At 39.2% G+C, this 57,092-nt stretch carries 66 protein-coding genes and 3 pseudogenes (2 of these 69 cut by a window edge); 7 read left to right on the top strand and 62 right to left on the bottom strand.

From position 1 onward, the window contains the following. Positions 1–634, top strand: the end of a protein-coding gene (locus NSQ64_RS09955) for a DNA ligase D (RefSeq protein WP_341016271.1). The gene continues 1,232 nt to the left of window position 1, outside the view; 634 of the gene's 1,866 nt are visible here — the last part of the coding sequence; the start codon falls outside the window, past its left edge; it ends in the stop codon at positions 632–634. 34 nt (positions 635–668) lie between these two features. Continuing rightward, positions 669–1,364: a YoaK family protein gene (locus NSQ64_RS09950; protein ID WP_008343947.1), complete on the top strand. Its 696-nt coding sequence runs from the start codon at positions 669–671 to the stop codon at positions 1,362–1,364. A 39-nt stretch (positions 1,365–1,403) separates the two neighbouring features. Here NSQ64_RS09950 and NSQ64_RS09945 read toward each other — a convergent pair whose 3' ends face one another. The 5 genes from NSQ64_RS09945 to NSQ64_RS09925 form a co-directional block, all read right to left on the bottom strand. Beyond that, positions 1,404–1,625 (bottom strand): hypothetical protein, encoded by a 222-nt coding sequence (locus NSQ64_RS09945; RefSeq protein WP_024719106.1) that lies wholly within the window; start codon positions 1,623–1,625, stop codon positions 1,404–1,406. A gap of 462 nt (positions 1,626–2,087) precedes the next feature. Then, positions 2,088–3,200, bottom strand: a complete 1,113-nt coding sequence (locus tag NSQ64_RS09940) for a response regulator aspartate phosphatase (RefSeq protein ID WP_341016269.1) — start codon at positions 3,198–3,200, stop codon at positions 2,088–2,090. Positions 3,201–3,444: 244 nt separating this feature from the next. After that, positions 3,445–4,320 carry a BclA C-terminal domain-containing protein gene (locus NSQ64_RS09935; protein WP_341016267.1) on the bottom strand — a complete coding sequence of 292 codons (876 nt, stop codon included), beginning with the start codon at positions 4,318–4,320 and terminating at the stop codon, positions 3,445–3,447. Between the two features lie 44 nt (positions 4,321–4,364). Beyond that, complete coding sequence (locus NSQ64_RS09930) at positions 4,365–4,709, bottom strand: DUF3992 domain-containing protein (RefSeq protein ID WP_008343952.1); 345 nt, start codon at positions 4,707–4,709, stop codon at positions 4,365–4,367. 74 nt (positions 4,710–4,783) lie between these two features. Continuing rightward, the gene (locus NSQ64_RS09925) at positions 4,784–5,437 is read right to left on the bottom strand and encodes a CotZ-related putative spore coat protein (RefSeq protein WP_024720419.1); all 654 of its coding nucleotides are present in this window, start codon (positions 5,435–5,437) and stop codon (positions 4,784–4,786) included. Between the two features lie 385 nt (positions 5,438–5,822). Here NSQ64_RS09925 and NSQ64_RS09920 point away from each other — a divergent pair, with 385 nt between their 5' ends. Next, the gene (locus NSQ64_RS09920) at positions 5,823–6,194 is read left to right on the top strand and encodes an iron chaperone (RefSeq protein ID WP_024720418.1); all 372 of its coding nucleotides are present in this window, start codon (positions 5,823–5,825) and stop codon (positions 6,192–6,194) included. Positions 6,195–6,251: 57 nt separating this feature from the next. On the opposite strand, the gene NSQ64_RS09915 is transcribed toward NSQ64_RS09920, so the two are convergent. Beyond that, entirely contained in the window at positions 6,252–6,833 is a 582-nt protein-coding gene (locus NSQ64_RS09915) for an undecaprenyl-diphosphatase (protein WP_341016264.1), read from the bottom strand. Between the two features lie 140 nt (positions 6,834–6,973). Then, the gene (locus NSQ64_RS09910) at positions 6,974–7,516 is read right to left on the bottom strand and encodes a GNAT family N-acetyltransferase (protein ID WP_024720416.1); all 543 of its coding nucleotides are present in this window, start codon (positions 7,514–7,516) and stop codon (positions 6,974–6,976) included. Positions 7,517–7,702: 186 nt separating this feature from the next. Between NSQ64_RS09910 and NSQ64_RS09905 the strand changes: the two genes are divergently transcribed. Continuing rightward, positions 7,703–8,164, top strand: a complete 462-nt coding sequence (locus NSQ64_RS09905) for a macro domain-containing protein (protein ID WP_072367228.1) — start codon at positions 7,703–7,705, stop codon at positions 8,162–8,164. Between the two features lie 55 nt (positions 8,165–8,219). Here NSQ64_RS09905 and NSQ64_RS09900 read toward each other — a convergent pair whose 3' ends face one another. From NSQ64_RS09900 to NSQ64_RS09870, 7 genes and pseudogenes are all read right to left on the bottom strand, one after another. Then, positions 8,220–8,708: an immunity protein YezG family protein gene (locus NSQ64_RS09900; protein ID WP_268382046.1), complete on the bottom strand. Its 489-nt coding sequence runs from the start codon at positions 8,706–8,708 to the stop codon at positions 8,220–8,222. A gap of 24 nt (positions 8,709–8,732) precedes the next feature. Beyond that, a complete protein-coding gene (locus NSQ64_RS09895) occupies positions 8,733–9,206 on the bottom strand; it encodes a DNA/RNA non-specific endonuclease (protein WP_341018283.1) in 474 nt (157 codons plus the stop codon). A gap of 60 nt (positions 9,207–9,266) precedes the next feature. Next, positions 9,267–9,808 (bottom strand): annotated as a pseudogene (locus NSQ64_RS09890) (T7SS effector LXG polymorphic toxin); the annotation flags it as partial. Positions 9,809–9,991: 183 nt separating this feature from the next. Then, positions 9,992–10,870, bottom strand: coding sequence for a hypothetical protein (locus tag NSQ64_RS09885; protein ID WP_341016257.1), 879 nt, complete (start codon positions 10,868–10,870; stop codon positions 9,992–9,994). A gap of 575 nt (positions 10,871–11,445) precedes the next feature. Then, a complete protein-coding gene (locus NSQ64_RS09880; RefSeq protein WP_041507239.1) occupies positions 11,446–11,781 on the bottom strand; it encodes a hypothetical protein in 336 nt (111 codons plus the stop codon). Positions 11,782–12,628: 847 nt separating this feature from the next. After that, a complete protein-coding gene (locus NSQ64_RS09875) occupies positions 12,629–12,763 on the bottom strand; it encodes a hypothetical protein (RefSeq protein WP_255817035.1) in 135 nt (44 codons plus the stop codon). A 2-nt stretch (positions 12,764–12,765) separates the two neighbouring features. After that, on the bottom strand, positions 12,766–13,857 hold the full coding sequence (locus NSQ64_RS09870) for a Rap family tetratricopeptide repeat protein (protein WP_041507240.1): 1,092 nt from the start codon (positions 13,855–13,857) through the stop codon (positions 12,766–12,768). A gap of 469 nt (positions 13,858–14,326) precedes the next feature. Between NSQ64_RS09870 and NSQ64_RS09865 the strand changes: the two genes are divergently transcribed. Then, positions 14,327–15,477 (top strand): IS3 family transposase gene (locus tag NSQ64_RS09865; protein WP_341016253.1). Its coding sequence is split into 2 segments (ribosomal slippage): positions 14,327–14,600 and positions 14,600–15,477, totalling 1,152 coding nucleotides; the frame shifts between segments, so codons are not numbered across the junction. 19 nt (positions 15,478–15,496) lie between these two features. On the opposite strand, the gene NSQ64_RS09860 is transcribed toward NSQ64_RS09865, so the two are convergent. The 9 genes from NSQ64_RS09860 to NSQ64_RS09820 form a co-directional block, all read right to left on the bottom strand. Beyond that, on the bottom strand, positions 15,497–15,820 hold the full coding sequence (locus NSQ64_RS09860; RefSeq protein WP_341016251.1) for a hypothetical protein: 324 nt from the start codon (positions 15,818–15,820) through the stop codon (positions 15,497–15,499). A gap of 272 nt (positions 15,821–16,092) precedes the next feature. Further along, a complete protein-coding gene (locus NSQ64_RS09855; protein ID WP_160282801.1) occupies positions 16,093–16,233 on the bottom strand; it encodes a hypothetical protein in 141 nt (46 codons plus the stop codon). 476 nt (positions 16,234–16,709) lie between these two features. After that, positions 16,710–17,129, bottom strand: coding sequence for a hypothetical protein (locus NSQ64_RS09850; RefSeq protein WP_268383516.1), 420 nt, complete (start codon positions 17,127–17,129; stop codon positions 16,710–16,712). A gap of 157 nt (positions 17,130–17,286) precedes the next feature. Further along, a complete protein-coding gene (locus NSQ64_RS09845) occupies positions 17,287–17,649 on the bottom strand; it encodes a hypothetical protein (protein ID WP_171465003.1) in 363 nt (120 codons plus the stop codon). A gap of 30 nt (positions 17,650–17,679) precedes the next feature. Further along, a complete protein-coding gene (locus NSQ64_RS09840) occupies positions 17,680–19,299 on the bottom strand; it encodes a ribonuclease YeeF family protein (RefSeq protein ID WP_445684643.1) in 1,620 nt (539 codons plus the stop codon). A 129-nt stretch (positions 19,300–19,428) separates the two neighbouring features. Next, the gene (locus NSQ64_RS09835) at positions 19,429–19,563 is read right to left on the bottom strand and encodes a hypothetical protein (RefSeq protein ID WP_255817034.1); all 135 of its coding nucleotides are present in this window, start codon (positions 19,561–19,563) and stop codon (positions 19,429–19,431) included. 1,182 nt (positions 19,564–20,745) lie between these two features. Further along, on the bottom strand, positions 20,746–22,353 hold the full coding sequence (locus tag NSQ64_RS09830) for an SIR2 family protein (RefSeq protein ID WP_341016243.1): 1,608 nt from the start codon (positions 22,351–22,353) through the stop codon (positions 20,746–20,748). 370 nt (positions 22,354–22,723) lie between these two features. Beyond that, positions 22,724–23,830: a Rap family tetratricopeptide repeat protein gene (locus NSQ64_RS09825; RefSeq protein WP_341016241.1), complete on the bottom strand. Its 1,107-nt coding sequence runs from the start codon at positions 23,828–23,830 to the stop codon at positions 22,724–22,726. A 200-nt stretch (positions 23,831–24,030) separates the two neighbouring features. Beyond that, positions 24,031–24,870: an SMI1/KNR4 family protein gene (locus NSQ64_RS09820; protein ID WP_341016239.1), complete on the bottom strand. Its 840-nt coding sequence runs from the start codon at positions 24,868–24,870 to the stop codon at positions 24,031–24,033. 80 nt (positions 24,871–24,950) lie between these two features. Here NSQ64_RS09820 and NSQ64_RS09815 point away from each other — a divergent pair. Next, a pseudogene (locus tag NSQ64_RS09815) lies at positions 24,951–25,139 on the top strand (BlaI/MecI/CopY family transcriptional regulator). Positions 25,140–25,205: 66 nt separating this feature from the next. On the opposite strand, the gene NSQ64_RS09810 reads toward NSQ64_RS09815, so the two are convergent. The 18 genes from NSQ64_RS09810 to NSQ64_RS09725 form a co-directional block, all read right to left on the bottom strand. After that, entirely contained in the window at positions 25,206–25,832 is a 627-nt protein-coding gene (locus NSQ64_RS09810) for a hypothetical protein (protein ID WP_341016236.1), read from the bottom strand. A 20-nt stretch (positions 25,833–25,852) separates the two neighbouring features. Then, positions 25,853–26,596, bottom strand: a complete 744-nt coding sequence (locus NSQ64_RS09805) for a hypothetical protein (RefSeq protein ID WP_341016233.1) — start codon at positions 26,594–26,596, stop codon at positions 25,853–25,855. A 946-nt stretch (positions 26,597–27,542) separates the two neighbouring features. Further along, a complete protein-coding gene (locus NSQ64_RS09800; protein WP_341016230.1) occupies positions 27,543–28,325 on the bottom strand; it encodes a peptidoglycan recognition protein family protein in 783 nt (260 codons plus the stop codon). A gap of 56 nt (positions 28,326–28,381) precedes the next feature. After that, positions 28,382–28,645, bottom strand: coding sequence for a phage holin (locus NSQ64_RS09795; protein ID WP_341016228.1), 264 nt, complete (start codon positions 28,643–28,645; stop codon positions 28,382–28,384). Positions 28,646–28,660: 15 nt separating this feature from the next. Continuing rightward, positions 28,661–28,873, bottom strand: coding sequence for a BhlA/UviB family holin-like peptide (locus tag NSQ64_RS09790; RefSeq protein WP_034620157.1), 213 nt, complete (start codon positions 28,871–28,873; stop codon positions 28,661–28,663). 60 nt (positions 28,874–28,933) lie between these two features. Further along, on the bottom strand, positions 28,934–29,080 hold the full coding sequence (locus NSQ64_RS09785) for an XkdX family protein (RefSeq protein WP_341016224.1): 147 nt from the start codon (positions 29,078–29,080) through the stop codon (positions 28,934–28,936). After that, the gene (locus NSQ64_RS09780) at positions 29,081–29,419 is read right to left on the bottom strand and encodes a hypothetical protein (RefSeq protein WP_341016222.1); all 339 of its coding nucleotides are present in this window, start codon (positions 29,417–29,419) and stop codon (positions 29,081–29,083) included. Between the two features lie 18 nt (positions 29,420–29,437). Continuing rightward, entirely contained in the window at positions 29,438–30,529 is a 1,092-nt protein-coding gene (locus NSQ64_RS09775) for a hypothetical protein (RefSeq protein WP_341016221.1), read from the bottom strand. A gap of 17 nt (positions 30,530–30,546) precedes the next feature. Further along, on the bottom strand, positions 30,547–30,930 hold the full coding sequence (locus NSQ64_RS09770; protein WP_341016219.1) for a phage tail-collar fiber domain-containing protein: 384 nt from the start codon (positions 30,928–30,930) through the stop codon (positions 30,547–30,549). 12 nt (positions 30,931–30,942) lie between these two features. Beyond that, the gene (locus NSQ64_RS20970) at positions 30,943–31,866 is read right to left on the bottom strand and encodes a YmfQ family protein (RefSeq protein ID WP_434082977.1); all 924 of its coding nucleotides are present in this window, start codon (positions 31,864–31,866) and stop codon (positions 30,943–30,945) included. Further along, complete coding sequence (locus tag NSQ64_RS09760) at positions 31,853–32,899, bottom strand: baseplate J/gp47 family protein (protein ID WP_341016216.1); 1,047 nt, start codon at positions 32,897–32,899, stop codon at positions 31,853–31,855. Before NSQ64_RS09760 ends, NSQ64_RS20970 begins: the two co-directional genes overlap by 14 nt. Beyond that, a complete protein-coding gene (locus NSQ64_RS09755; RefSeq protein ID WP_041506904.1) occupies positions 32,892–33,320 on the bottom strand; it encodes a DUF2634 domain-containing protein in 429 nt (142 codons plus the stop codon). The genes NSQ64_RS09760 and NSQ64_RS09755 overlap by 8 nt, the downstream gene beginning before the upstream one ends. Continuing rightward, positions 33,320–33,601, bottom strand: a complete 282-nt coding sequence (locus NSQ64_RS09750; RefSeq protein ID WP_101677310.1) for a DUF2577 family protein — start codon at positions 33,599–33,601, stop codon at positions 33,320–33,322. Before NSQ64_RS09750 ends, NSQ64_RS09755 begins: the two co-directional genes overlap by 1 nt. Further along, positions 33,598–34,689: an XkdQ/YqbQ family protein gene (locus tag NSQ64_RS09745; protein ID WP_341016213.1), complete on the bottom strand. Its 1,092-nt coding sequence runs from the start codon at positions 34,687–34,689 to the stop codon at positions 33,598–33,600. Before NSQ64_RS09745 ends, NSQ64_RS09750 begins: the two co-directional genes overlap by 4 nt. Before the next feature lie 11 nt (positions 34,690–34,700). Next, entirely contained in the window at positions 34,701–35,363 is a 663-nt protein-coding gene (locus tag NSQ64_RS09740; RefSeq protein WP_073979144.1) for a LysM peptidoglycan-binding domain-containing protein, read from the bottom strand. Then, positions 35,356–40,317, bottom strand: coding sequence for a transglycosylase SLT domain-containing protein (locus NSQ64_RS09735; protein ID WP_341016209.1), 4,962 nt, complete (start codon positions 40,315–40,317; stop codon positions 35,356–35,358). The genes NSQ64_RS09740 and NSQ64_RS09735 overlap by 8 nt, the downstream gene beginning before the upstream one ends. Positions 40,318–40,320: 3 nt before the next feature. Continuing rightward, positions 40,321–40,467, bottom strand: coding sequence for a hypothetical protein (locus NSQ64_RS09730; protein WP_341018277.1), 147 nt, complete (start codon positions 40,465–40,467; stop codon positions 40,321–40,323). 29 nt (positions 40,468–40,496) lie between these two features. Next, the gene (locus NSQ64_RS09725; RefSeq protein WP_047946069.1) at positions 40,497–40,946 is read right to left on the bottom strand and encodes a phage tail assembly chaperone; all 450 of its coding nucleotides are present in this window, start codon (positions 40,944–40,946) and stop codon (positions 40,497–40,499) included. A gap of 152 nt (positions 40,947–41,098) precedes the next feature. Between NSQ64_RS09725 and NSQ64_RS09720 the strand changes: the two genes are divergently transcribed. Then, on the top strand, positions 41,099–41,188 hold the full coding sequence (locus NSQ64_RS09720; RefSeq protein WP_074041930.1) for a putative holin-like toxin: 90 nt from the start codon (positions 41,099–41,101) through the stop codon (positions 41,186–41,188). A 253-nt stretch (positions 41,189–41,441) separates the two neighbouring features. On the opposite strand, the gene NSQ64_RS09715 is transcribed toward NSQ64_RS09720, so the two are convergent. The 21 genes and pseudogenes from NSQ64_RS09715 to NSQ64_RS09615 all read right to left on the bottom strand — a co-directional run. Beyond that, positions 41,442–41,885 carry a phage tail tube protein gene (locus tag NSQ64_RS09715; protein WP_034282378.1) on the bottom strand — a complete coding sequence of 148 codons (444 nt, stop codon included), beginning with the start codon at positions 41,883–41,885 and terminating at the stop codon, positions 41,442–41,444. Between the two features lies 1 nt (position 41,886). Then, positions 41,887–43,233 carry a phage tail sheath family protein gene (locus NSQ64_RS09710; protein ID WP_341016204.1) on the bottom strand — a complete coding sequence of 449 codons (1,347 nt, stop codon included), beginning with the start codon at positions 43,231–43,233 and terminating at the stop codon, positions 41,887–41,889. 2 nt (positions 43,234–43,235) lie between these two features. After that, positions 43,236–43,406, bottom strand: coding sequence for a hypothetical protein (locus NSQ64_RS09705; RefSeq protein ID WP_260980780.1), 171 nt, complete (start codon positions 43,404–43,406; stop codon positions 43,236–43,238). Positions 43,407–43,446: 40 nt separating this feature from the next. Then, the gene (locus tag NSQ64_RS09700; RefSeq protein ID WP_341016203.1) at positions 43,447–43,902 is read right to left on the bottom strand and encodes a phage portal protein; all 456 of its coding nucleotides are present in this window, start codon (positions 43,900–43,902) and stop codon (positions 43,447–43,449) included. A gap of 4 nt (positions 43,903–43,906) precedes the next feature. Continuing rightward, positions 43,907–44,413 carry an HK97 gp10 family phage protein gene (locus NSQ64_RS09695; protein ID WP_341016201.1) on the bottom strand — a complete coding sequence of 169 codons (507 nt, stop codon included), beginning with the start codon at positions 44,411–44,413 and terminating at the stop codon, positions 43,907–43,909. Next, a complete protein-coding gene (locus NSQ64_RS09690) occupies positions 44,410–44,766 on the bottom strand; it encodes a DUF3599 family protein (protein ID WP_341016198.1) in 357 nt (118 codons plus the stop codon). The genes NSQ64_RS09695 and NSQ64_RS09690 overlap by 4 nt, the downstream gene beginning before the upstream one ends. Then, positions 44,763–45,155: a protein YqbG gene (yqbG, locus tag NSQ64_RS09685; protein ID WP_341016197.1), complete on the bottom strand. Its 393-nt coding sequence runs from the start codon at positions 45,153–45,155 to the stop codon at positions 44,763–44,765. Before yqbG ends, NSQ64_RS09690 begins: the two co-directional genes overlap by 4 nt. 5 nt (positions 45,156–45,160) lie before the next feature. After that, on the bottom strand, positions 45,161–45,559 hold the full coding sequence (locus NSQ64_RS09680; RefSeq protein ID WP_341016194.1) for a YqbF domain-containing protein: 399 nt from the start codon (positions 45,557–45,559) through the stop codon (positions 45,161–45,163). Between the two features lie 5 nt (positions 45,560–45,564). Then, positions 45,565–46,488 (bottom strand): phage major capsid protein, encoded by a 924-nt coding sequence (locus tag NSQ64_RS09675; protein WP_341016192.1) that lies wholly within the window; start codon positions 46,486–46,488, stop codon positions 45,565–45,567. 21 nt (positions 46,489–46,509) lie between these two features. Next, positions 46,510–47,676: an XkdF-like putative serine protease domain-containing protein gene (locus tag NSQ64_RS09670; RefSeq protein WP_341016190.1), complete on the bottom strand. Its 1,167-nt coding sequence runs from the start codon at positions 47,674–47,676 to the stop codon at positions 46,510–46,512. Between the two features lies 1 nt (position 47,677). Next, complete coding sequence (locus NSQ64_RS09665; protein WP_341016188.1) at positions 47,678–48,553, bottom strand: hypothetical protein; 876 nt, start codon at positions 48,551–48,553, stop codon at positions 47,678–47,680. Positions 48,554–48,573: 20 nt separating this feature from the next. Further along, positions 48,574–49,506, bottom strand: coding sequence for a phage minor head protein (locus tag NSQ64_RS09660; RefSeq protein ID WP_341016185.1), 933 nt, complete (start codon positions 49,504–49,506; stop codon positions 48,574–48,576). After that, the gene (locus NSQ64_RS09655) at positions 49,503–51,023 is read right to left on the bottom strand and encodes a phage portal protein (protein WP_341016181.1); all 1,521 of its coding nucleotides are present in this window, start codon (positions 51,021–51,023) and stop codon (positions 49,503–49,505) included. The genes NSQ64_RS09660 and NSQ64_RS09655 overlap by 4 nt, the downstream gene beginning before the upstream one ends. After that, positions 51,023–52,322 (bottom strand): annotated as a pseudogene (locus NSQ64_RS09650) (PBSX family phage terminase large subunit). Before NSQ64_RS09650 ends, NSQ64_RS09655 begins: the two are co-directional and overlap by 1 nt. 11 nt (positions 52,323–52,333) lie before the next feature. Further along, the gene (gene terS / locus NSQ64_RS09645) at positions 52,334–53,218 is read right to left on the bottom strand and encodes a phage terminase small subunit (protein WP_341016178.1); all 885 of its coding nucleotides are present in this window, start codon (positions 53,216–53,218) and stop codon (positions 52,334–52,336) included. 47 nt (positions 53,219–53,265) lie between these two features. Further along, positions 53,266–53,514 (bottom strand): hypothetical protein, encoded by a 249-nt coding sequence (locus NSQ64_RS09640; protein ID WP_341016175.1) that lies wholly within the window; start codon positions 53,512–53,514, stop codon positions 53,266–53,268. A gap of 140 nt (positions 53,515–53,654) precedes the next feature. After that, positions 53,655–54,932: a site-specific DNA-methyltransferase gene (locus NSQ64_RS09635; RefSeq protein WP_341016173.1), complete on the bottom strand. Its 1,278-nt coding sequence runs from the start codon at positions 54,930–54,932 to the stop codon at positions 53,655–53,657. 54 nt (positions 54,933–54,986) lie between these two features. After that, positions 54,987–55,331, bottom strand: a complete 345-nt coding sequence (locus NSQ64_RS09630; RefSeq protein ID WP_341016171.1) for a structural protein — start codon at positions 55,329–55,331, stop codon at positions 54,987–54,989. A gap of 126 nt (positions 55,332–55,457) precedes the next feature. Beyond that, on the bottom strand, positions 55,458–55,604 hold the full coding sequence (locus NSQ64_RS09625; RefSeq protein ID WP_341016168.1) for a hypothetical protein: 147 nt from the start codon (positions 55,602–55,604) through the stop codon (positions 55,458–55,460). A gap of 527 nt (positions 55,605–56,131) precedes the next feature. Continuing rightward, positions 56,132–56,572 (bottom strand): rhs-associated protein, encoded by a 441-nt coding sequence (locus NSQ64_RS09620; protein ID WP_341016167.1) that lies wholly within the window; start codon positions 56,570–56,572, stop codon positions 56,132–56,134. A 14-nt stretch (positions 56,573–56,586) separates the two neighbouring features. Next, positions 56,587–57,092, bottom strand: partial view of a T7SS effector LXG polymorphic toxin gene (locus NSQ64_RS09615; protein WP_341018272.1) — the 3' portion only. The gene runs 1,015 nt beyond the window's last position; only the last 506 of its 1,521 coding nucleotides appear in the window; its start codon lies off the right edge, out of view; it ends in the stop codon at positions 56,587–56,589.

The following is a 57,092-nucleotide window of genomic DNA, read 5'->3' as shown; positions in this document are numbered from 1 at the left end:
GCTTGGTAACCAGCTGGCGATGGAATTTCATATTCCTTTTGAAACAAGAGATACAGATCGGCCTGTAGAAATTGTATTTGATTTAGATCCGCCTTCTGTTAAAGAGTTTCACCTAGCAATAGAAGCAGCCAAACGAATCAAGGTCATTTTAGATGGACTCTTTCTCACTGCATTTATTAAAACAAGTGGTGGGAAAGGGCTACAAGTTTATATCCCATTGAAGAAAAATGCCTTCACATATGAACAAACTAGACAATTCACTGCGTTCATCTGCCAATTTTTATGTGAACAAGCACCCGAGTTGTTTACGCTAGAGCGTCTAAAGAAAAACCGCGGCAACCGTTTATATTTAGACTACCTTCAACATGATGCTGGAAAAACAATCATCGCCCCGTATTCCCCGAGAGGAAACGAGCTCGGACTTGTTGCAACACCGATTGAATGGGAAGAATTAAATAGTGAAGAATGTCACCCTTCTTTATTTACGATGCCGGCTGTTATGAAACGTCTAAAGGAAAAAGGCGACCCATTCCGGCAAATGAGGCACCATGTGAATGATGATTCTTTTCGACAAGTTTTATATCAGCTGCAGGACATGTTACCAGCTCATAAAATGGACATACGCGGTCATTAAGCGTTACACTTATTCATTAGAGAGAAAGAAAGGGATGACCATTTTGACCGCACACTCAATACGAAACATTGCCCTGATGTTCTTATGTCTTACCGCAGGAATAGTGGATGTTATTGGCTATTTAAGCCTAGGGCACGTGTTTACAGCAAATATGACGGGAAATATAGTACTGCTTGGCATTGCAGCAGGCAGTTCATTGCAGTTAACCGCTCTTCATTCCATCACGGCACTTAGCGGATTTGTTCTAGGTGTTTTACTAGCTGTTGTCATAGGTGGAAAACAAGAAAAAACATTTTGGCCAAAAGCCGTTACACGCATCTTTATCATAGAAGTCATCATCTTGCTTCTATTTGCTCTTATGACCATTTTTCCTTATACGCAAGGTGCTTATTTTATGCTGATTATCCTTTTAAGTATGGCGATGGGCATGCAAACGGCGGCCGCACGCAAATTAAATGTCGCTGGCATTTCTACAACAGTTTTAACGAGTACACTTGCTAACTTATTTGAAGATTTGGCGCAACGCTTATCAAATCGGGAAAAAAGAAAAGCCCCTATTCAACATGTGAGCTTGCTGCGAATCGGTTCTATTGTCTTTTACTGCCTAGGAGCTGCTTTAGCTGCGTATACAGATGCTTACGATCCGTTTATCATCATTTGGCTGCCTATTTGCATCCTAGGGGTTATTGTGATCACAGCTACATTTAAGCACTTTCACCAATTGAAATAGCCAATCTTAGATGGCTATTTCAATCACTGTGATGAAACATTAATAACTTCTTACATAAAAACCAGGAGGACGCCCCATAATGAATGTGGAGCCATATGGAGAATATCCAGAAAACGTCCCGAACCCCCCATATCCAGGGTAACCTCCTAAGCCCGAAAACACGCCAGGGCTCACATAATACCCGCCAAAGCCAATATGAGGTCCCACTGCTCCGCCGCTAAAACCGCCGCCATGAAAGCCTCCATACACCCGTGAATCCATACAATCACCTGCCTTCAACTTACACCTCATCTCATCATATGCGTGACAAATGGAGCGGTGTTCCTTCTTTTGTAACAATTTCTATGTACAATAGACCAATTTGATGAAATTTGAATGAAAAGTCCTGCAAAAAATTAAATTAAGCAAAGAAAGGTGACCTTTTTAACTTGTTGCTCTGCCCAATGTTTATTTAGAATAATGGAGCAGGTAACAAATTTGCACACCCCCTTTGTTGCGAATTCTTCTTATTAAACGTTCTTGCAGCGTTTAATAAGAAGAGCCTATTTTCACCCATATAAAAAACCCTTGCTGATCATCATCAACAAGGGCGAGATATGATTGGGTGATTAACCACCAATGATTTTTTCTGCTACTTCGAAAGAACCCGCTACATTTTCAGTTAAAACAGCCGCAGCGACCGCTAACCCTACAACGAATAATACTTTTAATCCTGTTTTCATCTTATATCAACCCCATTCTTTTCATATGTAAATCCGCTTCTAAACTTTTATTCAAGTAAAAAACAGACTGCTCATAAAGTGCTTGCTTTTCACAATACTTTGCAGCAAAGTGAGAAAGCTCTTTCACTTCATGATATTCATTCTTTTCTTCTAACTTTCTTAATTTCTCATTAATTTGCTGAAATCTTTGTGGTACATTCGTTAAGTAAAGATCATGTACGATGCCTATTTTGAGCTGAAACACTTCATGAGAAGCTTCTTTCATTCGGGCATATGCAGCCTCTATATACTGGCTTGCACGCTGCTTTTCACCAATCACACAGAGTTCCCGGCTGATCAGATACGTAGAATGGAAAAAGAAATCTGAATCATAATACTCTTGATGAGACAATGCTTTTTCAAGATGTCGTATAGATTCTTTCGGTTTATCCCAAAATGAATATAAAATGGCCACATTATGGTGGTGCTGAGCCAGCATAAAATCATCCTGTTCGCTAGTCAACACCTCTTCCGCTAAACGATAATTCTCAAGCGCTTCTTCGTACCTGCCAATCTCTGTAAGGTTGGCTGCAATAAGAGAATATGAAAGTGCAGTTCTTCTTTCATAGTGCTTGTGACGCTTATAGACGTGTAGAGCCCTACGAATATAACTTAATGAAAGCATAATATGACTCAGGCGATAGTAAAGCCACGCGACCTTAAAATCGAAATCAGCGCGTTCGATTTCACTTGGAATTTTATCTAAGAGCTTTTCCGCACTTTGATACATCTGTAATGCAACCTCATAATTCCCCTGATGCTGTTCATACACACCCTCATAAAAATCAAAATAATAAGCAAGGCGATTAGACAAATCATCATCTTTTTTCCCATAATGGCCTTCTATACTTTTCGTTGAAACATTGCCTTTTTGCCCTCTTAAATTGTACATCAGAATATGATGCCTTTTCTCTAGAAGAGAATAATACATGAGGATGTCAGCATCATCAATTTCCTCTACTGCCTGTTTCGCTTTAGCAAATAGCCGTTCTGCCTCATCTGCATGATCTTTTTTGATTTCCATGTTCCAGTCATTTAATAGTGATGCCAATTCCGCCACAGGAACTTTGCTCATTCTACACCCCCAATCACCTTCAGCTACACCACATGATTTCACTAAATATGGAACTTCTATTAGCAATTGCTAATTCGTCCATTTGACATCATTTTAATATGAATCACTTGAATCTTCAATAACTGATTCCTTTGTTATTGCGTTTCTTTCTCCTAGTCAATGATGTATACACTAAAAATCCCGTCTTTTTTCTATTAAAGGACACGGTTGAATTGAAAAAAAGCCCTTATTGGGCTTTTTGGATTTATTCCAATCTGATAATGGTTAATGCCGCTCCAACAGATCCCCCGCCAAGTAATACTACGGTTGCGACTAAACCGAATATTTGAAGAGAAATTTGATTCCCTGCTGCAAGTGTTGTAATGAGAGATACATTGTAGGTAGATGTAGATAAAGCAGGTGTTAAAATAGACCCTGCTATGGGTGTTCCGTTGTTAATCACCCTTGTTCCTGCCAGAAGTGCAGCGCTTGTATTTACTTGATACGTGATAAAATACCGCCCTGAAACAGGTACAGTAAACACCGTATTACCACCACTTACGGTAAATCCATCTAAACTTTGGTTATTAGGCAGCGTCACTGCCGTTCCGCCTAAAACAACCAGCATCGTACTTCCCGACGTATTGGATGCGTACATCGAGTTAGTTGTTAAACTAGTACCGGTTGGACCTGTGTCACCTGTTGTGCCCGTTGCACCGGTTGGACCTGTGGCTCCCGTTGGGCCAGTTACTCCTGTTGAACCTGTGGCTCCCGTTGGACCCGTCGAGCCGGTTGCGCCGGTTACTCCTGTTGAACCCGTGGCTCCAGTTGCACCGGTTACTCCTGTTGAACCTGTGGCTCCCGTTGCACCGGTTGGACCTGTGACTCCAGTTGTGCCCGTTGCACCGGTTGGACCTGTGGCTCCCGTTGGGCCAGTTACTCCTGTTGAACCCGTGGCTCCCGTTGGACCAGTTACTCCTGTTGAGCCGGTTGGACCGGTTACTCCCGTTGAACCCGTGGCTCCAGTTGCACCGGTTACTCCTGTTGAACCCGTGGCTCCAGTTGCACCGGTTACTCCTGTTGAACCCGTGGCTCCAGTCGGGCCGGTTATTCCTCCACACATATTAAGTTGGGCGCACATGTCTCTCACTACTTTCAAACTGTGGAATCTTCAAGACATACACACTAATACTGATAATTGAGAGAAAACGAAACGACAATACTTCCAGTCGAGGTTCCACCAGTAGCTAAAATCCCAATCGAGTTCAGATCACTGAGCGTAATGGATCGACTCTCTCCTGGCGGTACCGTGAAATCAGGAACAGCTGTACCGTTTACCTCTAAAGCCACAGTAGGTGCTACAGCCACAATCCCATTGTTTTCCACCATGATGGTTCCGTTTATGACATAAGGTGTTCCATCTGTCCAGACGACAACTGCATCAGCTGCTGCTGCTAAATCAAGTGTGAAGCATACTGCATCATTTACAAAGCCCGCTTGTTCATTACTACATCCGCCTAAAATAGCCATTTTAACCCTCCTTCAACCTAGTCTTGATAGACTATGATCCATTGATATTGGATGATTGTGCGATTATCACAGCTTCAAAGCTTTATTTTTCTTCTTTGCACCATGTTGATTTGCATGTCTAATCGTGCTTGCACATTTTCAGTTGATGGAGATTTCAAGATAAATTTCACATCTTTCACAGTAATCGCACGACTTTCTCCTTTTTGGACAAGAAGATCATAACAAAATGTACCAGTGTGAATCCTAATTGCGACTGGTACATCCTGATGATCTTGATGATGCAACACAACAGTTGCCGTATTGAGAAATTTTGTTCCATTCCGCCATACTTCCACCGAACTGGGCGTTGTGGAAAAACAAAGAAAGATGTGGTGAGATTCTATGTTTTTTAAAATAAGCGCATCATATACAGGAAGCTCTACTTCAATGATTCCACATAAAAAAGAAAGATCTACAAGAATTTTCGAACTGGATCGATACAAAACTTTTTGACAGCATGTTGATCTATTGCAGCACGGTACAAGAAGTTCCAACACCACACAATTCTGCTTTTCATTGATAGAGCTCAAAGAAAAATAGCAAGTCTTAAACACACTTCTTTCAAAAAACACCCATGAGTAAAAAGGTTCCCCATCTTCCATGGTGAGCAAAAAGGGAGAACTCATCGAACGTTTGTGAGTAAAGCCTTCTAATTTTGTTTGATTGTTTATCTCTTTTAGTTTACTCATCAACAGGTTTGTCACTTACAATCAGCCCAATTCCATGCTGTATACATAACTATATGGTCTTTTATCATATGTGCCTTTGACTATTTTGTGCGATTGGATTAGATGATGAGCATAGCTTTTCATTTTTCAAGTTTCTCTATATAATATGAACAAGAACTTTCCGTGCCTCAGTAGCTCTAGAAGGGAAGAGCGCCGTAAAACAATTGTAGCTGGCGGGTCGCAAGGCAAGGGTTTCAGAAGCACCGAAAAGCAAATGAGCTGAGACAGGTGAAACTCCTGTCGGTGAAATTCCGTAGGGAAGCGTGTTGCCCCCTAGCCTATGCTTACGAAAGGAGTGCGGGTTCGAATCCCGTCTGAGGCTTGATGAATATGGAGGATGAAAACAATGCAGGTTTTTAAAGAATATGTAAGTAACATCAGTCATCCAGAGCTGAAACAGCGCATGCAAGACATCTTACAATGGATATCAGACACATTCCCTCAATTAGAGCCAAGAATTGCTTGGAATCAGCCCATGTTCACAGATCATGGCACATTTATTATTGGATTTAGCGTCGCAAAACACCACATTTCTGTCGCACCAGAAGGAAAAGGGATTGATCACTTTTCAGCAGATATTGTACAAGCTGGTTATGACCATGGAAAAAAGATGTTTCGGATGAAGGAAAGCTTACCGATTGACTATCCTCTGTTAAAAAAAATCATCGAATTTAACATTGAAGACAAAGCAGATTGTTCCACATTTTGGCGAAAATAATAAACACCCCGATCTGATGTCATAACAGATTGGGGTGTTTTTTCGTGGACTTACATATTATTTGATTCTCTCTCCTGTCCATTTCTGCTCCACCCATTCATAGCACGACAGAAGCAGGCTAACGCCCTTTTGGAATAGCGGCAAATAAACAACCGTTACTGCCGTTAAACAGGCGATCATAGCACCAGCCAACACATCAAATGGATAATGAACACCTACCCAAATCCTTGAAAAGCCTACAGCGCAGGCAATGAAAAGCCAATAAATACGACGCTTGTGGAAAAGCCAAAAGACTATACAAATGGAAAAAATAAAAATGGTGTGATCACTCGGAAAAGAGTTGTTCACTTCCTTTTCGATTAAAAGATTGACTTGATTCAATTCTGCAAAGGGCTGTTGATTGGAATAAAAGAGCCCAGCGACTTTCCCTAACATCTCTGCCAAGATAAAGGTCAACCCAGCAGATATCATCATCCATCTGTTTCTTCTGCTCCGATTTTGAAACCACATGATCAAAAACATGATCGCAATGAACATCACTGAATATTCAGCCAATCCAATAAGAACTGGATTTAAGACATCGTGATTCATACTAAGTTGATTAATCGACCGAAATACCCGTTCATTAAACTCCTGCATCTCATTTCATTCCTTTTGCTTCGTTTAGGAAAAGGATAAATGAAAAAAGAAGCCCGTGACATCGATCGAGCGAACAAAATAAAGGGATCATCTCACATTTTTGTCACTTCGTTGTCATCCGGATACAAAGAAACAAAGCACTATTTAGAATGAAACTGCTCCCATTCTTTTTTCAGCAAAGCATATTGATAGGTGTTGTCATATTTAGGTGTGCCATCCTCATTTGTAGTAAATGAAACAAACTCAAGAAAGAGGCCTTCTTTCCTCATGCCTAAACGCTCACATAATGTTTGAGATCGATCATTGTCATCTTCTACATATGCATATAAGCGCCTTGCTCCTTGATTGACAAATAGATATGACAAGAGAGCTTCTGCACTTTCACGGGCATATCCCTTCCCTTCATATAACGCATGAAAATTCCAGCCAATTGAATACGTGTCAGGCTCATCTTTTAAATGAAACAGTTCACCGATAATCAACTGACTTTCTTTTAAACAAATCGCCATATAAGAGTGATCTGCTTTTCTTTTTTGCACCTTAGCGACCGCTTCTTCTAATGTAGAGATTTGATCATCCAGAAAACAATTTACTCTTGGATGAGATAAGTATGCAAGCATTCCAGGTGCATCTTCATCGCGAAATGGTCTAAGAATTAACCGTTTTGTTTCTATTTTATCCATAAGGGTCTCCTTACTATTTCTTCTTTATCTTTCACTATTTTAGATGTCATGGACTGTTTTTGATCATTTGATCGCATGGACGTATCCATTTTTTAAACTCCAAGCGCTTTTTGTAATGAAATAATGTCATCAAAACTGATATAATAGAACATAAGTTTGCATTTTATTGAAAAGGGATGACTTGAAATGATCAAAACGGTAGAAGGCAATATCTTAGACGCAGAAGAAGATATCATCTGTCACCAAGTGAACTGTAAGGGTGTCATGGGAGCAGGATTAGCAAAGCAAATCAAAAGCAAATACCCAAATGTGTATAAAGACTATAAACGTTTATGTGCAGAACAAGGAGATGATTTATTAAGCTCCGTCCAGTTCATCACAACGAGCGACGGAAAAACCATTGCCAACTTATTCGCCCAAGTTGGATACGGAAGAAAAACAAAACAAACAGATGACGACGCATTACGCAGCTGCTTTGAACATCTAAAACAGACAGTGACAAATCTAAATGAAGAGAATCCCCTTCATTCTATCGCCATTCCTTATGGGATCGGCTGCGGCTTGGCAGGTGGCGATTGGACGGTTGTTCGAGAGATGATAGAAGAGGTCCTTGGTGAGTGTGAAGTGACGGTTTATCGGTTTAAATAGGTAAAATGAGAAATTCTTATGAATTACAAAAACCCTCCTTCATTTATTTGGAGGGTCATTTGCTATTTTCTTCTTTATTTTTCAAATAATCTAGCACAGCTTCTTTATCTTCCTCATCTTCAGGTAGAAATCCGAACGTTTCGTATTCCCAAACGGCTATTCTTTGATCACCATCAATACCTAATGAGAAAATATCTTCATACCCATATTCAATCGAGAATTTACCTGAATGCTCCATCTCAAGCGTGAGATTAGTCCATGAACCATAATTATTTTTTTCATAAAATGTTTTTAACTGTCTAAATAATCGTGTTAATTCAACTAAAAAATCCATATATATTGATCTACTGATATTAAATAATTTAGGTATATTGTGCCCGTAAATAAACTCCTTATCCCCCTTTTTTCTAAAGTAAAAAGTTATTTCTGCTTCGTGTTTGACCACTTCCGTATACATTCGTATTTTTTCCCATTCAACTGGAATGTTATCATGAATAAGTTCAGCTATTTTTTGATAGATAGAATCTATTGTTATGTTTTCCATATTATTCACCCTCCGATTTTATTTTCAATAATTTAGATACTTTTCTTTTCCTTCTATGCTATAAAACACACCAAACTCAGAGGGTCTAATTGAATCGTTTAAATATTTCGGCTCAATTATAACTTCTACACGCTTTGGGGGATCAGATGCTAATGCTTTTCTCCATTTCTGTTCCATTTCATACCATTTCCCGCCACTACGATTAATCTGCGAATTCATCGGCACCAGATTACCAATATCACCAGAACCTTGGAGAAGCTGGCTGTAATACATTTTTTGATCATATGTGAGATTCTCATAACCGATCTCATCTACAATCTCAAAGTACTTCGCTTCTGATAGACACGAAGGATCATTGAGCTTTTCTTTCAATTCTTTAATTCTTCGTTTTTCTTTTTCTTCTTTTTTCACCTTTAAATAGGCTTTCACTTGAGCATCAATCTGATCATGGTCCTTGTACACGTCTGTCTCATGAAATGCTTTTACATCATAATACATTGGCTGCGCATTCTTTCCTTTTCCAGTAGCAGCCATCATCTTTGCATAAAAAGTGTTGAGGTGGTTCTCAACCGCTTCTGACTTTGCGTATTCCGTTTTTAAATCATTGTCTATTTGATGTAAAACTTCAATGGTCTCTTTTCTTTTTTGTTCGCATCATCTAAATGTTCATTGACCTCTTTACTTGAAAAAGTATGTAATTCAATTAAATCACTAATATCATTAAAAATAGTGGAAAGTGCCTCTTTTTGTTCTTTGACCATATCTTTATTGTTCTGAATCCCTTGTTTCAATTGAGTGTCTAAAAAGTGCTCATCAATAAAAGTACTCCCGCCTAATGATTCATCATCAAGCTTTCCTTTGACTCCATCTAAAAAAGCCTTTTGCATATCGATAAAATCAAGATAAGCGTCTGTGTACAGCGCAAGATCCTCATAAAAAGATTTGATATTGTCTGCACCTTTTCCAGTAAATTCATCACCTAACCCCGACACACTTTTTAATGCTTTTTTCACAAGTTTCATTTCTTCTTGAAGCTCATGATAGGCCTTTGATCTCTGTTCTACAGCTGATAGTAAAGATGGAGCATCTAATATTTTCATATAAAAAAGACTCCTTTTATGGCATATTCTTTTACTAGAATACCATAAGGAGTCTGACACTTTAATCCACTTTATCGTTTTTTAGCCAATTTTGAAGGGTTTGAACATACTCATTGAATGAGATGCTGTTATCAATAGGAATTAATAAGGAATCCTACTAAAGAGAAGGGCTTCACTCTTCTCTTATCTATCTCCATATACAAAACTGTATTCTGTAACTAAATCATCTCCCCAACTATCGCTAAAACTTATTGAAGCTGGGCCAACACTAATGGAAATACCATTTATTGTTGCATAAGTGTGATGATATTTTGTGATAATATTTGCAGGATCTCCTTTTTTAGACTTTGGAATGAGTACATCTCTATCCATCGTTATAAATTGAGTATCTCCATAGCCAGGTGAAAGAATAACTCCATGACCATAATTTTTGTATGAGTCTGTATCAGCTGATAGTTGTTTATCTTCTGTTACATGTGTGAGACCACCTTTACCGTCAGCAACGGCCTTTTGTTGCTGCCAATACCCCTCAAAAGTACCTGATAATGGGACTGCAGATGTATCCCAAGCTACTGCAAAAACATCTTTCTTATGGTTAACAGGCTTTTTAAACCATTCGGCATAAGAATGATATTGATATTTATAATTAGTTCCAGATGTACCTTTATAAAAAACTTGTTGAGAAATAAGCAGTTTGCTATTTGTTGCCGGATCGGTTGGGGGTAAAGATGATAAGGTATGTATTTTATCAGATTCTCCTAAATCACCATTATCTTTCAATCCTACATCATCGTATGAAATACTTTTTCCTGTGAGCTTTTTATACTTCTTTATGTCCTCTAATTTTGTTTTTGCAATCCGCTTTTCATTCTCAGAATTATATTCAATTCGTTCTCCATCTAGTGAATTATAATATGTAGTAGACTTGACAACTTCAAGTTTGACTGAATGTTCTTGGCTTGTATTATCTTTAGTTTCCTTACTTTTTGCACTTGAAATACCCCCAAACATTGTCAATGAGAATACGAAAGCTAGTAAAATGAGTATGAACCTGTTTTTCATCCCAAACACCTCCGCCCACACATTACCATATAAAGAAAAACCTGTAAATATCTCAAGTATGGTTTTTATTATTATAAGAAAATACAAAAATTAGAATGAACCAAAAAGACAATACTTCAAACAGTCCACTGTTGTATATTTTTGAAAAAGGTAAAATCAAAGTAAAATATGTTAAAATGATGGCTCCTAACAACATGTATAATGTACTTTTCATATACATCCCCCCAACAATTTTTTCTCAACGATATCATATTTTTTAAGACCTTTCAAAAATGATTTAGCAAAGTTGCTCTTATAGTCTACACTTCGGTAGACAGTACTCAAATAGATTACTTTCACGTTCAAACTCCATCACAACTTCATCAAATTATGATAGCAATCATTAAGACACTTATTAATATTTTGCATCTCAAATCACTTGGGCTTGTAATGCCACCCTGTAATATTCTGTTTACCATTCATTTATTTTCACACCTACATGTGAAGAAAGAACTTTCTCCACCCCTTACTCCAAGTAGACACAAAGCTAAGAAAGGTGAAACTATACTCCACTAAATAATAAAAGAAAAACCCTATTATAAGGGTTTTTCTTTTTTAGAATCGTACTCTTTAATAATATCAATTGGATCAATCGCATCATCATCTTGTGTATATTCCTCTACATAAGGAGTAATTAATTTCTCAAACTGCTTTTCATCATCCACTAGAGCAATACAAGTTTCATACCCTTCAAAATCAGATGGGTATAAATTTGCAACAGCACTGCCGTTTTTCAAAGCCTGATCTATCGCATTTTTTAATTCCAATAGACCCTTCCTGTTTCCTAAAATCAATGCTTCTCTGTGATGAGTTTCTTGAGCATATATATTACACATCTCTAAAACATCATCATCATCCACTTGAATAGACATATAAAAGCACCTCCGAAGTTAAATTTAGTTCATTATATAATTCTTAATGTCAACATGCCAAAGAGCCATGACCTCAAACGTCTGATCCCAATAGTGATTGCGGACACCGCAAACAAAAATAGCTCAAACTACTTAACTGTACTTTGCTCCTTTTTATATTTCATTACTTTTATAATTCTATAAACTATTACAGCAACATAGCACACAACTAAGGTAATCAGATATTCAAAAGGAAAATCTCTTTGTACACCTTGATAAAGAAAAATAGACAAAAGGACTGTAAACAAAACTATTTGAAAAACTTCTTTTTTTATCATCCAAATCCCCCGACTTTCACTTACGTTTTATACTTTTAATTACAATCCAGAGAAAGTTATGTTACCGTGAAATTATAAAACAATCAGTCTTAACATTCTACAGTCAGTGCCATATTTAGGATTTAAGTAACAAAATTGAAAGTATGTACTATATTTGTTTTTACCTCAAATTGTTTTCTTCTCTTTCTTCATAAAAACATCCTGAAATTCTTCATAAATTTTTTTCGTTTTTTCAGAATCCCATGCTTTATACAGCTCTCGCATAAATATATACAGTGAAATTGGGTAATACCCAGAGTTCCTCTAACAGACACTGAAAGTTTCCTCTTCAAAAAGCTTAATTAATTCATTTGTTTTTTTAGTATCTCTATACGCTGCCATCAAAGCAAATGGAGCACCTAATATTTTCATATAAAAAAGACTCCTTTATGGTATATTCTTTTATACCATAAGGAGCCTGACACTTTAATCCATTTTATCGTTTTTTAACCAATTATACTTCGCAGTGATGAATTAAAGCCCTATCCCTTTTATGATCCTGCACCTCTTGAGGAAAGTAACACTATCTCATTTTTAGCATCTGCCTGAGTTTGTTGTACAACAGGCATTCCAAGAATTGTACCTAATAGCAAAGCAGTAGTAATCATCATCATTATTTTTTTCATGATCATATGACCTCCTTTCCTATAAGCGTACAAGATTTTAAAGCCAATTCCAAGAAATAGTTACTTTCTTCATAAAGATTTAACTTCTTATAAATGGAGGCAACATCAGGAGCTAAAGACTCTATATCAACATATGCTTTTCTTCCTTCCAAAAGACCTAGTTCTTTCTTAATGTCCTCATAGCTTTCCTGTGGTGTTGTATAACATTTCTCAAGGATATTGAATTTTAAAATAAAGTTTGTGTTCTGCTGTTCTTTAGAAAAGGTTTTCCCCTCAGCAACCCAACTTATTGCCTGATCCAACTGATTTGATTTATAGCTTGATCTTGCAAATTCATACGCACATTGTAAGTATGAAACGGGAGCTGACTGTTTTAGATCATCTGCGGAAATTGCTTTGTTGAAATATTCAATTGCTTCTATATGGTGGTCATCCTGAATTTTTAGAAATCCTAGATCATAATAAGCTAACGCTAACAATCTCTTATCGTTCTTTTCAATCAGTCTCTCAACACAATCCAAAAGCATTTTTTCAGCTTTGTCTAGTCTACCATCATCAATCAAATTCAGTGCCAACAACATATTACAGTTTATGGTCTGTATGCTGTAGCCTTCATGACCCTTGTAGATGTCCTTTGCTGTTTGTAGATGATGGTGAGAAAGGAGCGTGACCTTATTGAAATAGTAGAGTGTACCAATTTTATAATGGAACTCAGCCTTTTCAATTTCATCATGTACCTTGTCCAGTTGTCTCTCAGCTACTCTGAATAGGACTAGAGCTTCTGAATAGTTATTCTTTGCACTCTCATACATACCTTTAAAAAGATAAAAGTAAAACCTTAGCATGTCATCTGTTTTGACTCTTTCACTTTCTGTTATGGTTGGTTGCCCAACTAAATCTTCCATAAGCACCTTAAACCTGTAATCAAGAATATTGAAATAGAGTAAAACATCTTGATTTTCTTCCATTTCGCCTAACATATCTTGAATCTCATCCCTCAACTCTACTGCTTGTGAAACTTCCCTCTTTTTAATATGTAAATACCATTTGTTGAGAGTGTTTGCTACATCGACAGAAGAAATCAAATTCGACATTCCATTACCCCCTTGCTATCATTTCCTTTGTATAATTTTAACATGATATTTACAACATATGTAAAGACAAGGTGTTTATTTTAAAAGTTTTCAGTATCCCGCAAAATACAATAATGTGTATTTATAAAAGGTATGTTTTGTGTAGAACGCATTAAAATAGGAGTGACATGGCAGTAAATAGTTAAACATAGGTATACTGTAACACAAGAAGTAACAAGTGTTTTCTATGGTAGATTTATTACATAGAAGAAGCGTTTCCTCTACAAAACATGATTGCTTAGAAGTGATATTGAATTTAGTGGTGTAGAAACAACTATAAAACATTTTCTATAGGAACACTTATTCTCTTTTTTAAAACACTGAAGCTAATGGCTGGGACTGACCCCAAAAGATGAGACAAATAAAAAACACCTTTAAGTTTGAAAACGGATCGTTGTGATCCGAAATAAAACATGGAGGTGTTTTTTCTATGGGGACAAGAGTGAGTTATCCGGCTGAAGTCAAACAGAAGGCTGTAGAAATGAGATTGGCAGGTGTACCTATGAAAGAGATCATGCAGAAATTGAATATCAAGAATAAGACGCAGGTTCAGACATGGGTGAGGTGGCATAAGGCTGGGGATACACACCGATTCGAACAGCCTGTTGGAAAACAATATTCCTATGGAATGGGTCCAGAGTATTCTTCCGAATTAGAGAGACTGCAGGCAGAAAATCGCTATTTGAGTCAACAGAATGAAGTTTTAAAAAAGTACAACGAATTGGAAAGGAAGTTGATAAGGAAACGTCAATCAAACTGGTAGGAGAATTTTGCAAAACGATGACGGTACAGGACATCTGTGTCCATTTAGGCATCTTACGCACTTCGTATTATAGATGGAAAAAGGATTTGACTCAGAATCATTCTAAACGACAACTAGAGAAACAGGTCGGCACGTTGTGCCGAAAACACAAGTATCGATATGGTTATCGGAAAATCACAGCCATACTAAAAATGGGAATGCGTATTAACCATAAAACTGTTCAACGTATCATGCAGAAAAACCAGTGGCAATGCCGGGTTAAAATGAAAAAGCGTAAGAAGAATGGGCAGCCCTATGCCGTGGCTGGTAATATACTGGATCGGAATTTTCAGTCTGATCGCCCTCTTGAAAAACTAGTCACGGACATCACGTATTTGCCTTATGGACAGAAACAATTGTACCTTTCCAGTATATTGGATTTATATAATGGAGAAGTGATTGCTTTTACAATTGGTGATAAGCAGGACACAGACTTTATCTTAAACACACTTAATCAGCTCCCAGCACTTCCTGAGAATTGCGTGTTACATAGCGATCAAGGTTCTGTGTATACATCTTACGAGTATCAGAAAGCTGTTCATATAAAAGGCATTACCATGAGCATGTCCCGTAAAGGGACGCCCGCTGATAATGCCTCCATCGAATCGTTTCATTCCTCACTAAAGTCTGAAACGTTCTATCTTAACAGGATTGATCGCACTACGACCACCATCGTAGAACGCACTGTCAAAGAATACATTTATTATGATAACAACATTCGTATTCAAACGAAACTAAACAACCAATCACCGATAAACTATCGGCAATTGGCTGTATAAAGGTGTTTTGATTCCTGTCTCAAAAACGGGGGTCAGTCCCCCCGGCTTCATGTATTTCTTTTATTGGATTAATACTATAATTCATTAAACTTGCAAATCCAAAAGACACGATTCCAAAAAAGGCTGTAGTTAAGTGATTAGAAGATTTCTGATTATCTAACATATCTTCAATCCTACCCAAAAGCATTTTTATTTTTTTACTATCATGATTCTCTTTAATTCTCTTTTTGAATGCTGTTTGTTGATTAATATCTGCTTTATGCATATCCTTCCCAAATTGTTTCAAATATCTTGGTATGTATTTACTCTGTCCGAATGTTGTTGATTCGTTAATTTCATTCATAAGAATCACCTCCTAAACTTATATCGGAGCTGATTTGGAAATTTTAAGATATTCAGTGCATTGGTTTTATTTAACGTGAAATTCGTTTGTGTAGAATGTACCAACAGTTTCAACATGATTACTATTCTTGTCGTAGCACTCTACATCAACCTTGAATCGATACGTACCTTTTTTGTTACCCAGTGATTCCTTGATATCGAATTCATCATACTTTTTCTCTGCTGGGTTAAACAGGTTAGGTGAATTCGTCTTGATTGTGACCCATTTCCCTTCTACTTTTCGTTGAGGAATAAGGTTTGGCCCACAAATGTAATCATTGTGATTCTGAATCGCAACAACCACTTATTAGAACCAAGAGCAATGCGCTTTAATTGCTTCGTTGTGTCTACAGATAAAGAATCTCTGATCTTCATGTTCATACTCTCCTTGCCGAATAAGCACCACCTTACGCTATTCGCTTAAATAGATTTTGAAATGATGACTACACTCCGAGATGATGCCACGTACAGTTCATCATCATAAAATGAATAATTGTCCTCGATACGGCCGCCGCAGACCAACTGCTATCCAGGCTCAGAATGTCCCTCTCGTATGGCCACATTCCTCAACAGTCCAGATACGCCATTGATAAGGGAAAGACGCGTCTCTCAATAAAAAAAGCGGACACCAATCAAGGCACTTATAGTGCTCAATGATCAGCGTCCGCAGGTTCTTCCTTCTGGACAAAATATTCACGTTCGTTTTGCTTGTCTCTATTATACGATGATCCACTTAGGAAAAAAGGTCCCTTTTTATCCCCCTTTTTCTCGGCTTGAAGTCCAATAACACCAAAACCTTGAAAAGTATTAAGCCATTCAAGGTCTTTTTGCATAATCTCATTAAAAACGAACTAATTTGAATTTATTTTTGAAAGAAAATCTTGAAGAACTAATTTTGCTGGTGTATTCGCAGTAGTAGCCAACAAATGATTTACACGTTCTAAAATTTGAGGATGCTCCAATATCAATTTTTTGCCTTGCTCAATTGGAAAACTTCTCAATGTATCAATACAGATCTCAAATAGTTCTTTATCATTAGTATTCAACAAATCCATTAAAATTTTCAACTCATATTCATTGCACTCATTATCCAGACAATACGCAATTTTCCGCTGCCACTCTATTGGCTTATTGCGCACCTGATTTGATAATTCTTCCCAATCGTTCAGGCTAAAATCCGAGAGAATCTCACTAGCAATCAAACACCCGTCGTCATACCACGAATCTACCGTTGTATCAGCAGATAAAAGTTTATCCAGTTCTATATACATTTTTAATGCTCCAATTATGGTTCCACATATTTTTCTTTTTAAGCATTGTTTGGTTTTTATTCATTATCAGACCACCACCATCAAGCATGTACTGCTCTTAGAAACGGCAAAACAGAGGAGTACTAGCTTTATTAACCTCGTAGAAATACATACAGTTTTATTTCCACCAGTTAGATGTAATTTCTTTTAAATGAAATTCTATAAAATCTATCACTTTGCTATAGTCATCAGAGCTAAACTCCTGAATAGGATTGTCCCAATCTGTATTTTTAACTATTAGAACAAGATAGTTGCCATCTGAAGATAAATCGGGATACCAACCTAAGTCCAATGTTATTGATGATTTCTCATGATAAAGCTGTAACAAACTTTCAGTGAACATAAACCATCTTTCATCTTCTGTGTCTAACTTTCTAGGGTCAATTTCCCAAAAATGATTATAACGGACATTCCAACCTTCAGTTATCCTCAAGGGATGGATGTTTACTTCCGGAATATTAAGTTTCACATGCTTTCTCATCTTTATCCGACCTCTTTGTTAATTTTATAGTTATTTTATTCCTAATTTGTTTAAATACTTATTTAATCTATCACCAGCTATTGGATGACCGTGATACACATTACCACTCGTTAGTTCTCCTCTAATCCAACTAGTAGATTTTCCATTATCATAACCAACAACTTTACCAGTATCATAAATGAAGTAAAAATTATTATTGCCATTATCAATGATATGCCCTCTTTGAAGAGCTTCTTTTTCTATCACTTTATTATTTATTTCAGGTAGGTATTGAGCATTTCGTCTTCCGGTTTCACTAAAACGCTTCGCTTCTTCAGCAGTTCTAGCCTTTAAATGCTTATTATCATGATGAGAGTATACTGCACTATTTATCTTTATTCTAAAATCTTTTCTACCATAATAACTTTTATGAGCAATTTCATCATGCCTTTTTGAAATATTAGGTATACCTGAACTCTTTACACCCATCTTCCCATGAAATCCTTTCGCCCCAAATGGCAAAAGCATCCCCAGCGCCGCATTCATACTCGCTTCCTGCTGTTCTTTCGAGACTTTATTTCCAAACATATCTCGACCCGTAATCGCTTCGCTGAAGCCGTTGGTCGCAGTAAGACCGTATAAGCCTTTTTGTGATGTTTTTAAGGCATCGAAAGATTTCTGTGATGTCTTGTAAATGTCGACTGCTCTGACTGCGGCGGACGTGGCTTGAGTCGTTTTATAGACGGCTTTTCCGCCTTTGAAAATACGTCCTGCCCAGCCGACAATCGGGATGTATCCTGCTGCTGCCATGCCGCCTGCGGCGACTCGCTGTCCTGCGGTGAGTTCTTCACCTGTGATCGGATCGACACCTGTTGCGGCACGTTTTGCATCGTTCACTCCGGTCAACTCATTTACAATGTTCCCCCCATAATCAAGGGCTTTTTCATACCAAGGACGGTTGGCAAGCGCTTCTTGTTCCTTTGCAATCTCGCGGGCTTCTTCTTGTTCTTTTTTGATTTTGAGATATTCAGCAGTTTGCTTCTCAATATCGCTTTTTGCCTTATAGATTTCACTATCTTGAAATGCTTTTTTGTCAAAATTCATAGGTGAAATGGATTTTCCGTCATTTGTCGCATTCATCATTTCTGAGTACAAAGCCATTGTAGCTTGTTGCTCCGTCTCTGACAAAGCATATTCATCTTTTAGATTTTGATCAAGCTCTATTAAATCTTTAACCGTCTTTTTTCGTTCGTCTTCCGCATCTGCAATCTTTTCATCAAAGGTTTTACTATCAAATACCTCTAGAGATATGAGGTCATCAATATCTTCGAAAATCGTTTTGAGTGCCTTTTTTTGATCCTTCACAATGCTTTTGGCATTCTTGATTCCCATATGTAAAGCGTTGTCTAAAAAGTGTTCTTCTACAAAGGTGTCGCCGCCAAAGTTTGTATCATCAAGTGTCCCAGAAACACCTTCATGAAAGGCTTTCTGCTTATCGATGAAGCTGATAAACATGTCTACATTTCCGGCGAGCTCTTTGTAGAAACTTTTTATGTTATCCGCACCTTTCCCAGTGAAATCATCACCCAGGTTTGCCACGCCTTGAAGTGCCTTTTTTAAATCAACCATTTGTTCGCGGAGTTCCTGATAATGTTTCGCCCTTGCGTCCATGGCACTGGTTAGTGCTTTAGCATCAAGTATCTTCCCCAGCAGAGTTCACTCCTTCCTATTCATTGACAAGGTCAATTTTACCAACACAAAACTTGTCATTAAATAGGAATAAAGATACAAAAACAGCACTCAGATGATTCCAAGTGCTGTCGAAAGTTTAAACGTTGCTTGCTTTTTCAATTTGTAATATCGATCTTTCTTTAATCCTAGCTTTTCGCATACCTCAAGAAGCAGGAACAATCGTCTTGATCGTTTGCGTGCCACCTTATGTAGCCCCGTCCCCGTCTTCCTCATCTTTTTGATCATTCCCGTCAGAATCGTCTTGCACACTTTGAGGGCAATCTAATCATTAGCAGCTGCTTCTCATCTTTCTGCATCGGTACAGCTTCGTTGGCTTGGACATCATACTAGAAAAAATAGACACAGATTCAATGAATAATTATGAAGAGTATATCTCCAAGATAATGGAGTGATTTTTTTATCATTTTTTTGTGGGTGAATTGTGGTTGCAGCTTCTTCATTTTGAAATATTAGAAACACCCACAAAAATAAAAACCCCCTGAAGCCAATGGCTCCAAGGGGTTTTCTTTATTAATACTGAGACATATACTGATCGCGTTCCCATGGGTGAACTTGGGTGCGGATTATAACCTATACTGTCTTTACATGTCTTAGTGAATCATCAACGTTGATTTATAGAGATTTTCATCCTAAAAAAATAATACAAAATCATAAAATATTTTTAAATTGTGGGTGATTCGTGGGCGTTTTGTGGGTGTTTCCTAAAAGAATGAGAATTCATTATAAACCTAGTTTGATAAAAAATAACAAATCCTTTCTATAAAACAGACCATTTAGGTCTGTTTTAATTTTATTCCGAAGTCTAATTAGAAAAACCTGATAAACCTTCATCTTTAATGGAATTACCGTACCTAATTTCTTCATATATGCTTCAATCAAGCTCCCCGTCCCTTACCCTTTTATTGCTTACACTTTGACAGACAATATTCTTCTGTAAATTACTATCCCAATTTAACTCTTTCCTCCACCACTTAATTAAATAGTGATAGCAATCATTAAGACGCTCGTCAACTTTCGGCCCTTCAATGATTTTGACTTTCAACTCATATCACCTCCTACAAGAAAAACAAGTTTACCAGTAAATATAAAAAAGACCTGACTGAGTGTCAGCCAGGTTCATGAACAATCTGATTATAATAATGAAATAACAAATCAAAACTTAAGTTCTTATTAAATATCTCTGTTTAAATTTCCTTGGTTTCAAATATTTCTGGAGTCTGTAGAATAAGTTGAATGCCTGCCCCTAAATAAAGACTTTGTTTCTAGAAAAGTTTTTGTGATTAACTTGACTATTTAAAACATAATATTTATAATTAGCTGTATATTAATTTAGTGCAGGGGAACAATGGCAATCACTCTTTGTGGTTAGGCGTTGTTCCCTTTGTTTTTTATAATATCATACAGTAATAAAAGACGTCTAAGTTGAGTAGTAAGCTTGATTTCACCTTTTTGTTTCAGATCAGTCAGAACTCTAATTAAATAAGTTTTCAACTCTTCTAATTTTAGTTCTTTAATATTAAAAGACAATGTCTCGTAAATATTATCATCTTTGGTCTTTAATTTAATAATCTTATTTAAATCATTGCAATTTCTTAGCATGACTGAACTGGGAACGATTTTACAATAATGCAATTCGAAATTAGTAAAATACTCTATCTTCTGTATCAACCTTTCTTTTTCTGTTTTATGAAGCCCAGTTGAGTTTATAAGATCTTCATTTAATAACTTAACTATAGGAAACCTTGCTCTATATGCCTGATTAACTGCAAATCTCATTCGTATTTCATTTCCTATTTCATCTTTATCAGAGATATAATCTAAAGAATACGTAATGATATCAGGTATTTGAAAAATATACGTAGAATCACCTAATGCAACTGTTATATTTTTATTTTGAAGAGTCTCCTTAATATTATCAATTTCAATAGGAGATATTAACACAGAATTTAATGTGCCTTTTTTTCCGCGATCGATTATAAGTTCTTTTATTACATGATGATATTTTCTAACCTCTGTTGGAGCAACACCTTGATTAATTGTGCTTAACTTTTCAAAAATAAGCTTAAAATTATCCGTTTTAATAACTTTTAATTTACAACCTAAATCTCTATCATTCTCGACTTCTTGTACTAATTCTTCACACCCCTCTTTCCATTGTATAAGTACAAGCCTATCTTCTAGTATCTCAATCTCCTTATCATTTAATGATTTGGTGAACTCTCGTATTATCTTCCTAATATTAATGTCAGTTAAAGAGTAACCCATAAAAATTATTGGCGAATGCATCATGGTTGAGATTATTTTAGCGCTTATCAACACAGAATTCTCTTCAAAATTATTATAATCATTTTCGGTTATTATTATGTCTTGAGGACTTTCCGCACACCCGTGTAATTTATAAAGTTCCGCATATCCATAATTAGTAGAAAAAAAGCCTTTTTGTCCAATGAACTTTGTTAAACTATAATTACTATATTCATTATAAGAATTCTCAATAAAGTAATCATAATTTGTGGTTAATACTATCTGTGTTTTTGATAGCATCTTTTTAAAAATTTCAAATTCCTCTTTCATTTCATCAATCAATTTATAACTGTTAAATCTATTCGCGATTGCCTTTTTAAATGGGGAAACTTTTGTATCAAAAGCATCTTTAGTACCGAAATTTTCTATACTCACTCTTCCTTCATTAAATGCTTGGTTGTATTTACTTTCCAATCGAGTACCCATCTCAATATTTGAGTAATGATCTAGCTCTTTGTTAGTATACTTTGGAGATTTATTTTTTATTTCATCTCTTATAATATTAAATTCACCAAAAAAATCTTGAGGCTCATCTAATTTCTCCCAAAATTCATTTAACAATGAAGACCAATCTGGAAAATCCACGAGAAAACGCTTTGAAATTCCCGACCCAATAAATACAGTCGGAAATTCATTTTCTTTTATAAACTTATCTAATATTGTCGTCATTCTGGCCCCTCTTTAATGATTTTAATTAAATAATATCACAAATCTTGTTAAATATTGATTTTTTTGTTGCCGAACTTAAAGAAATCATTAATCTTATTCGTTTGCATTTAATTTATGATTCAATTGTAGACTCCTTAAAGTAAAATGTTGGAAGAGTTGATATAGGATTAAGAGAAAAAAGAATGGCGGTTCAAATAAAAAAGAAGCCCCGAAAAGGGCTTTTTCTTTTATTAATGGAGTCTACTTTCTCCTAATGCTTAACCAAAGTAGCCGTTTTCTGCGGTTTGAAAATCATTTGAGGAATTTATATGTACAGTGGTTGTGATCCCCATTAATAAGGTAAGGCTTAATATCATAACTTTCAGGTGCTTCATTCAGCTTCCTCCTCCATCCATGTCAATTTTTTGGCCTGTGATTCCAAACCTTCATCAAAGTATTTTGATGCCAGTTTGTAATTATCCTGCTTTTTATAAAATCTTGCTGCCATAATTGACAATTCTGCGGCATCTGTCCAAAGTTTTTGATTTTTCAGTACATCAAGAGCTGCGTCGAGCTGAATTTCATCATCTGTTACATATATTGAATGTATGATATTTAACTTAGCAATATACGCATTGTCAGCTAATTCATTCGCTAACATGAGTGACTCGTTGTGTGCATCCAGCCCTTCAGCTTTTTTATCTAACTGGAAGAGTACACGCGCTAACATGTAATTTGTTCTCATATACAGTGGTTTGTGTGGCTTTTTTAATTCAACCGAAAAGACATTTTGTAAACATTCTAAAGCTTGCTGAAGCTTTCCTTGACGCTCATAACATATCCCAAGATTGAAATACCCTAGCGCTTGTGGAAAATCAATTTTAGATTCTGCTGCTAAATTGATAGCATCCTTATAGGTGGATTCAGCTTGTACAAATTGGTTTAAATCCATCTTATTTGATGCGATTACCATTAGAGTAGTAGCAATCCGACTCTCTTGTAAATCTGCTGATTTAAAGCTTTCTAAAGCTTTTTTGGCGTGGTTAATGGAGAAATGATTTTGTGCGATTTCGTAGTATGCAATCGAAAGCTGATAATTAAATTCAGCACGTTCTAAATCGTCAGGAACGTTCCGAAGTCGGGTCTCTGCAATATGATAATAGTTGATAGCGTCTGAAAAGCGCTTTTTATAAAACTCATACATGCCATTGAAGAAGAAATAATAATACTGAATCATGTCATCCGTTTTCTGCTTCTCTTCAATGTCTATTTGCTTCAATATATCTTTTGATCCCTCAAACTCCTGCGCCAACATTTTGTATCTGGAATCAATCAAGTTAAAGTATAATAAGACATTTTGATCTTCTTCCATATTTTCAAAGGCTATTACGATCTCTTTTCTCTTATTTTCAGCCTTTAGAATGTCCTGTTTCTTGATATATCCGTACCAATCACCGATCATTTTAGCAACAAATGGGCTTGCTACTTTTTCTCCCAAACAAACCTCCCCCTATCCATTCCTTTATTTTCCCTATAATTACATATATTATCATCCGTTTGAATATTCCACACCGAAAAGAAACCGCAAAAAAGAACAAAAAAAGAGAGACGAATTCGCCTCTCTGGTATGCCTTTTATTATTTGATGATACTCCAAATAAATCTTCCACTAGTATGGACTGTTTTTTGTGCCCAAAGCTTACCAAAGGAAACTTGTTTTCATAGCAATATGTTCTCCGAGATTTACTATAAGTGGATCTTTATTTTTTTCTAAAAATTTAGCAATTTGATTTAGATTTCCATTAATTTTATCATTGATTGGCATATTGGGATTCAATAAGAGAACGTTGTTAATCGTAGAAGCTACTTCATAAAGATCATCTTCATCTTTTGTTTTTTCAATGTGATATTGCATATTTTTAAAAAACCATTCAATTTCGTTCAAATCAACCATCGGGTAATATTGAATTTTATAAAGATTCTCTTCATCAAGGACGTCTAATTCAAATATGGCTTCAAGTTCTTTTTTACTTAAATGAACTTCAGAAAGTTCATATTCACCATCTGCTGCTTCTTCATCAACAGTGTACTCAGCTGTATAAAGCACCTGAATGAATTCATCAAAGGAATCTGCTAACTTAAAGTCTTCTTCCATCTCAACATCAAAATAATGAATTGCAGGATTCTCTTTCGTTTTTCGATAATCCATCGCTACCCAAGTATGGCCATCCCCGTTAATCAAAACAAGCCCTTCTGGCAGCTCCCACTCTTTAATTAAGTAGGCACTATCCATAATCCCTTCATCTTCAGCAATTCCCAGCAGGTGATTAAATTGAATGTGATCCTCAGCCCATGAATTAGAATGAGTGGTTGGAAAAGCATTATGAATGGTATAACCACCATTCTGTTCTAATATGAGCTTTTTATATGTACCTGGCAAAGTGACCCCAAGTTTCTTTTCAGCCTTAGATATTTCTGCTTCGTTGATCTTTTTTAACGTATAGTAACCTTCATCGTCTATTTCCCAAAAAGATTTCAAAGTTTATTTCCTCCTAATGTCATTAAACAAAATTCCCTTACGAACATATATTCTGTTAAACTATTTTTGGTGGTGATTGTATGTCAGATCTCGAGAGAAAGATTTATCGAATTATTTATAATATGAGCCGCTTCCGTAAGAATCCAACAATTGACGATCTGAAATGAAAGACCGGTAAAAATGAGACGACTGTTAGGCAAGCAGTCCAAAACCTTCTGGAAAAAGAAGAATTGAAATGGGATAAAGAGAAAAGAGAATGGCGGTTTTAATATCTGCTAACTAATGTATGCTACACTAAAAAGAGCAACTTCCAAGTGAGAAGTTGCCCCTTTATTCTAATCTTCAGGATCATCAAAGATGCCCAGTATATCTTTTTCATCCATTAAAAAAGTATCATACAGTGACATTTCTGTAGCTTCTTTATCTTTTATTCTATGCGCTAAAATTCTCATTAGGCTTCTCGGATTTCTTTCATATGGAAATTCTGTCTCTTCATACGAAAGGATAGGTTCGTTTAAATAAACATATGACTTCGGTTTTGTGAAGTAAGTCCATTTAACTTGTGGGTAATTCTTTATAATTGTTTCGCCATAGTATATGGCTATATCCATTGCAACCGCGTAATCAATTTGTTCAAGGTCAACTGGATTAGCTAGTAAAGTTTTCTTTTCATCTTGGTACACATGATCAGGATATTGGCGAAACTCCTCCAACAAACTTCCAATCTCTTCTTCTGTTAATTCACGTATTGTAACAAAATCTAAAAACCAGGAAAAAAGATCAATTAAAGATTCTTTTGTAAAATCAAGAGTCACATACCCTTCGGTTACTTCCTCTAGCACTTTGATTCTCTCTGGAATTTGTGAAACATACCAATCAAAGAATTGTTTTGCTTCCTTTTTTGACATATCGTCAAAAGCTTTCATTTCAAAAGGTGGGGCTTCCCAAGGATATTCTTCCATTATTACTCTCCCTAAAATAATTATTTTTCATGAATTTGATATGGAATTTTTTTGTCTTTAAGATACTTCAATAGTGGTTTGCTTGCTCCAATTCTACCAGTTGATTCACTCTTAAAAAAGTGCCATTTGAGGTTTTTTACTCTATTTGTCTTTCTTAATTGTACATCCTTATCAATCTGTTTCCTAATAAAATTTGATAAATTAGCATAACCAACTTTTGATTCGTGTGCCGTATCCGTTTTAGGGTTATATGCATCTACGATTCTTCTCTCTTGCACCCATTTTTTCTTTTTATGATCATAGACACGCACCTTGTCGAATGTTTTATGGCCAATACCGTTAACAATTTTGTTAAGATACTTTTCACCATCTCGACCTGATTTGAACCCTTTTGCTGGAAGAGAAGGTTTTGATGTAGATTTTGGTTTTGGTTTTGGCTTTGGTACAATGGAACCACCTCCACCACCGCCTCCAATACGGCCTCCACCAGTTCCGCCGTAAGGATCCCAAGATGCTATTTTAATTTTTTTTAGTTCTTCTTCACTCCGAGCACCTTTATCTGAATTTACTTCGACTCCTTGAATTTCTTCAAGTTCTTCTTCGGCATCAGCATCATTATCTTCTTCAATAATCACACTACTATCTTCTAAATAAGCCTCATTTTCGTCTTGACTGACAGCTTTCACTTGTGGAATAAAACCTGTAACACCTACAAACAATGAAAATATTAATAGTAAACTTAAAACCTTGTTAGTGATTTTCACCTAATAATCCTCCTATTTATGTAATTTAAAGCTCCTTTAGTATAGTTTTGCTTTAAATTTAAATAAAGACTTTATAGGATATTTAAGGTAAATTTAAGATTTTATAGTAATGTTATAAAATTATTTGGATTTAGAACTTTTTAATAGCAGTATTTAATTCATTGAGGAGACATCATGAAGTAACAACTGAGGGGATACTAATACTAAACGTAAAAAACGCCCCATCCGGCTAGGGACGGGGCTTTTCGCTTAAAAATTTATCGTTCTATTAAAATGGACTAAGGATTCAGTAGCAGTGTTAGTCCTTTTACTTAGGATTACTTGTAATTCGATATCTTTTATCTTATCGTAATCAATGTCACCCAAAGACCAATATGAAACGGATTTAAAAGTATCGTCCTTAGCATCCATAATTATATCTTCGGAATTATAATCAACAAAAACCAATTCGGATGACCCGAGAGTTTTCGCTGAGTTAACACGTAATATGAACGTGGCAGGAGATACTAAGTATGTTTTATCTTCCGAGGTGTTTTTAAAAGATATACTTAACCCAACCTCGCCGTCTGAGAAATGTAGTTTTTCTACATTCACACTCACGTCTTCTGCATTACTTTTATAGTCGACATCTACAGTTTTCAAGTCTTTCGGTTTGTCCGAACTTAGATTCGGATCCGGACTATCCTCATAATTGTATTCAATCTCGTCCTTAGATTCACTAACTTTTACACCACCACATCCCACTAGCAGTAGTAGAAAACTAGCGCAAACCAAAAAACATACGGAAATCTTCTTTATCTTTATATCTTCCGCCTCCCCTCCGCTTTATTATACGTAATTATTATGTAAGACGGCTACCCACATTTTATCGTAAGCAACCGCAAAAAATTCCGCTTATTTCTTTCCGACTTCATAATGCTTTTCTTTCAATGATCATGTAACAGTACTATTTCAATGCTTTTTGAAGAGCTGCTTTAGTCTTAGGCCCGTAAATTCCATCAGCAACCAGCCCGTGCATGAGCTGGAATCGCTTGACCGCATTCGCAGTTTTCGGACCATAGTAGCCATCAATCCCGTTGTTTTTAGCTCCCTTTTCAGGATAGAAATAAACAGTAGCCAGAGCTTCCTGCAATGCTTTTACTCCCGCACCCTTTGTCAAAGGTTTGGTCACTTTAAGGATGCCAGATGGCAAGTTAACTGATTTTTTAGGTTTACTCGCTTTTGGCTTGGATGGTGTATTTTTTACAGGTGTCGCCGGCTTCGCGGTTGCAATACCCGCTTTGAATGAATCCCAACGATTCAACAACTTGCGAGGACAGTTCTTGCCGCTCCATCTCTTATGTGGCACAACATTTGCCAATGGAATGCCTTGCTCTGTCATGAGCTGACGAATGAGCCATTGAGCATTTTCAACCGCTTTTTCAAAATTGCCGTCTGCATTTTCACAAATTTCAATGCCTATCGACTTCATATTTCCGGTTCCTCTGCCGTCTCCCGCATGCCATCCGTTTTCATTCAACGGCAGATGTTGATAAATGACTTTATCATCCACTGTAAAGTGCCAGCTTGTAGCTGTATTAGGTTTTTTCACATAATTGACATGACGCAAAGCGTTTGCTCCTTTGTCAGTGTTGGCTGTATTGTGGACCGTAATATATAGAGGTTTCATTTTGTTTCCTGGGCGGTTCTTGTTGCTTTTCGGAATATAATCTTTAATGATTTTTACCACTTTCATCGTCTCCTTTGATCAATTTAATATAAAAAGAGCCGCCACATGGCAGCTCCTTACTTCGTTAATCCTTTTTGTTTCAGGACTTCTTTTTGTAACTTGCCTTTGTCAGTCACATAGTTATTTTTGAACCACGCTAAAAGGGTTGTTACGATTGTAAAGATCATTGAGCCAGCAAGGTACAATGTCTCAGCCAACGAAGTGACTTGATCCTCGCTGATCGGCAAGATTGGCTTGCCAAATAGAATTAATGCTTGGTTGATTAATGCCATAAAAAGAAGCACTGTACGGATCACAGTGCCTTTGTCGAAGTTTTTCATAATTGTTTCCTCCTATTATTTTAAATTCCGTTCAATTTTATCGAGCTTGTCGATCACGACGTCATACTTCTCACTAAACTTTGCTAACACATCATTTTGCGCTTCGATTTGTTCATTGAGCTTGTTTTCTCGTTCCTTTGTTGTGTTTAATACGTAAAACAGCACCCAACAAAAAAGAACCGCAAAGGGTCCTTGTGTCATCAAATATTGCGCCAAATCCATTTCCACCATACTCACCTACTCCTTCACACTTTGTCCACCTCCTTAAAGAAGGCAAAATAAAAACGCCTATTCAGCGTTTGTTTGATATTCTTCTTTTGTTATTTTTTTGTATTGTTCCGGCGTGATCTTCCCAAAACGTACAAATTTTGCAACGTCTTTTTCTTTATAACAGGTCCACTGATAGAACAATGAAATACTACGGAACCAATCCAATTAAATTACCCCCTTTTCAGTCAGTAACATAACAAGTTCTGCTGTTGTTTTTGATTGTTCTTCTGCTCTCTTTTCTGACTCTGCCAGTTGCTGGAGCAAATCCGCATTTTGTTGTTTTAATAGTTCAATATCTGATGGTGGACCTGGATCAGGCTGCAAACTATCAATATACTCTTTAGTGGCTGATTCAAACCATTCTCTCTTTGTCTCGTCAAACTCGGGAAGATACAATCCATCTTGCGGCCGTACCTCCGTAGCGTTTTTTGGCAATTCGTCATAATCACTTATTACATCTTCACCTTGATATTTAAAATTCTCGTCATATAAAAAAATATGCATGTTTGTTATCTCCCTCCTTTACCACAATGGAATTCCCTCGTTTATTTCTATTCGGTTCACCTTTGAAGGATCATTAGCATTTAACCCATCAAACTTGAGTGAACCATCTTCTGCCAAAGACAGCCGTGCAGACCCGTATGAACCAACTGTCGTAGCACCAAAAGTGGCTTTTCCAGACGGTTTTTGAGCAAATCGGGCAATGACTGTTTCGCTCGGCGGTATGTTCTCAAATGATCCCCGCAAATGTAAGACATTCTGCCTTATCGAAAATTTGAGGGGGTATACAGCGTTATGTTGAGCTGTACCGTTAATCAACGTTACTAGATTCCAGGTGCTATTTAATTCATCATCTGTCAACACACGTTTCCACCCTCGGAAAATCCCACCATGAACAGTGCTAAACCACATCGTGTTTTTATAGCTCGCTACAGCTATAATCATTTTTCGATCTGAATTACTTTCCGATATGTCATAGTTAAACCACCCAATATCAGATGGATCGGGATTATTTAAAAGTCTGTTGTTAATCCCGTAATACAACCCCGGCGGCAATGTTAATAAGTCAGCACCATCAGGTATCAATTTTCGTGTCCCTGAATCTTGCGTTAGTTTATAGATCTGACCATTATTCCATTTGTCTTTTTCAGCTGATGTCGGAAGCTGCGTCCAGGTAATTGAAATATGATTAGAATTATAGTAGAAGTAATACGCATTGCCTGATGTATCTACCGCGATTCCAGTCCCAATGTTGTTTTGCCCCACCGTTTGTATTCCTCTTAAATAGGAGTTACTAGGCGCAGGGGAATCCTCTACACCTGGGGATGCAATGAAAGTACAAGTCCCTTTGTCTTTAATCGCATCATAAATATTTTTGTCAGCTGGAACAGAAATCAAGTATTTGCCGTCATCAGCTGTGATCTTATATATCTGCGATTCATTCCATTTCTTCTTCTCTGCTGCAGATGCGTGTGGCTGAGTATCGCCAATATGTTCAATGATCTGATCTAACAGTCCAGAGTCATTTTCAAGCAACACTTTAACCATTTCATTGAACAAATCCGCATGAGCTTTATCACTTGTTTCAAACACTTTAGGAGATTTAATATCCATCGATGAGCACTCCTTTCCTAGTAAATATCATCAATCTCAAAGATGAATTCAATGTCACCATCTTTTTGTTTGTCTGTCATGGTGCGGATGGCGGTGAATTTGCCGGCCTCGTCGACAAGGGCTAGTTCATTGATGACTTCGCCTGCGAGTTCTCCTTCAGCGATGGTGCACGTGTACCGGATCTTCGCCGGCTCCATAAATTCATATGAATCAATTTCTTTTTGAACAAGCTCACTCTTTAATTCTTGTTCAGTGCCGTCTAGGGAGATTGGCTTTCCGTCCTTAGTTCCACCATTCCCAAAAGCCATCTTAACCACTTTTGTGAGCCTCGTTCCTTCTGCTCTAGCCTTCGCCATTTGTTGGCGAGCATAAAGCGTTGTAACGGTTAATTGATCAGCCATTATGATTCTCCTTTATAAATCTATTTGTTTGGACGTGGCAGCTAGATATTTTGAACCGTCTAGCGGTACCGATCCATCAAGCGTCCAATATTTCTGTTTGATAATGACACTGCCACTCTGATCATTTGATACATGAGCAGCCATCCGGAATGTCATTTTCTTTTTTTCTTTATTTACGTGTTTGAAACGAGATCGAAGTGTAAGAGCTGCTTGTTGATCCGTTTCGTTTCTGGCCCCTACCATGACATATCTTGTACGGCCAGAAACTTTCATTTCTTTTTTGAGCTTCATGGCCATCTTTAGAGATTGTCTGAAGCGCACTGGAATATCTGTTGAATTACGTGATCCGCTCAAATAAAAAGTACCATTCAGTAAAAACTCTCCATTAAGCAGGATCGGGATGTGATCAAAAAAGCCCACTCTGCTGCGCAGTGTGAGCCGGTTATGATAGTCTTTGATTTCATGAACATCCGTATGATGAACGCTTGTGAATTTGTAAGCCAAGTGCGCAGGCTTTAAGTTTTCAAGCGTTTCTACAATGTATCTGGTGTTCTGCAGGTCATCCAAATTAACACGAAGTGAGAAATGATAGCGACCATTTGTTAAACGAACCACTGCACTAGGATTCTTAAGGAAGCGGTTGACTGCCCTCTCTAAAGAAGCATACGTGATCGGTGGAATGTTTGACATGAGATTCAAAATACGTGCCCTTCGCAGCTCAATAGAATCACCTGATTCACGCTGCACCTTCAGCATCCTTTCCCATCGATTAAGCCCCCACGTGGCAGTGATCGGAAACAATTGATCAGTCATATCAAAAATAGAATCATCTAGCCTTTCCATCTCAGGAGCCTCTGATTTCATGAGCTCATCAAAATCTGTGATCTCTGTGAGATAAGCAGGAAGATAAGCTTTCATTTCATCAAGCTTGCTCAATAACGTTCACCTGCCCTAGACGCGGGATTTCAATGTCTTGGAGCGGCAAGTTTTTGGACTCACCGTTGATCAAGACATCCGCATAATCAGAGACACTATCCGCATGATACAAAATGTCATTGATCGCTGACATTCTGATCACGTTCTCCTCGAAAGCAAGTGATTTCAGGAGAGACTTGATCTTCTCTTCTATTTCTTGTTGAGCATCTTCCAGTGAATAGTCCATTTTGAGCTCCACGGATACGGACACCTCAACATCTTTCCACTTAGCACTCTCGACAGTGGCAGTAGCCCCGATTGGTGCTTGACCTTCTCCTTCTCCTGGAACAGGATCAATGTACTCTTGGACCTTATTGACGAGCAGATCCGTCGCCACATCAAAATTCCCGTCAGTGATGACAACTTTTACTGTGCCTTCACCATTCCAAAGAGGAAATACCTTTGCCCTGCCGACTCCTTCTACTTCTTCAGCCCATTTTTTATAGTGCGCTTTGTTGGCGCTGACAGCTTCCCGCCTTGCCCTCATCAAGTACCGCTCATAAAGAGCTTCATCATCTTCTTCCTCTTGCCCCGGTATCTTCAATTCTCCAAAAATGACAGACTCTAATCCTGGTATGTTATCGAGCGATAGGAGCGGCAGCTCTGCAAAATTACCATTGCCTACAGCACCAGTGGTTTCACACTTCAGCGTGCCGTCAGATTGATATTGAAAATATAGACTGTCAATGTAGAACCTTGAGCCAATTGGTATTCTGATACCTTCAGGTGCGACTTCAACGGACCATACAGCACTTGTGGCCGCTTTACGAGTGATCCCCACTTCAGCAGCTCGTCTATCTAAAAATTCTCCCTGCGCTGTATCCGCAAAGACAAGATCGAATACCTGATCAAGCCATATATAAGATTGAGCAAGTTCCGCAGCTGCAGGAGCCAGCGCATTCCATATAACGCTGTTTTCACGTTTATCAATATCATCGGGTATACGTTCCAACATGCGTTCCATGATGGCTTCATACGATTGTTCTTCAAACATCTTCGCCAATCACCTCCTCGATCTCCAAGGTTCCCTCATCTGTCACCACTTCAAATATCACCTTAAAGGCTGCCCCCTCTTTAGTGATCTCAAAATCTTGAACACTTTCGATTCTCTCATCAACAAGAAGTGCTTCTTCAATGAGCCGCGGGATCTCCATCTCCTTGTATTCGTCCGTTGATTCTTCATCAGACACAGCTTCTTGAACCTCACATCCTACATCATGGCTATAAACGGCATGTGAATATCGTTCCGTTCGCAAAGCCATATAGACAAATTGGCGAATGGCATCGAGACCATTAATCTTTTCATTGGTTAAACGGCCAGACTCAAAGTCGATTCGGTAGGTGGTCGAAGGTTCAACAATATCCTCTTCATCCTCCTCGAAATCTTCAATTTCTTCTTCTGGAGAGAGTGCCATCATGAACCACCTCCTACTACTTTATCTAAGATGTAAAACATCTGACCGCCTGTCATCGCAAGGACCATAACACTATCGCCTTCTTCGAGTGCATCATCTTCCCCTTCGTCCAATCGAGCTGGCCAGATAAGAAGTTCTTCAGGAATGATGAGTTTGTCATTTTCGTTGAGCCTAACACTAAGAGAAGAAACAGATACAACATCACCGAGTATCAATTCCATTGGCGATTGTGCATCAACCGCATCGACGGCCAATCGCTTGATTGCATCGCTTAGTTTCATGACTGATTCCCCGTTGGGATTGTATTCTTTTCAACGACATCGATCGTCATGGTGTGTTTGGTTCCTTTAAATTCATGGCTGTCTTGATCGATCCAGTACGTTTTTTTAATGCCGATATCAGGAATGATAATGCGTACTGGCATGCCGCTTTGTAATCCAGGAATACCTAGAGCTTGAATACTTTTCAGCTCTTTTTTTACGCCTTTCTTTTGAGCCAGTCGGACATCTGCTCTCTTTTGCAGCTGTGCTTTGTTGATCTCTCCTGACACTCTTTCAACGTGCTGAAGGATACCGTATTTACTTCTAGCAGCACTATCATTCGCCACAGCCAACATCTCAATCTCTTTCTTTTGAGTGACAGTTTTCGGCTTCGTGGTTTTAGCTGTTTTCTTATCTTTGTCCTGATCAGTAGACTTTGATTTCTTTTTTTCCTTCTTCAGCACCTTAATTTTTTCCACATGTGTTGCTCTCATCTTCACACGTGTGGCCGTTTCCTCAATCGAGGTGCTGTACTGATAATCAATGAGATTCACACCTGATTCAATGACCCATACTTCGGACGGATCAGGCCACGCTCTCAGCCCCATCTTTCCTTTAGCAGAATAGATTTGATAGTTACGCCCTGTTTGCTTCTTTGTTTCTTTCAACGCCTGCAGGATGATGTCATAAAGGCTTGTATCGTTTTTGAATACAAGTGATTTAATGACATGGCCAGTGTTAGCGATCGACGTCATCGGGATCTGAAAATCTTGACCAAGCCGCTTCATTATCTGATCAGCTCTCTTATTTGAAAATACATACACATCCTGATTCTTCACCAAATACTGAAGCATGTCATAAGCAGTAAAAGTGAGCTTTTCGTCCTTTGGTGTTCTTGCAAACACTGTTCCACGAAAGAGTTCTTTCCCCTTCCACTTGAAAAGAACCGTGTCTCCTTCTTTGATGCTGTAATACTTTTGACTTCCTTGTTTTGTCACGATTGTTGCTTGTATTGAGCGGGGAGCCTGATACCTTTGCCCCCGAAGTGTCACACTCTCTGTCACAAGCTCGTACATGGTGCCGCTTCTGATGGCAAAAAGCTCAATCAATGTCAGCCCCCCTATTGTGGTATTTTTAATTTTTGACCAGGGAAAATCCAATGCCCTGGTTGTCTAATATTGCGTCTACTTCGTTTGATCATCGCGGCTTTATTCGCATTCCAAATGCGGCGCCATTTTGTACTATCACCATAGAAGCGGCCAGAAATATCCCACAATGTATCACCCTTTTTAACGGTGTACACTTTTGGTGCGCCTTTTGAGCTGCGTTTTTTGCTGCTCTTTTTGGCTTTCCGTTTGATTTTTCTAGGTGATGCTGTTTTGTATTCTTTCAGCTGCAGCGTGAATTCACGATCGCCCACGTCATACGTACCTTCATTGTGATTGAAGCTTTCTATGCTGCATTGCATATTGATTTTGGTTCCAGTAACGATAAAGCGTACAGGCTTTTTTGACTTCATGAACCGCTCTATTTTGGCAATTGCATTCTCTGGTGATGGAATGCTTTTATATTCAGCGATCGGTGTATACTTCTTCGGAAAAAAGGCTGTAAATGAAATTTGGCGAGCCCCTGGTACATCCAAGAATGTGAGCTCGCCAAAAGAGGCGACCTTTACCGTTTCATTTTGTACGTTGTTATTGAGTTCCAATTTCTCAGGAAGAACAGGGAATCGTAATTTGTCCTTCCCTTGCGAAATCCACAATTGATATTTTGATTTAGCCATCGATCACGACTCCCTTCGTTCCTGTGTTGATTTCATTCTCTAACTCATCAATGAGCATCTGCTTGATCTTCTCTGCAAGGTTTTCTGCGTCTTGGCCATTATAATAATGCTGCTCACCATTAAAATTAATGATGATCTGTTTTGATCCACCTGAAGCAGACGGTGCATTTGCTGTGCCAGCTGTTACTGTTTGCACCTGCCCTTGTGAAAGCTCAGATGATGCAGCAGTGGCCGGATCGTATACGTCCATTCCTAAAGCCTGTGCAGCTTGAGCCAACAAGTAGCGACCACGTATGCCACGCTCTTCAGGAATAATCCATTCACGCTTGTTTCCTTCACCGACTCTAGCGATTTGTTCTTGCGTGATTAGACCACCGTTTGCATACCCCTTATATGGTCCACCATTTCTGATGCTTCTCAATCCAGGCGTATTATAGACACTTCCATATCTGCCTTTGATGTAATTGATAGCAGCTGCAGCATTATGGATCGGGTTCCAGATGTCATTCATGCCGCTTGCCTTGTTAGAATTAAAGGTCGGATCAATGGTCTGCATTAATCCTTTAGACGGCGTTCCTCTCTTGGCGTTTGAATCCCATAGGTTGATTGCTTTCGGGTTTCCACGTGACTCATGCTGCGCGATGGTCATCAATCCAGGCAGCCAGCTCATTGATGTGCCGGTTGCCATTAAAGCAGCCATGAGCCATTGTTGAACACTCAAGTTAGATGCACCCATTCCGCTAAATGCAGCGATTAAGGAACCGGCTTGATTCTCTGCGAATTTCTTCACGTCAACTGAATCAAGACCTTTGACGACTCCTATCGATGCAAATTTTCCAAGACTCATCATGACACGTGAAGGAGAATGAATGTCTAGCTCTTCCCTAAACGCCTGTTCTACCTTCTTGGCCATGTCCTTGGCTGCTTGTGTCACTTCACTTCCTTTTGACCTCATGCCGCTATTAAATGCGTCAATCAGTCCAGCCCCCCAAGTAGGTGACTCTTGTCGAGCAGATAAGAAAGGTTGTTTTACATTTTGATCTAAGAATTGACCTGTGCCAGTTGGTGTCATGTTTTGACCTGCAGCAAAGCCGGTGACAGTTTGCGCTCCATACTGCGGAGTCGATGTCTGAATTTGAGTAAATGGTTGCTTGATATTAGCTTGTTTCCATTGCTCCATTGAGATGACTTTATTATTTAGTCCCTTCTCAAATTCAGACGTGAACTGTTCCCCATATTTTGATGCGTTGCCCGCATCCCCAATTGATACCGATCCACTTGCAGACGTGGAAACTGATGACGCAGCCGCCGGTCTCATTGGAGAAGATGAGCTTGCTGGAGAGGTTGATGCACCGTTTGGCACAACAGACATTCCGAGATGTGAAGCAGCCTGAGCAAGTAGCATCTTCCCTCGACCTTTATTGTTTTCAGTTGGTATGACAAATTCTTTCCCTGCCTCGCCGATCCATGAAAGTGTTGGTTTTGTGATATAACCACCGGTGGCGTTATTTGCTGTTTTCTCTTTCTTTTTCAGGCCTGTTTTTTCTTCTCCTTTTTTCTCAAAGATATGAAATACATTTCCACTAATTTCTTTAACTTTACCGACTACATTCCCAACAATGTCAAATAAGCCTTTCCATGTGCTCGTTAACCTTTCAGCATGGTCTTTTAGCGGATTAAAAACATATTTTTCAAACCATGTACTCACTGTTTTCCAAATACCCTTGATAATTCTCCAGGCATCCTGAAACTTTTCCCACACAAAGGTAATCGCTGGTTCCGCATATTTCTTATATGGCTGCCATACGTTTTCATAAAACCAAGTAGAGAGTTTTTCCCACGTAGTTTTAATCCAATTCCACGTGTTTCTAAATAGATTCCAAACGAATATAATGGCTGGTAAAGCGTAAGTTTTAAACGGCTGCCACACATACTCATCGAACCAAGCTGCAAGTATCACCCATGTTGTTTTAATCCAGTTCCATGTACCTTTGAATAGATTCCAGATAAACATGATAGCTGGAATGCCATATGTCTTAAATGGTGTCCACACATATTCATTAAACCACTCAGACAATACTCCCCATGTCTCTTTGATCCAATTCCATGTATCAACAAGTTTATTCCATACCACACCAATGGCTTCTACTGCATATTGACCATATGGTTTCCATACCTTTTCCATGAACCAAGTTGATGCAACACCCCATATGGTTTTAATAATGTTCCAAGCAACAACAAAAACACCAACAACAAAGTTGATGATTGGTACAACAAAGTTATAGATAGGTATGAATACTTTTTCCATGAACCAGTTAGAGACTTTCTCCCAAGTGGTTTTAATTTTTGTCCATGCTTTTTCAAAAAAACCACCAATTGGTTCAGCCACGTTGTCATTGAACCAAGTAGAAATATCTTTCCATGTATCTTTAATCCACTTGATTGCATCCTCTGACCATTTGACGATCTCGTTCCATTTCTTCTTGATGGTTCCATTGTCGAACATCTTTCCAATCCATTTGCCAAGATCACCGCCAAAGATGCTCCCTAAGATTCCACCGATTGCTGTTCCAATTCCAGGGGCGATCATTGTTCCGATTGCCGCTCCACCGATACCGCCTCCTAGATTTCCTGTGAACCCACCGATCTTCTCGCCTTTATTATCATTGTTCATACCAATTAACTCGGTGGCTGCAATCAGTGTACCGAGAATAGGAATACGTTTTCCGATGCTCTTTGCACCTTTACCGAGATTTCCTAAGAATTCACCGCCACGCCCTTGGTTTGGCGTTGTTGGACGTACCGGCTCACCTCTATTGATCCAAGGCTGACGATATTCAGGAGGTCGTTGGTTCCTTGGCGATCTCCCTGCTCCTCCAGAACCTCCAATTACACCGCCGCTCGTTCCTGCTCCCATTCCTCCTCTTAAACCTTTTCCCCATTTGTAGGCAGCAAAGGCTCCTGAAAGGATGGATTTAAGCGGCTTTAATAAAGTGGCCACTTTTCCAAGGAATGCGAGTGCAAATGCATTGGCAATCAGTGCACCAGCAATTGAGCCTTCTCCAGTAAGGGCATTCCAGTTGATCTCACCTATCTTCTTGGCAATACGAATTCCTAATTGCACAGGATCAAGAGCTTCTAAAAATGATTCAATGAATATCTTTCCTGCTTTGGCTCCTGCATCAGTGAAACTGTCCTCAGATGATTTGTCATCAATACCAAGCAGACCGTTGATCACGCCATTTATGATGCCACCGTAAGTCTTCCCGACATTCTCGGCCATTTTGAAAAGACCAGGCTTTCCTGTCTTTTCCCACCATTCGCCAAAGACGTCTTTTGTATTATCTAAGACGAGCTTCCACCGAGTTTCAAAGTCCATTTTTCTGTATTTTTCTAGCTGTTCAAAGTGCTTCTTCAACTTAGGATTGTCTTTAAATTTGACCTTCAGTTCTTGTGTCTGCTTCTTGGAGAGTTTTTCTCCTGGGAACAAAATTTTGAACTGATCACCAATAAATCCGAATACGCTTTTGGTCGGATTTAAAAAGCTCTTCGCAAAGGCTTTACCAGCCTTTTCAGCTTTGTTTGATAGATCAGTCAGCACAAAGGAGTATTCCCCACGCCATGTCCTGAACGCTTCTAACGCAGGTTGGAACGCAGCTGCAAGTCCTTTACCCCAAGGCATCAGGATGCTGTTGTTGATGAATGATTTGACACCCAGAAATAAGTTGGCCAAGTTGTCCGACATTTTGATCATCATGTCGTTGTATTTGCCAAACTCTTTTGTTACTTCTGGCCATGTTTGCTTTATGTCTTTGCCGCTCTTTGCAAGTTTTTCGAGCTTACCTCTAGCATCACCAGAGATTGCCCCCATTTCCTGAAGCGCTGCCGTTGCGTCACCGATAGGACGCCCCGATTTAATGCCGTCATATAAACGCCCCATCCATAGCGCAACTTCTGAGAACGGCCGCTGAACACCTGCAGCAACGTCCCCGACTAGCTTCATACCTTCAGTCGTAGAAAGAGCATTGCCTGTAAATACTTGAAGGACACGACTTGACTCGAAAATCTCATCACGAGTAAATGGCGTTTGACCAGCAAAGGCCGTCAGCTCGTCCAGACGTGCATCTGCTTTTCCTCTGCTGCCGAGCAGTGTTTCAAAAGCCGTGGTCATGTTCTGGCGATCCGCAACCATTTTGAGCGGCACGACAATACCACCTGTTGCACCGGCTCCTACTCCAAGCAGCCCAAGTGTGCTGGTGACAGCTGACACGATCCCTCTCAATGGCTTTGTGATAAGATCAAGAACCTTGATTGTGGTTGTGTAAGTCCGTCCCAAGTGGGTATTTGCAAATGAGACAGCTCCACGTACTGGAGCGGTAAAACGATCAATCGCATTAATCGCCACCCTGTATTCAGTCCCTAACGTGTTCCGAGTATAAGACGCTATACGGCTGACTGTACGCCGGACCATATCAACGGCTCTAATAGTGTAGCTGTAGCCCCGGCCAAGCTGACGCGCTGCATATGATGCAATACGTCTGATCCCCGCAGTCGCCCGATCATGAACCGTTATGGCAAACCGTTCTACTTTGCCAAACTTTCGATCGATGTAACGACGTAACCGGACAAGCCCTGGTGTTGCCTGATCCTTGATGCGCATCAACACACTATGAGTACGCGGCATCTTACGTTGTATGAAACCATTGAACTTTCGCAATGCTTTTGTGGCCAGATCATTTACATCCAGGGTCAGCTGATATGTTCGCGCAAGATCACGCAAAACAAATCGCTGCACACGTCTTAATGCGATTGTGGCATTGTCTCTTACTCTCAATGTGATTGGCCGCTCTGATCTGCGGCGCAATCTATCAAGCCTCTCCATATCTCCTCTAATCAAACGCAATTTACGCGTGATCCGGTCTTGTAAATCAAACCTAGCTGTTAAATGAGCCATGTCTTATCCCCCTTTCTTCGATTCCTTTTCAAGAACTTCTAGTTTGTGCCTGATGAGTCCAAATAGGAATGATTTGAATTGTCTTGGTGCTTCATAGACCTCTAAAAGCTGGGACGGGGAATAATGAAGCTCATGCATGCAGTAATACAGATACACAGCCTCTTTATCCCCGTCTTTTATTAGTTTTTTGCTGCGTCTTCTAAGTCTTCAATTTCATCTTCAAACCCGTTGACCTCAATGGCTTTGTTTAACCAGTTCGCATATTCACCGCCGACAGACAGGACACGTTTTGCCACTTCGACTGGATCTTGTGTGTTGTATGCTTCGCGCAATTCTTTTGACTTAAAGTCAGGATAAATAGTTGATTCAACCGCAATACGTGCATAGAAGCGTTGAGAATCCAAGTCTTTCACACGTCCACGACCTTTGACATTTTTATAAGTCGTGTTTTCTTTCTCCAGCTCATCGATGCGCTCAGTTGTAATGGCTTTGAATACGAATGGAATCACTTCACCCTTTTTATCAACAAAGCGCTTTGAAATGATTGATTTGATTTCCTCTGTCTCAGCTGTTTGTCCTGGCATAAAGAATGAAAGATCATATACGTTGTTTGTTTGTTTTTCGCTCATGTTTAAAAACTCCCTTTGATTTGTTTTTTTGAATGCAAAAAAGCACATCCAATTTTTGAATGTGCTTTCCAATCTTTTCATGTATAATATAATTCGTACAATTGAACGGCTTGCTCAAGGGTGTCTGGCTCATCCCCGATAGGAAGGGGGTGATGCTCATGTCAACGTTCCAAGCGATTTCCCTAATGCTTTTATTCGGGATGTTTATCCTTGCTTTGTTGACGTATATAAACAAAAAATAGACTCCCCTTGAGCTTTGGACGGTTGAAGGGAAAGTCTATCCTTAAAACTATCTAATTGATAAGCCAGCCCCTTGAAGGGCCTCATTGTACATTGCCGGGATGTTGACGCATCCTGGCTTCTTTTTATTGTATGCAAATTGCTTTGCATGTAAACATAGTATCATTACTAATATTGTTATTGTTATTGTTATTGTTATCATTATAACATAACGATAATTTTTTAAACAAAAAAGTGTTACTTTTTTTATCTTTTTTAGAATGAATCCTTCAGCTTTTCAGGAAGATCAAAGTCCTCAAACGTGAAAGGAACCTCTTCTTCCAGTGCTTCTGAATCCACATCAAGCCCCGCGATTTTAGCTGAATCAAAGTTCACATCAAACAATGTGACACGCTCTGTGCCGCGGCCGGATGATTTGTCATCCAGTACAGCTTGAATCGTAAAGTACGGATCTTGTCCCTTCTTCACGTAATTTAACATCAACTGAACGAAACGTGATGTGACTTTATAGAAAGTCGCTGTGCCGGTCCCATTCGCACCGGTTGTCTTGTGACCGGTCATACGACGGCCCATAACGTTAACTTCTGATTTATTCTTCTCCACGTTCGCTTCAAACGTTTTAATGAACGCCAATTCCTCGCCATCGAGAAAAAGACGCCCTTCCTTACCTGAAATGGTATTCTGCGCTTTAAAAGCCATCTTATTTCACCTCTACATTGAAATAGAATTTTTCAGCTGCATCAACAGGTTGAACAGCTAGATCAATCAAGAAACCGTCACGATCTTCATTTAAAGCGATCGTGATATCCGTTTCAGAATCAAAGCCAGTGATTCCAGATCCATCTTGGAGCTGCGTGAGATATTGCGTGATGAGTGTTTTCACCAGCTGCAGACCATCATCCGATGCCGGAATGTCATTGCCATTTGCTTTGCGTAATTTAATTAAATCCTTCAATTCACGTGTGAGATCATTGTTGATCGCATCGAGCACACGAATGATCTTGTTTTTAGCAAATGTCTTGTTCTTTTCAACCGTGAAGCTTGTCAAAGAGTTAATATCTTTTTCAACGCTCACCGTGCGGTCTCTTGCATCGAAAGTGAAAAGAAACTCTCCTTGTGATAAACGGTATTCAACTTGATCATTATCAAGACGCTCTAATGTATCAACAGCCCCTTCATATTCCACAAAGGTCAGTGACTGATTGAAGTTGGCTCCTGCAGATGCACCGGCAACCCATGCAGTTGCTTTGGCTGGTGTGATCTCTGTACCATCTTCTAGCAGCACACCGCTTGTGACATTGATGATTCCCTCGTGATTAGCTTCATAGTTCGGTAAAACACCTTGCACCTTACGACCTTGGTCATCACGCAGACGCTTGACGAAGGCCGCAAATGTCGCTTTTAGTTGCTCGCTAGTGTTATTAGGCAGAGCAATTACGTCAAAGTATTCTGTTTCAGCTGCTTCTAAGAAGGCTGTATAATCTGCCACGCTTGGCACACCATTTTTCCCGCCGCTTAGTGTTACACCAGCGGTAATCGTCACTTCACCTTCACCAGAGAACGAAACATATTTGTTTTGCTTCAGCTCTTTGACATCAGTGACAACCTGCTTATCAACAATGTCTGTACCAACGTATGTCACCACATCACGCTTGGAGCTATCCAATACGTTTTCAGTGACTTGGATCGTGACCTCATTCCCTTTCTGTCCACCATAATTAGCAAGAACGTTGAAATTCTCGCTGATCTGAGCCTTTGCTGGCTCACCTTCATTCAGGCGGTAAAGCAAAACCGTTTGTGCTTTTTTCTTCGCTTCTCGGAAAAGAAGGAGTGACTTATCATCGATGTTTAATCCGACTTTTTTATTTAAGTCCTCGATTCCTGAAATAGAGAGAAACGTCTTAGGTTCACCCCAACTCATCGTGATTGGAAGTGCAACGGTGCCGCGATCACCTAACGTGATACGTTGCTGTGCTGTGGTTTTGAAATTGAAGTAGATACCAGGACGCTTCTTTTCTGTACCTGGTGTGAAAGTACCTCCATTCATGCTTAAACCTCCTTAGACAAAAAAGCATCAATCTGCTTCTTTGCTTCTGTTTTTGTAATTGGTTTATCTTTGATATAAAAAAGAGCACCTTCAAGGATTTCTGGTTTTACCCCAAAAAGATCCTTACTGTGCTCTTTTAAGGCTTCAAATGAAAATGCCGCTTCTTTAGGAATAACTGGTGCGGCTTTCTCTTCTTTCACCTGTGATTCATTTTTATTCTTGGCCACTTTTTATCACCCCGTCTGAAAAATTTATGTCGTCTAGGCTCGGTTGCTCATCTCGGTTGTACCAATAGGCACTATCCCATGTGAGGACAATTGTTGCCACGCCTTGATCACCATTCCTAGTTTCTGCCCTCTTAATGCGAACATAATCATCAAGCGGTTCACCTTCTTCACTGACCATCTGAATGATATTCCGATCAGCTGACAAGGCATCTACAATCGATTCAGCTGCATCATGAGCCTGTCCAGAGTCCTTGTGAAACACTTTAATATGCAGCGTGTATGTTTTGAGAAACGTTGAAAAAGTATCGTTTCTTGTATTGACCCAAGCTGCCGGAAAGTACATCGATGGGACCTGGAACTGTTCCGGAATTTTCTTTTCGTAGACTTTCACAGGAAACCGCTTGTAACAATAATGCATGATGGAGCCGACTTCTTGATTCATTCCATCACCGCCCAAATTGTTCATCGATCCATTGCTGCAGCTTGCGGTCCAATGATTGTTCAAACATCTGTTCAAAGATAGCCAACGCATTGTCCCAATAGCCGCTGCCCTCAACCCATTGAAATTTCAAGAGCATCCCTGTTTCAGCATTTGGGTCATATTCAAATCTGTCCCCAACCCACCTACCAGGAACCCATCGTCTGTCTTGATTTTTACTAGGATCAATTGTAAAGTGGCCATCGTTTGTGTACGATGCGTATTCTAAGTTGGTCCCAACATCAAGAGTAAGACCACCGCTGCTCATAGAAAATACGTTTTCTTGGTCTCCCTTTTGGAATGAGTTGAGCAAACGGCGAGCATCCACCGTTTTTGTTCGGATAACTTCATCTTGAACGATGTCTAGGAACTCATAACCCATCGCTTCCAACCATTCTTCATATTCAGCTTGCAAGCCGCCATTAACAGCTGCGTTCAAATCCTCAATGAATTGATCAAGACCATCAATCCTCATAGGCTTTCACTCCTCATCGCTACCACCTCAATATGATGGTTTTTGATCCGTCTGGGCTTTTGCAGTTTCAATGTCACACCTTCCCATACCACTTTATCGTTCAGGCGGACATCGGTATTACTAGGAAAATGAACAAGGTACGATTGGTGAATGGTTGCGTTTGGCTCCTGCTGTGTGATGGATTGGTTTTTCTCCGTAAAATAACATGGCTGCGCAACTTGATCAGGCTCATCAGGATATGAAAAGACCGGCTGCGCATCTTGGACAGGTATTCCATAGCGATCTTTTGACAGCTGCTCTGTTTGCAAGTGATATATATCGCATCGATCCGTTAATAACGATTGATAGCTCATAGCGATCTCAACCTTAATTTGATGCTGCCTGGATCTTCTGGCGGTTCTCCTGGCTCAATGAAATCTATCAACAGGTTATACACATCTGGTTTTGAAACGGCGTTCCCGTCTGCCAGTGTATAAGAGTAATCGCCAATCTTTTCAGATTTATAACCCTTTATGATTGATTCATCCCCGTTGATCAGTGCGAAGAACTGCGCCATTTTAATCAATGCGATCTTCGCCTTTTCAGGAAGCGGCTGATATTTTTCACTTGTGAAATCATGACCTACGATCTTAAACACCTCAGCTTCAGCCTCAATGATGTCACTTTCCAATAATTCATCTGAGCGGTTTTTCACGCTCTCGAATACTGTATATGCCCTAACATCTTCAGGAGAGATCAGCATCGGCCTTACTCTCCTGTTTTTTCTTGATGCTCGAGGATATAGGCAATTCTTTCACTCTTATCTTTGAGTTGAGACGGATCGCCGCCAAGATCAATAACAATGGCTTCTTGTTCAATTTTGTTCATGCCTTTCAGTTCAGCTTCAGTGTAGATTTTTTCTTCTTGTTGCGGTTCTTCTTCAGCCTCTCTTGGTTCTTCTTCCTCTTTCACAGACTTATCATCTTCTTTTGGTTGATCATCCGTTTTTGGATCATCAGCAGGAACATCAAGCTGCTTAGAATCAAAGAACTCATTACCATTGAGATATTGAAAAACCTTTTTCTCAATCTCTTTTTCCTGATTTAAAAGAAAGACATGACCCATAACAGAGTATGTCTTTCCCTTGATCAAAACCGCTGTATACATATTGATCACTCCTTGACCTTGATGATCTTAGCAACAGCATCCTCTTCCTCAAATTTGCTGTCTAGCTTCGCAGTTAACACAATGATGAATTTACGTCTGCGGATGTCCTTATCAACTTCAATGCGGATGTTACGAGAAAAGCCCAATATGATGTTTTTTGGATGAGTCAACAAGATGTCAGAAACATCTGTGCCGTCTTCATCATATGGCTGCATGTTTGCAATTCCTTTGACCGGAACACCGAATGCAGAGGATAGTCCGCCTTGTACAGCTGCATCCCCTAAATTCGTTTGACGATCTGCCACTTTGTCTTTCCATTCGACCTCTTGCCCTGGGGACGTATAGAATCGGAACTCTTGTGGAATACGCAAATACTTAGAGGGAACAGCTTTGTATCCCTGTTTAAACACTTGGCGTGTAAGTGGTTCACCAGCTACATCTACGATATGAGATTCCGCTTGTTTGCGGATACCATCAAGTTGTGCTAGATATGCATCACTAGATTTCGTATCACCATTCAAAATCAATTCTTCAATATCAACGGCTGCACGCTCAGCAAGCATTTGCATAATGGTGTTCTGTAGGTTATCACCCTCGATGTTGTTTTCAAGCGTGTCATACGTAATATTCACTTCTGCGATGACTTCTTTCGCAGTTAGCTGAACAGTGCTTGTTGTTGGCGCAGCCTTTTGTTCATTAGTTAAGCCTACACCTTCCTGACCAGGACGAAGAATCCGCTGGCCAAAACCGATCTTTTCAATTTTCTGCGAATCACTTTCCATCGGAATGACACGTGCATCTTGTAGCAGTGTTGGTGCATTTTGCACCATACGAATAAATGTACTGGATTGGGTTGGATTCATGAGACCGCCAGTTTTTAAACTAGCAAGCGTCATTTCTGCTTTATTAATTACATCTTGGTTCCTCACGTTAGTTCCTCCTATCTAGGCTTAAAGTAAGCCGTCCCATACTGAATTAGATTTTTGTACGTCTTGTTGTTGTGCATCCCCTACTCCATTACCTTGCGGACGTGCTTTTTCAAGCGCTTCGACTCTTTCAACAACTGGAGCCAACGCCTTTTCTACAGCTGCGGCCATTTCTTTTGCGACCTCTTCATCAATTTGTTTTTCTTGCGGATCAGGTTGCTGCTCGCTTTCTCCTTTTTCAAGGTCTTCAAGTCGTTTTACAACCGGTGCAATTGTGTCATCTAGCATCTTTTGCAGATCTTCTTTTTTCACTTCTTCGTTCTCCTCCTTCTCTTCCGCTTGACTCAACAGATTGTCGATAGCGGCTCTTGCATTTTTCAATTCCGTTAAGTTAGCAGCTGAAAACTTTTTACCTGCTTTTGCGACAGCTTCAGGTGGATCAGTTTGGATCCCCGCTAAGTCATCAGTAAGCAAAATCTCTTGTGTAATTTCCACAAAGTCTTGCAGTGCTGCCCTCACCTTTTCAGGATCAGTCTCCAAGTCTTCATCGTCGTAAGAATCCCATTTATACAAAACGGAATTCAGTGCATCTTGTGCCGCCCAAAACTCACGACGCATGCGGCCTTTGTCGTATCTGTTCTTTACTTCTCCTTTTGATAAAAAGAAGTTTTTAAGCAAAGAAAAAAGCCCCTTCTCATCAGAAGCTGGCTTGTGATCCTCTTGTTTTCTTATATCCGCTGTTCCGGCCATTGAATATCCGGTGATTTCACCCTTTTGAATCTGCTCCCAAATTTCATCCGAAGCCTTCGTCACAAGGACCCACGATCCTTTCTTGATCACTTCACCGCCCATTTCAAAGTCAGACGGAGCAATGTACGATTCAACGACTTCCCCGACACCGCCTTGAAAATCATGTTGCTTATCGATCTCACGTGCATCTTTCAAGAATCCGTGAGCAGCTTTTTCGATTTCTTCCGGCGTCATATAGTCTCCATGTGCATCTGCTACGTTTGGTTCATAAACAATACCATACACAAGACGCTGCGCATCATCAGCCTTCGCAATGACCTTGATCTCTTTTTGAAAGTCATTTTCTTTTTCTGACTTAACGAAAAAAAACTGCTTTTGATTAGCAGCCTTATCCACGTATGAAACGTGTGTGATCTTCGCATTTATCAATTCGCGTGGCAATTCATTCACCTCCTTTCATTGTAAAGCGTCCTTTGTACTTATTTTCATATTCTTTTGAGGCTTTTTTTTCATTCCTTACTTTTTCATCACCTTCTGTGAACCTTCTTAAAAACGGCAATTTCCGAACTAACTTATTTGGGATTAAAAATTTAAAGAATTTATATAACCAAATCGATTTTTCCTCATCATTTAGGAAAATTGCTAAATTAATTATTAGAATGGGTAAAAAAAGCAAAACACTAATCATAAAGCTATCTATAACAAAATCATATATATTTTCATAGTAATAATTTTTAAGCAACTTATCCGATATAATTAAATACATCATAAAACCAGTTAAAGTGACAGAAAAGATAATCGTGTGACTTATAAATTTATAGCATTTCAAAAACAATCTAAACCAAATATTCCCTGTTTTTTCAACGATTAAATGCCATTGCATGTCCTTATTAACAACTCTGTGCTCCGCATAGAATACTTTTTCTATCGCATTTTTTAAATCAACGAACTTTATCATAAATTCATCTAACTTTTCACTATTTTCATTTAACAAATAATCATAATATAGCTCTTCTAATTCAAGAAATTGTATGATTATACGCTTGTCTTTTAACTTAACAATAGAAGCGTGATCATTCGCATATTTCTCAAAAAACGCATCTAATTCTCTTGATAGATCAGATACTTTACTTCTATTTAATATATTCTTCATAGAGATATAAAGTGCACCACTAGAACCTGTAAGACTTTCAGCTATAATTTTCCGGTTTTTTTTAATTTCATTTCGTTGCGTCACCAATATAGATGTAAGAAATACTGTTAATATAGATCCTAGAATTACTCCATAATCTTTTATAATACTAAGAATAAGTTGCATTTATCTCTCCCCTTTTCTTTTTATACGAAAGGAGATAGGATTTGTTTCAAATTATTAATTCTTCTAATTTCTTCTTTTTCCTCAGCTGACAACCCTAGAATAACAGGATCAACCACAGGACCAACCGCACAATGACAATTTACTCGCTCTTTGGGAGAAAGCGTGGTATCTCTCGGAAACACACAACGCTCTCCGCTGCCTGGTATCTCGAATTCCTCATCCAAAGGGATGATCGTGCCATCCAGCTGCACATGACTTTCTCTGGACTGGTTCTTTTTCCCGCCGCTGTGTTTCCATTGTTTTGCCGTCACAGCTGGAGATTGTACATATGATTCATGTTGAGCAACAGAAGAAGCGGTCAACACTTCAGTTACAGCTGTCACACGTGCGCGCTTCCGGCTGAATTCAGGAAGGTCCTTCAGCTCCAATTCAATCTCCTGAATAGACCGGCCTTCTTTTATGCCCTCTTTCAAGGTTTGTTCAATAGCCTCATGAGTATTCAGCTGCATCAGCTGCGCCAACTCTTGAGACCAAGATTCAATCCACTCTTCAGTTCTGTCAGATAGAACCTTGAAGGGAATATCTGCATCGATGGAATTCATGATTTTCTCGGCCAACTGCGTGACCGTCAACGTCAAGAAAATGGCCGTTTCTTTTCCAAACAGCTCCGCAAATTCATCAGCTGCAAACAAGTCATTTTGAAAGAACGCTAGAATTGATTCTAACGTCTCCGAATCATCCTTGGATATAAAACCATTCAGAGCGTTCAAAAATGTCCTGCGTTGCAATCTGAACAATTTAGCGGTGATTTTTTCGTATTCCTCCACTAAAGATGGAATGTCTTGTAGTTCAGGGAAATCAGCCACCGCCTCTTTGAGTTCCTCAACCTCATCTGCTTCCGCTTTTTGCACAAAAGTATTGATGTTTTTTATCAGTTGATCGATCTTGCTCATTTGCGGATCTCCTCTAGTTCATCCCTAAGGTCTTTGAGGATCGATACCAATTCATTCTGAGAACCTGCTGACTTCTGAAAAACCGTATCAAGCAAGCTAGTTGATGCCTTTGGCTTAGCCTCAATTGGTCGGTGATATTCTTCCTCTGGCCATTCTTCAAGTGTCTTACCAAGAATACGGCCAGCCAAATCACGCAGGTCATTCGGTGAAACCGCTCCTGCTTGAATAAACGGCGTAAGAACCTTTGCGATTTCGAGCGGATCACGAAAGTCAGGACCATTTAATATGAGTCGCACATGCCAGAGATCAAGATCAGGAAGAAAGAGTGTGTTGAGCTTGCCAGTGATGATCATTCTTTCAGGCTGAAATACCTGTTCCTCTGTAGTCTTTCGAGCGGTGTCAGCTGTGGCCTTGTTATAATCCTGTGATTCGCCTGTGTAGATCGGCGGCAGACGGAAAGAAGAACGTATCTTGTTTCTCGTCTTCTCATCGTATTCCAAAAAGAGTGCATCTTCCTGAAGAATCTCGGCCAATGATTTTATATCCACCTTCACATTAGCCGGCTCTTCATCGTTCGATATCTCATCCTTTTTGGGAATCCCTTCAACTTCCAACAAAAGAAACTTATGTGCATTGTCTGATCCCTCGATGCCGTTCATGTATTCCTGCAGCTGTTCATACGAGGATTCAGACAGCATGCCATTTTCCACTGTGATGGCGGCCGGCACATGGCGACCTTGTTTAAAGTACAGATAGTTCAGTTCTTCAGCTTTGCGCGCTCCATACATATTGACGATGTTACCAATCCAACGAGGAACACCATATGTACCGCTGCCGATCTTAAAGTGAATGACTTCGCTTGCTACAAGGTCAGAAGGGGTGTCTTTGCTATATTCTCCCGTAGCAGCGTTCATTGTCCTTGGATCACCGTATTCCTTAAAGAAAATTTTTTTAGTGTTGACCTGCTGCACATACTTCCTGAATCTTTTCTTCCGTTGCAATGACTTCACTTGTCCACTTTCTGTGTATCGGAATTCGACATCAACAGGATCACTCAGCTTACAAACTCGTAAGTATTGTGCATCTAGGTACTCAATGCCTGCAGGCTTCCCTATACCATCTCGAAGCACTTCGACAAATCCATTTCCTGTTTTCTCTCGGTCTTCAATCACATACCCTAGAACCACTTCGGCTGACTCATCATAGTTCATGTATTTCGTAAACTCTTCAAGTCTTGTCCATTCCTTCTCTGCGGCCTTCTTTTTTGCTGGTTTCACACCTTCTGCATTAAAATCAAAGGCATATTCTACACCAAAACCAAAACCTAAAATATTGGTCTTATACGCATCAATGCATTGCTGAAGAATGGTAGAATACTCCGCTATTTGTTTGAGCTCCTTGATATTGTATGGCGGCTCAATAATGCCATCAGCCTCATAATTAAATCCATCCTCATGAATTTGTTTGGTCGTTTCAGAAACAGTTGATTTGATCACAGTTGCTTTCACTTTATTCATCAGCGTGACCTCCTTTCTCTGTTCGGGCGTGTCCGCTCTTTTGGTTTCTCTTTCAGATCGGTGACCTCATAGTCATCAAGCGCATACCAGATGGCCGATAAGGTATGAGGATCAATCTTAAACTCGTCTTCTATGATGTTACCGTTCTTGTCTGTCTTGTATGTGAGCGGCTGAAGCTCATAGATCGTGTTTTTGCATGCATCGGAACAAATGATTTTTTTGAACCGCTTGATCTTCTTGGTGTACTGCAAGCGTGATCCTTGGAACTTGCGAGCAGCCACCATGTTGTATCCCATCTTCCTGAAGTATGCGATTGTTTTCGGTTCAGCTGCATCCGCTTTGATCAGCTCTTTTGTTTTGGCAAATTCGATGAGCTCTTGTACAGTTTCATCATCGGTTGTGCCCTTTTGATAATACTCCCAATAGATGTATAGATATTTCTTCTCGTGATCGACGGCCAGTCGAACCAAAGCGTTATATGACTCTACGAAACCAAAGTCCATGCCCGCTCTAAGTAAAGGCCGGTTTATATTTGAGATGGCCAGCATCACATCTTCATGCGGCTGCACCTCGAATTGTGGCAGCACACGAATTCCATTTATGCCAAAATGACCTTTTCGAGCTATTCGATAAAGGTCTGGATCGTATTCCTTTAGTTCGTCCAGCTGCTTGATGTAACTGACCGGAAGGAACAAGTTATCTTCAGCTGTAGAATGATGATAGTACGTATCGTTGATAGCGATCGTTCGCTCTTTATATAACCTTTCATCATCCAGGATAAATCGGTTGTTTTGATCATCCTTAAAGAAATGTCTGTACGTCCAATTATCCTGCCCGACAGGGTTCGTTGATAAGATCATGTGCAGCTGCAGCGTTGGGTGACGCAAACGACCAAGCAGCTCCTTGAATCCCTCGTACTTCACTTCTGAACATTCCTCAATCCATATGATCGAGATGTTGTTGATCGACTTCAATTTGGTTGGCTTGTCCAACCCTTTGAAGATGATCCGGCTGCCGTTGTGAAATTTAAGCATGAGCGGTGATGTGCGGCACTGAATGACATGATCGAGTCCCTAGATCATTCACGATCTCTTCAAATAAAGAAAACGTGGAATCTCTGTGCGTGTCATAGACTTCACGAATCACAAGAGCGGTTCGCTTTTCATCTAACAGCTTCAGAATTAGCTTCAGGGCAATATGATAGCTTTTGGATGAGCCGTAACCGCCCACCAAGAACTGAAACTTTTGATCCCAATCAAAAAGAAAGTCCTCAAAATGTGGATTGACTTCCTTCTCCATCATTTGAACCATCAGCTATCACCTTTATTCTTCCGCTTAATTGTTATTTGTACAGAATCATCGACAGGTCGAGCGGTGATCCGCTCCAGCTCTGCTTCTCGTGTTCTATTAGCGAGATCGAGACCACGCAGCCTCAATTCATATTCAGACATAGTTTTCATTATGTCGACTTTCTGCCTAATGGCTTTATCACGTTGTGCGGTCACACGTGTCAGAGCATCTTCTATGCTCAATATCTTCTCCAGCAGCGGTGAATCTGTCTCCTCAATCTGGACCACTGCTAGACGTTCATTAGTTATTGGAACAGCTTTAATCAGACCATTTTTATCTGGAGCCTGTACAACGTCTTTCATCTTCCGCATTTGCTGCAAGACTGTCCGCTGCTTATCAGTCAATCCATTCTCGTATTTAGTGATCAAGCGCATCATTCTTGTTTCACGAACGCTCAATAATCGTATTGATAGATCAATTTGGTACAGAGGATCGGTCTCAACTTCAGTAAATAGCTTCTGTTCCTTTTCATCCATGTACTCAAACATGATCGTTTCATATTCACCGGTCTTGAATGAATTTTTGTTCCCTTTAGGAGCTGCGCCACCCCTGTTGCCTTTAGCATTTTGGTTACCAGGTGGCGCTTTACCTCCTTTATTACCTCTGGCGTTTTTACTCCCTTTCGGAGCGCCAGGACGTTTAGTAACGTTACCATTGGATTTCCCTTTTGGTTTAGTAACGTTACCATTCAATTTCTCATCCCAAGAGTCTTGGTTCTTCCATTTGCGGATAAGCGTTTGGGAACACTCTAACTCTTCAGCAATGTCTTTCAGTAAGCGGGTTCCATTGCTTTCCTTCCACAACTGGAATGCCTGATCTCTTTTAGGATTTCTCGGTCTAGCCATTACATATCACCCACCTCCGAGCTACTGAATTAAGTTTGAGTTTGTTTTCAAATATCGTCATGCTTCTGTAATTCGATGTCGAGTTCTATGAGCTTCTTCAGATCTTCCACAGTAGACAACTTGATGCTTCCTGCTTTAAAGTCTCTAACCCATTGAGAGATGCAAGCTTGTGCAATTTTACGATAGTTTTCTTTTGATTTATCAATACCTTCAGCCTGTTCAGCTTGAAGGATCATAAGCATTTCTTTCTTTTCTTCGTCAGAAAGGGAACGTGTGTTTGCATTTTCTGTTGTCATTCTCCCTGACCTCCATTACAATAGTGGATGAGAGCGTGATATTTTCCCACAAACGCGGCCGCGTCTTGATCACGCTCTTAGGCAGGGAGGTTCTTTCTGTCTTTGAAGGGAGGGTGTTGTCAGCACCCTCTTTTTTTATTTTATAAAGAAGAAACCAACTCAGGTTCAATTCCAGTAAATTCAGTGAATCTCTTTTTAATTACATCGCAAAAATAAGGATCAAGCTCCAAAAGAAGGGCTTCTCTGTCCGTTTGTTCACACGTCATCAGAGTTGATCCGCTACCTCCGAAGAAATCTACTACTCGATCGCCTTTTTTGCTGCTGTTACTTAATGGGATATTAATAAGATCAAGCGGCTTCTGTGTAGGATGAACATATTTTGTAGTATCACCGCGGGAAACTTCCCAAATTGTTGCTGGTTCTCCTTCTTCAGAGGTATCAGCTCTCCAAACAGTAACTTGTTTTCTATCTCCATACCAATTAGGTGAATAGCCTTTTTTGAATGCATAGAAAACCGGTTCGTGCATGTATTTATATTGCGCCCATCCGAATGTCGGTGAGTTTTTTACCCAAATACACTGTGATCTTATATCAATATCTGCGTGACGCATCTCATTCTCAAAAGCGCGTTGATATGAAGCAGCATGAAAAACATATATAGCTGCCTTTTCGTTCATGATTCTTGAATAATTCAGGAACACTTCTCTTAAAAATAAATCAAACTGACCATCATCCATAGAATCGTTTAATATTGATGCATGGCCATCATCATTTAACTTTTTACTATCACTTTTCACCGCTACATTATAAGGTGGATCAGTTATGACTAGATCTGCTTTATGGCCAGACATCAATCGGTCAACATCCTCTATCTTTGTCGCGTCTCCACACACTAGGGTATGCCGGCCAAGCCGCCAAACATCCCCATACTTTGTTTCTGGTTCTTTTATATTGTCTAGTGCCTCTTGCACATCAAAATTATCTTCCTCAACAATCACGATCTCATTTTCAATAGAAACACTGTCTAATAGATCTTCATATTCTTCTTCAGTAAATCCAATAGTTTCTAGATCAAGATTGTTATCCTTTAGTTCTGTTAGAAGTTTTTCAAGTTTGTTTTCATCCCAATGGCCACTGATTTTGTTTAATGCTACGTTTAGGGCCTTTTCATCCTGGTCATTTAAAGAAACCACTGATACCAGAATTTCAGACGGTTTATCTTCCATCAATACTTTGAAACGTTGATGACCGCCTACAAGGTGACCTGTCCGTTCATTCCAGATTAGCGGATCAACGTATCCAAACTTATCTATGGATTGTTTTAGTGAATCGTACTCGTGATCTCCTGGCTGCAGATCGATGCGGGGATGATATGGTGCAGGATTAATTTTATGTACGGGGATTGTTTTGATATTCATCGATGTTTCCTCCTATAAAACAAATGCTGCCGCCCTGAAGGCGGCAGCAGCTGCTTACTTGATGTAAAATTCGCTAGTGTAGAATGTCCCAAGGGTTGCAACATGATTGCCCTTTTTATCGTAACGTTCCACATCAACTTTAAAGCGATAAGTGCCTTTCTTGTTATCAAGTGATTCCTTGATACCGAATTCATCGTACTGTTTTTCTCCTGGATTAAGCGGGTTAGGTGAATTCGTTTTGATTGTGACCCACTTCCCATTAACCTTTCTTTGTGGAATAAGGTTGGGACCAGCACTAAAGTCGTTGTGGTTTTGCACCGCAATTTTTACAACCTTATCCTCTCCGATTTTGTGATTTGCTTTTGTTGGATTCGCAGATACTCCAAATCCTGATGCCATGCTCATCATCTCCCTTTTTATATTTTTGCGCTCCTATCCCTCACCAAAGCACCTGCAGCCATACACCCAAAAGACGACTGTTCCCAAAATTCATCGTTTTCTTCGGACCCGGCCGCCTTGTCGTTGCTACGTTTCGCGTCTCGTTCCCATGATTTCTCCCCAATCTCGCTTTGTTATCGGATCAGCATTGCTCTTCTTCTTTCGATTAGAACCAGGAGCAATGCGCTTTAATTGCTTCGTTGTTTCTACGGATAAAGAATCTCTGTTCTTCATGTTCATACTCTCCTTGCCGAATAAGCACCACCTTACGCTATTCGCTTAAATAGATTTTGAAATGATGACTACACTCCGAGAGGATGCCAAGTCCAGTCAATCATCAAATAAAATGAAAAACTGTCCTCGATACGGCCGCCGCAGACCAGCTGCTATCCAGGCTCAGAATGTCCCTCTCGTATGGCCACATTCCTCAACACCTTTGTTCCGTATCCAGATACGCCATTGATAAGGGAAAGACGCGTCTCCCAATAAAAAAGCGGACACCAATCAAGGCACATAGAGTGCTCAATGATCAGCGTCCGCAGGTTCTTCCTTCTGGACAACATATTCACGTTCGTTTTGCTTGTCTCTATCATACGATGATCCACTTAGGAAAAAAGGTCCCCTTTTTATCCCCCTTTTTGTCGGTTTTTTCTCGGCTTAAAGCCCAACAAACACAAAAAACCTTGAAAGGCATAAAGCCAATCAAGGTTTTTTACTTCCTACTATAAATCTATTATTTTTACTATACGTGACACTTGAAATTATTTCTGGTTTAAACTAAAACCGAAATCCAAATAGTTTTCATAAGAAATGCACATACACCAATCACCTTCTAATGATATAAAGTAGTGGTGCTGTGGGACATCTAAAAAATAGGCTAGTAACTCTTCTATATGCTTTAATTCAAACTGGTACCCAAACTCTGTAAGATTATCCCCTATGTAAATTACTTGTAAGTTATTATCTAAATATTTTTCTTTTAATTCAGTTATAAATAGAAGAGCATCAGGAAGTAACGATTCATTATTTGAGTTCATACTATAATGATTTTTAGTTTGCAACCAATCTATTTTCGAACCATCAAATTCAAATTTTTGTTCTAATAAATCTAAATAAATTTCTGGATCTTTATTTACTTTGACACAATTAAGAAGGTCTTTTAATTCCAAATCCTTTATTAGATCTTCATCATAAGTATTCAATAAAATTAACCCCTTTATCTGAAATGTTTTTGTATTTTTTTCACTGTTTTTTCGGATGCATCAAATTCAAAATGTGGTCCCTTTTCTTTCCCAGCCCAAACGTTAATATGAGCACCACTCCTACTATCATGCTCGATTCGGAAACCTATTTTACCGTCCTCAGTTTGTCTACCTATAGGTTTATTTCTAGTGTATCCAAACTTTCCAAAGGTTTGTTTTTCAGATTTAAAGCCTCTTTCCTCCAACCAAGCCAGTGCTTCATTTCTAGATTGCTCGTATGACTTGTTTTTATTTGTAGCCTTAACCCCTATTTTACTGTGAATCCCTTTCGCCCCAATCGGCAAAAGCATTCCTAGCGCCGCATTCATACTCGCTTGCTGCTGTTCTTTTGAGACCTTATTACCAAACATATCACGGCCCGTAATCGCTTCGCTGAAGCCGTTGGTTGCGGTGAGGCCATATAAACCTTTTTGAGATGTTTTTAAGGCGTCAAAGGATTTTTGCGAAGTCTTGTAGATGT

Source organism: Bacillus sp. FSL W8-0183 (assembly GCF_038006825.1).
Taxonomy (GTDB): Bacteria; Bacillota; Bacilli; order Bacillales; family Bacillaceae; genus Bacillus; species Bacillus altitudinis.
Note: the sequence above shows the minus strand (reverse complement) of the source record. Positions and strands in the feature narration are given on the sequence as shown.

Coding starts and splice junctions, on each gene's coding strand:
- NSQ64_RS09950 (WP_008343947.1), top strand. CDS start 669: ATGACCATTTTGACCGCACACTCAATACGAAACATTGCCCTGATGTTC.
- NSQ64_RS09945 (WP_024719106.1), bottom strand. CDS start 1,625: ATGGATTCACGGGTGTATGGAGGCTTTCATGGCGGCGGTTTTAGCGGC.
- NSQ64_RS09940 (WP_341016269.1), bottom strand. CDS start 3,200: ATGAGCAAAGTTCCTGTGGCGGAATTGGCATCACTATTAAATGACTGG.
- NSQ64_RS09935 (WP_341016267.1), bottom strand. CDS start 4,320: ATGTGCGCCCAACTTAATATGTGTGGAGGAATAACCGGCCCGACTGGA.
- NSQ64_RS09930 (WP_008343952.1), bottom strand. CDS start 4,709: ATGGCTATTTTAGGCGGATGTAGTAATGAACAAGCGGGCTTTGTAAAT.
- NSQ64_RS09925 (WP_024720419.1), bottom strand. CDS start 5,437: ATGAGTAAACTAAAAGAGATAAACAATCAAACAAAATTAGAAGGCTTT.
- NSQ64_RS09920 (WP_024720418.1), top strand. CDS start 5,823: ATGCAGGTTTTTAAAGAATATGTAAGTAACATCAGTCATCCAGAGCTG.
- NSQ64_RS09915 (WP_341016264.1), bottom strand. CDS start 6,833: ATGCAGGAGTTTAATGAACGGGTATTTCGGTCGATTAATCAACTTAGT.
- NSQ64_RS09910 (WP_024720416.1), bottom strand. CDS start 7,516: ATGGATAAAATAGAAACAAAACGGTTAATTCTTAGACCATTTCGCGAT.
- NSQ64_RS09905 (WP_072367228.1), top strand. CDS start 7,703: ATGATCAAAACGGTAGAAGGCAATATCTTAGACGCAGAAGAAGATATC.
- NSQ64_RS09900 (WP_268382046.1), bottom strand. CDS start 8,708: ATGGAAAACATAACAATAGATTCTATCTATCAAAAAATAGCTGAACTT.
- NSQ64_RS09895 (WP_341018283.1), bottom strand. CDS start 9,206: ATGTATTATGATGTAAAAGCATTTCATGAGACAGACGTGTACAAGGAC.
- NSQ64_RS09885 (WP_341016257.1), bottom strand. CDS start 10,870: ATGAAAAACAGGTTCATACTCATTTTACTAGCTTTCGTATTCTCATTG.
- NSQ64_RS09880 (WP_041507239.1), bottom strand. CDS start 11,781: ATGTCTATTCAAGTGGATGATGATGATGTTTTAGAGATGTGTAATATA.
- NSQ64_RS09875 (WP_255817035.1), bottom strand. CDS start 12,763: ATGAAAAAAATAATGATGATGATTACTACTGCTTTGCTATTAGGTACA.
- NSQ64_RS09870 (WP_041507240.1), bottom strand. CDS start 13,857: ATGTCGAATTTGATTTCTTCTGTCGATGTAGCAAACACTCTCAACAAA.
- NSQ64_RS09860 (WP_341016251.1), bottom strand. CDS start 15,820: ATGAATGAAATTAACGAATCAACAACATTCGGACAGAGTAAATACATA.
- NSQ64_RS09855 (WP_160282801.1), bottom strand. CDS start 16,233: ATGAAGATCAGAGATTCTTTATCTGTAGACACAACGAAGCAATTAAAG.
- NSQ64_RS09850 (WP_268383516.1), bottom strand. CDS start 17,129: ATGTATATAGAACTGGATAAACTTTTATCTGCTGATACAACGGTAGAT.
- NSQ64_RS09845 (WP_171465003.1), bottom strand. CDS start 17,649: ATGAGAAAGCATGTGAAACTTAATATTCCGGAAGTAAACATCCATCCC.
- NSQ64_RS09840 (WP_445684643.1), bottom strand. CDS start 19,299: ATGGACGCAAGGGCGAAACATTATCAGGAACTCCGCGAACAAATGGTT.
- NSQ64_RS09830 (WP_341016243.1), bottom strand. CDS start 22,353: ATGACGACAATATTAGATAAGTTTATAAAAGAAAATGAATTTCCGACT.
- NSQ64_RS09810 (WP_341016236.1), bottom strand. CDS start 25,832: ATGGAAGAATATCCTTGGGAAGCCCCACCTTTTGAAATGAAAGCTTTT.
- NSQ64_RS09795 (WP_341016228.1), bottom strand. CDS start 28,645: ATGAAAAACTTCGACAAAGGCACTGTGATCCGTACAGTGCTTCTTTTT.
- NSQ64_RS09780 (WP_341016222.1), bottom strand. CDS start 29,419: ATGCATATTTTTTTATATGACGAGAATTTTAAATATCAAGGTGAAGAT.
- NSQ64_RS09775 (WP_341016221.1), bottom strand. CDS start 30,529: ATGGATATTAAATCTCCTAAAGTGTTTGAAACAAGTGATAAAGCTCAT.
- NSQ64_RS09770 (WP_341016219.1), bottom strand. CDS start 30,930: ATGGCTGATCAATTAACCGTTACAACGCTTTATGCTCGCCAACAAATG.
- NSQ64_RS09760 (WP_341016216.1), bottom strand. CDS start 32,899: ATGTTTGAAGAACAATCGTATGAAGCCATCATGGAACGCATGTTGGAA.
- NSQ64_RS09755 (WP_041506904.1), bottom strand. CDS start 33,320: ATGGCACTCTCTCCAGAAGAAGAAATTGAAGATTTCGAGGAGGATGAA.
- NSQ64_RS09750 (WP_101677310.1), bottom strand. CDS start 33,601: ATGAAACTAAGCGATGCAATCAAGCGATTGGCCGTCGATGCGGTTGAT.
- NSQ64_RS09740 (WP_073979144.1), bottom strand. CDS start 35,363: ATGGCTAAATCAAAATATCAATTGTGGATTTCGCAAGGGAAGGACAAA.
- NSQ64_RS09735 (WP_341016209.1), bottom strand. CDS start 40,317: ATGGCTCATTTAACAGCTAGGTTTGATTTACAAGACCGGATCACGCGT.
- NSQ64_RS09725 (WP_047946069.1), bottom strand. CDS start 40,946: ATGAGCGAAAAACAAACAAACAACGTATATGATCTTTCATTCTTTATG.
- NSQ64_RS09720 (WP_074041930.1), top strand. CDS start 41,099: ATGCTCATGTCAACGTTCCAAGCGATTTCCCTAATGCTTTTATTCGGG.
- NSQ64_RS09715 (WP_034282378.1), bottom strand. CDS start 41,885: ATGGCTTTTAAAGCGCAGAATACCATTTCAGGTAAGGAAGGGCGTCTT.
- NSQ64_RS09710 (WP_341016204.1), bottom strand. CDS start 43,233: ATGAATGGAGGTACTTTCACACCAGGTACAGAAAAGAAGCGTCCTGGT.
- NSQ64_RS09700 (WP_341016203.1), bottom strand. CDS start 43,902: ATGAATCAAGAAGTCGGCTCCATCATGCATTATTGTTACAAGCGGTTT.
- NSQ64_RS09695 (WP_341016201.1), bottom strand. CDS start 44,413: ATGAGGATTGATGGTCTTGATCAATTCATTGAGGATTTGAACGCAGCT.
- NSQ64_RS09690 (WP_341016198.1), bottom strand. CDS start 44,766: ATGAGCTATCAATCGTTATTAACGGATCGATGCGATATATATCACTTG.
- yqbG (WP_341016197.1), bottom strand. CDS start 45,155: ATGCTGATCTCTCCTGAAGATGTTAGGGCATATACAGTATTCGAGAGC.
- NSQ64_RS09680 (WP_341016194.1), bottom strand. CDS start 45,559: ATGTATACAGCGGTTTTGATCAAGGGAAAGACATACTCTGTTATGGGT.
- NSQ64_RS09665 (WP_341016188.1), bottom strand. CDS start 48,553: ATGCAACTTATTCTTAGTATTATAAAAGATTATGGAGTAATTCTAGGA.
- NSQ64_RS09660 (WP_341016185.1), bottom strand. CDS start 49,506: ATGAGCAAGATCGATCAACTGATAAAAAACATCAATACTTTTGTGCAA.
- NSQ64_RS09655 (WP_341016181.1), bottom strand. CDS start 51,023: ATGAATAAAGTGAAAGCAACTGTGATCAAATCAACTGTTTCTGAAACG.
- terS (WP_341016178.1), bottom strand. CDS start 53,218: ATGGCTAGACCGAGAAATCCTAAAAGAGATCAGGCATTCCAGTTGTGG.
- NSQ64_RS09640 (WP_341016175.1), bottom strand. CDS start 53,514: ATGACAACAGAAAATGCAAACACACGTTCCCTTTCTGACGAAGAAAAG.
- NSQ64_RS09635 (WP_341016173.1), bottom strand. CDS start 54,932: ATGAATATCAAAACAATCCCCGTACATAAAATTAATCCTGCACCATAT.
- NSQ64_RS09630 (WP_341016171.1), bottom strand. CDS start 55,331: ATGGCATCAGGATTTGGAGTATCTGCGAATCCAACAAAAGCAAATCAC.
- NSQ64_RS09625 (WP_341016168.1), bottom strand. CDS start 55,604: ATGAAGAACAGAGATTCTTTATCCGTAGAAACAACGAAGCAATTAAAG.